30 protein-coding genes, 1 tRNA gene and 2 pseudogenes are annotated in these 44,300 nt (G+C 62.8%); 11 read left to right on the forward strand and 22 right to left on the reverse strand.

Annotation, left to right across the window (positions count from 1 at the left end):
* Nucleotides 1–5: 5 nt before the first annotated feature.
* The 4 genes from BG22_RS03920 to BG22_RS03935 form a co-directional block, all read right to left on the reverse strand.
* The gene (locus tag BG22_RS03920; protein WP_140493449.1) at nucleotides 6–1,862 is read right to left on the reverse strand and encodes a long-chain fatty acid--CoA ligase; all 1,857 of its coding nucleotides are present in this window, start codon (nucleotides 1,860–1,862) and stop codon (nucleotides 6–8) included.
* A 174-nt stretch (nucleotides 1,863–2,036) separates the two neighbouring features.
* Nucleotides 2,037–2,462, reverse strand: a complete 426-nt coding sequence (locus BG22_RS03925) for a nucleoside 2-deoxyribosyltransferase (protein ID WP_140493452.1) — start codon at nucleotides 2,460–2,462, stop codon at nucleotides 2,037–2,039.
* Between the two features lie 121 nt (nucleotides 2,463–2,583).
* Nucleotides 2,584–2,988 (reverse strand): GNAT family N-acetyltransferase, encoded by a 405-nt coding sequence (locus tag BG22_RS03930; protein ID WP_181163363.1) that lies wholly within the window; start codon nucleotides 2,986–2,988, stop codon nucleotides 2,584–2,586.
* Between the two features lie 179 nt (nucleotides 2,989–3,167).
* Nucleotides 3,168–3,240 (reverse strand) — tRNA-Arg (locus tag BG22_RS03935).
* 327 nt (nucleotides 3,241–3,567) lie between these two features.
* On the opposite strand from BG22_RS03935, the gene BG22_RS03940 reads away from it, so the two are divergent.
* The gene (locus BG22_RS03940; protein ID WP_140493459.1) at nucleotides 3,568–4,686 is read left to right on the forward strand and encodes an endonuclease/exonuclease/phosphatase family protein; all 1,119 of its coding nucleotides are present in this window, start codon (nucleotides 3,568–3,570) and stop codon (nucleotides 4,684–4,686) included.
* 38 nt (nucleotides 4,687–4,724) lie between these two features.
* On the opposite strand, the gene BG22_RS03945 is transcribed toward BG22_RS03940, so the two are convergent.
* The gene (locus BG22_RS03945) at nucleotides 4,725–5,693 is read right to left on the reverse strand and encodes a Ppx/GppA phosphatase family protein (protein ID WP_140493462.1); all 969 of its coding nucleotides are present in this window, start codon (nucleotides 5,691–5,693) and stop codon (nucleotides 4,725–4,727) included.
* Between the two features lie 98 nt (nucleotides 5,694–5,791).
* Entirely contained in the window at nucleotides 5,792–7,000 is a 1,209-nt protein-coding gene (locus BG22_RS03950; RefSeq protein ID WP_140493465.1) for a pyridoxal phosphate-dependent aminotransferase, read from the reverse strand.
* A 276-nt stretch (nucleotides 7,001–7,276) separates the two neighbouring features.
* Here BG22_RS03950 and BG22_RS03955 point away from each other — a divergent pair, with 276 nt between their 5' ends.
* The gene (locus BG22_RS03955; RefSeq protein WP_140493468.1) at nucleotides 7,277–8,332 is read left to right on the forward strand and encodes a Gfo/Idh/MocA family protein; all 1,056 of its coding nucleotides are present in this window, start codon (nucleotides 7,277–7,279) and stop codon (nucleotides 8,330–8,332) included.
* A gap of 148 nt (nucleotides 8,333–8,480) precedes the next feature.
* Here the strand turns inward: BG22_RS03955 and BG22_RS03960 are convergent.
* A pseudogene (locus tag BG22_RS03960) lies at nucleotides 8,481–8,930 on the reverse strand (very short patch repair endonuclease); the annotation flags it as partial.
* Between the two features lie 70 nt (nucleotides 8,931–9,000).
* Between BG22_RS03960 and BG22_RS03965 the strand changes: the two are divergent.
* Entirely contained in the window at nucleotides 9,001–9,480 is a 480-nt protein-coding gene (locus tag BG22_RS03965) for a GNAT family N-acetyltransferase (protein ID WP_140493471.1), read from the forward strand.
* A gap of 81 nt (nucleotides 9,481–9,561) precedes the next feature.
* Here BG22_RS03965 and BG22_RS03970 read toward each other — a convergent pair whose 3' ends face one another.
* Nucleotides 9,562–13,824: a DEAD/DEAH box helicase gene (locus BG22_RS03970; RefSeq protein ID WP_140493474.1), complete on the reverse strand. Its 4,263-nt coding sequence runs from the start codon at nucleotides 13,822–13,824 to the stop codon at nucleotides 9,562–9,564.
* A gap of 82 nt (nucleotides 13,825–13,906) precedes the next feature.
* On the opposite strand from BG22_RS03970, the gene BG22_RS03975 reads away from it, so the two are divergent.
* The 3 genes from BG22_RS03975 (at nucleotide 13,907) to dapD (ending at nucleotide 16,417) form a co-directional block, all read left to right on the forward strand.
* Entirely contained in the window at nucleotides 13,907–15,007 is a 1,101-nt protein-coding gene (locus tag BG22_RS03975) for a YafY family protein (protein WP_094666908.1), read from the forward strand.
* Nucleotides 15,008–15,080: 73 nt separating this feature from the next.
* Entirely contained in the window at nucleotides 15,081–15,269 is a 189-nt protein-coding gene (locus BG22_RS03980) for a hypothetical protein (RefSeq protein WP_094666909.1), read from the forward strand.
* 128 nt (nucleotides 15,270–15,397) lie between these two features.
* Nucleotides 15,398–16,417, forward strand: coding sequence for a 2,3,4,5-tetrahydropyridine-2,6-dicarboxylate N-succinyltransferase (dapD, locus tag BG22_RS03985; RefSeq protein ID WP_094666910.1), 1,020 nt, complete (start codon nucleotides 15,398–15,400; stop codon nucleotides 16,415–16,417).
* 67 nt (nucleotides 16,418–16,484) lie between these two features.
* Here dapD and BG22_RS03990 read toward each other — a convergent pair whose 3' ends face one another.
* The 3 genes from BG22_RS03990 to BG22_RS04000 form a co-directional block, all read right to left on the reverse strand.
* Entirely contained in the window at nucleotides 16,485–17,777 is a 1,293-nt protein-coding gene (locus tag BG22_RS03990; protein ID WP_094666911.1) for a citrate synthase, read from the reverse strand.
* Nucleotides 17,778–18,113: 336 nt separating this feature from the next.
* Nucleotides 18,114–18,896, reverse strand: a complete 783-nt coding sequence (gene map / locus BG22_RS03995) for a type I methionyl aminopeptidase (protein ID WP_140493477.1) — start codon at nucleotides 18,894–18,896, stop codon at nucleotides 18,114–18,116.
* Between the two features lie 238 nt (nucleotides 18,897–19,134).
* Complete coding sequence (locus tag BG22_RS04000; protein WP_140493504.1) at nucleotides 19,135–20,175, reverse strand: HdeD family acid-resistance protein; 1,041 nt, start codon at nucleotides 20,173–20,175, stop codon at nucleotides 19,135–19,137.
* A gap of 282 nt (nucleotides 20,176–20,457) precedes the next feature.
* On the opposite strand from BG22_RS04000, the gene BG22_RS04005 reads away from it, so the two are divergent.
* Nucleotides 20,458–22,641, forward strand: coding sequence for a M13 family metallopeptidase (locus BG22_RS04005; RefSeq protein WP_094666913.1), 2,184 nt, complete (start codon nucleotides 20,458–20,460; stop codon nucleotides 22,639–22,641).
* A gap of 235 nt (nucleotides 22,642–22,876) precedes the next feature.
* Here BG22_RS04005 and BG22_RS04010 read toward each other — a convergent pair whose 3' ends face one another.
* From BG22_RS04010 to BG22_RS04020, 3 genes are all read right to left on the reverse strand, one after another.
* Complete coding sequence (locus tag BG22_RS04010; RefSeq protein WP_258186194.1) at nucleotides 22,877–23,224, reverse strand: HigA family addiction module antitoxin; 348 nt, start codon at nucleotides 23,222–23,224, stop codon at nucleotides 22,877–22,879.
* 67 nt (nucleotides 23,225–23,291) lie between these two features.
* Nucleotides 23,292–23,999 (reverse strand): single-stranded DNA-binding protein, encoded by a 708-nt coding sequence (locus BG22_RS04015; protein ID WP_140493480.1) that lies wholly within the window; start codon nucleotides 23,997–23,999, stop codon nucleotides 23,292–23,294.
* Nucleotides 24,000–24,416: 417 nt separating this feature from the next.
* Nucleotides 24,417–26,219, reverse strand: a complete 1,803-nt coding sequence (locus BG22_RS04020; RefSeq protein ID WP_181163364.1) for a proline--tRNA ligase — start codon at nucleotides 26,217–26,219, stop codon at nucleotides 24,417–24,419.
* Between the two features lie 948 nt (nucleotides 26,220–27,167).
* Between BG22_RS04020 and BG22_RS04025 the strand changes: the two genes are divergently transcribed.
* Nucleotides 27,168–29,156 (forward strand): SCO7613 C-terminal domain-containing membrane protein, encoded by a 1,989-nt coding sequence (locus BG22_RS04025; protein WP_140493483.1) that lies wholly within the window; start codon nucleotides 27,168–27,170, stop codon nucleotides 29,154–29,156.
* A 28-nt stretch (nucleotides 29,157–29,184) separates the two neighbouring features.
* Here the strand turns inward: BG22_RS04025 and amrS are convergent, their stop codons facing one another.
* From amrS to BG22_RS04055, 5 genes and pseudogenes are all read right to left on the reverse strand, one after another.
* The gene (amrS, locus tag BG22_RS04030; protein ID WP_094666917.1) at nucleotides 29,185–30,348 is read right to left on the reverse strand and encodes an AmmeMemoRadiSam system radical SAM enzyme; all 1,164 of its coding nucleotides are present in this window, start codon (nucleotides 30,346–30,348) and stop codon (nucleotides 29,185–29,187) included.
* A pseudogene (gene amrB / locus BG22_RS11095) lies at nucleotides 30,335–32,281 on the reverse strand (AmmeMemoRadiSam system protein B); the annotation flags it as partial. The pseudogene amrB and the gene amrS, both read right to left, overlap by 14 nt.
* A gap of 113 nt (nucleotides 32,282–32,394) precedes the next feature.
* Nucleotides 32,395–33,801 (reverse strand): PIF1 family ATP-dependent DNA helicase, encoded by a 1,407-nt coding sequence (locus BG22_RS04045; protein WP_140493486.1) that lies wholly within the window; start codon nucleotides 33,799–33,801, stop codon nucleotides 32,395–32,397.
* Nucleotides 33,802–33,838: 37 nt separating this feature from the next.
* Nucleotides 33,839–34,489 (reverse strand): oligoribonuclease, encoded by a 651-nt coding sequence (orn, locus tag BG22_RS04050; protein WP_094666919.1) that lies wholly within the window; start codon nucleotides 34,487–34,489, stop codon nucleotides 33,839–33,841.
* 101 nt (nucleotides 34,490–34,590) lie between these two features.
* The gene (locus BG22_RS04055; protein WP_140493489.1) at nucleotides 34,591–35,640 is read right to left on the reverse strand and encodes a LacI family DNA-binding transcriptional regulator; all 1,050 of its coding nucleotides are present in this window, start codon (nucleotides 35,638–35,640) and stop codon (nucleotides 34,591–34,593) included.
* A 401-nt stretch (nucleotides 35,641–36,041) separates the two neighbouring features.
* Here BG22_RS04055 and BG22_RS04060 point away from each other — a divergent pair, with 401 nt between their 5' ends.
* On the forward strand, nucleotides 36,042–37,814 hold the full coding sequence (locus tag BG22_RS04060; protein WP_140493492.1) for a glycoside hydrolase family 13 protein: 1,773 nt from the start codon (nucleotides 36,042–36,044) through the stop codon (nucleotides 37,812–37,814).
* A 162-nt stretch (nucleotides 37,815–37,976) separates the two neighbouring features.
* Nucleotides 37,977–38,975: an AEC family transporter gene (locus BG22_RS04065; RefSeq protein ID WP_140493495.1), complete on the forward strand. Its 999-nt coding sequence runs from the start codon at nucleotides 37,977–37,979 to the stop codon at nucleotides 38,973–38,975.
* A 411-nt stretch (nucleotides 38,976–39,386) separates the two neighbouring features.
* On the opposite strand, the gene guaB is transcribed toward BG22_RS04065, so the two are convergent.
* The 3 genes from guaB to BG22_RS04080 form a co-directional block, all read right to left on the reverse strand.
* Complete coding sequence (guaB, locus tag BG22_RS04070) at nucleotides 39,387–40,940, reverse strand: IMP dehydrogenase (RefSeq protein ID WP_140493498.1); 1,554 nt, start codon at nucleotides 40,938–40,940, stop codon at nucleotides 39,387–39,389.
* A 342-nt stretch (nucleotides 40,941–41,282) separates the two neighbouring features.
* Nucleotides 41,283–42,557: an MraY family glycosyltransferase gene (locus tag BG22_RS04075; RefSeq protein WP_258186196.1), complete on the reverse strand. Its 1,275-nt coding sequence runs from the start codon at nucleotides 42,555–42,557 to the stop codon at nucleotides 41,283–41,285.
* Nucleotides 42,554–43,222 carry an L-threonylcarbamoyladenylate synthase gene (locus tag BG22_RS04080; protein WP_140493513.1) on the reverse strand — a complete coding sequence of 223 codons (669 nt, stop codon included), beginning with the start codon at nucleotides 43,220–43,222 and terminating at the stop codon, nucleotides 42,554–42,556. The genes BG22_RS04075 and BG22_RS04080 overlap by 4 nt, the downstream gene beginning before the upstream one ends.
* 308 nt (nucleotides 43,223–43,530) lie before the next feature.
* Between BG22_RS04080 and BG22_RS04085 the strand changes: the two genes are divergently transcribed.
* A complete protein-coding gene (locus tag BG22_RS04085) occupies nucleotides 43,531–44,130 on the forward strand; it encodes a sugar O-acetyltransferase (RefSeq protein WP_181163365.1) in 600 nt (199 codons plus the stop codon).
* Nucleotides 44,131–44,300 lie beyond the last annotated feature (170 nt).

Raw genomic sequence — 44,300 nt, forward strand, 5'->3', positions numbered from 1 at the left:
GGCCGTTACTTCTTCAGCGGGACGTAGATGACGTTGTCGATGAGCTCCTGGTAGTGCTTGACGATCTGCGCGCGACGGGTCTTGAGGCTCGGGGTGAGCATGCCATTGGCCTCGGTGAACTCATCCGGAAGGATCTCGAACTTGCGGATGGATTCGGCGCGCGAGACGCCTTCGTTGGCCGCGTTCACCGCACGCTCAACTTCGGCATGCACGATCGCGTTGCCGGCCAGTGCGGCCAGATTCGGTTCCGGCTTGGCACCCTGCGCCTCCAGCCACGCATTGGCGTCGGCGAAGTCCAGCGTTACCAGGGCGGCAACGAACGGCTTCTTGTCTCCGATGACGAGGCACTGGTTCACCACCGGCGAGGTCATCACGGAAGCCTCCAGCAGACCCGGCGACACGTTCTTGCCTCCGGCGGTGATGATGAGGTCCTTCTTGCGACCGGTGATGGAGATGAACCCCTCCTCATCGATGTCGCCCAGATCGCCGGTGTGCAGCCAGCCGTCGGTGATCTGCTGCTCGGTGACCTCGGGGTTGTTGTGGTAGCCCTTGCACACCAGCGGCCCCTTGACCACCAGCTCGCCGTCCTCGGCGATGCCCGCCGTGATGCCGCACATCGGCATGCCGATCGTGCCGATGTGGTTGTTCTCCGGCAGGCTCACGCACACCGGACCGCAGGTTTCGGTCATACCATAGCCCTCAAGCACCGGCATGCCGATGCCGTTGAAGAAGTGGGAGAGCTCGGAATCCATGGGCGCGCCACCAGTGATGGCGAAATCGGCGTTCGGCCCGAAAATGGTGCGAATCTTCTTGTACACCACCTGCTCGTAGAAGGCGTGGGCGATGCGGCCGGCCAGCGGAAGCTTCTCGCCACGCTGCTCGGCCTTGGACCATGCACGGGCGTTCTCGGCGGCACGGGCGAACATCTTGCCGGCGAACCCGGTACCGGCACGCTGGGATGCGGCGTTGTACACCTTCTCGTACACACGCGGCACAGCGAGCAGCAGCGTGGGACCGAAGGTCTCGAAGTCCTTGACCATGGTCTTCATGTTGGAGCTCAACGCCAAGGAAATGGTACCGGCGAAGCTGAAGAACTCCATGAACCGGGCGAACACATGGCTCAACGGCAGGAACAGCAGCAGTCGGCGGTCGGGCCATGCGCCGGCGCGCGGCATGTACTGCAGTGCGGACAGCACGAGGAACGCGAAGTTGCCGTGACTGAGCTCCACGCCCTTCGGCGTGCCAGTGGAGCCGGACGTGTAGACGATGGTGGCGAGGTCATCGCCATGCGACGCCTCCTTGTACTCCCAGAATTCCGCGTCGGTCACGCTCTCGCCATAGGTCTTGATGGCGCCAAGGCCTCCGGCCTCGATCACGAACACGTTGCGCAGGGTCGGCACCTCGTCACGCACGGATTCGATCTTGTCGCGCTGGCCATCATCCTCCGCAATGGCGATGGTCACCTGCGAGTCGTTGAAAATCCAGCTGACCTGGCTGGCGGAGTTGGTCTCGTACACCGGCACGGTGAGCGCGCCGATGGACATGATAGCGACATCCAAGGCCGCCCATTCCCACCGGGTACGGGACACGATGGCCACCGCATCGCCCTTCTTGACGCCCAGCCCGATCAGACCCTTGGCCAAGCCGATGACCATGTCACGGAACACCTGGGCGCTGTACGGATGCCATGCGCCATCCTCGCCTTTGTATTCGATCATGGCGCCTTCCGGATCGCGCTTGGCACGTCGGTCGAGCAAATCGAACAGATTGATATCGCTGTCGATCGGCTCCTTGACAGGGTTGGTGAACTGCTTGACAATCGTGGTCTCATTCATTGCCACATCAGCGATGTTTTCGGTCATACATCTATGTAACCGCATCGATGATACAAATGGCCACACACCCTCGACAATATGGGCAGCCAATGGGCAACCAACCAGAGCCGGACGCCGGGCAGATCTCCATCGGTTCCGGCATCGGCTCCTTCGTCGGCTCCGATGCCAGAACCTGCCAGAACCGACGATCCGGCTCCGCCATCAGAACTGGATATAGTCGACTTCCTCGTGTTCTCCGGTCTCCAGGAATTTCGCCACGTCCTCAGGACCGGCAAACACCATCTTGACCGCCTGCGCCACCATCAGGTTCACGCGATCCATCGGCGTGAGGTTCTCGAAGTAGCCGTACACCGGCAGACCCAACGCATAGGCGTATCCGATTTCGAACATCGTGCCGGGGTCCTCGTCCATGAGGTTGGCGATCACCGCCCGGGAACTGTTGATGCCACGGATATCGTCAGCGAAGCACCCCTCCGGCCCGACATCCTCGATCTGGCTGGCGAACCGAGGCTTGAACAGCTTGCGGCCATGCTCTTCCAGCACCTTCTCCAGACGTTCCATACTCGCCGTCTGCTCGGGATCGAAGAACGGACCGGCAACGTAATAGTCATAATCCTTATCGCTCATGGCTTCCAGTCATACCGCAGCACCGACGAGCACCGCATGCTTAGTTCGGTGTATGGACAAGATATCACCATGTGAACAATTTCGGGCGTGTTCCACGGTCTCGTCGCATAATGCCCGGCAATCACCCACGATTGACGATCTGCATGGCACGACCATCCTCCATGAGGTGGAATCCATGACGCTGATAGAACGGCGCGTTCTTGCTCTCCTCGGGCATGACCTCAAGGAACAGGTAATCGTGGTACTTGGTCTTGACCATCTCCACCAGATGACCACCGACGCCATGGCCATGGTATGCCGGGTCCACCAGCACCCAGTGCATGTACGCCACCATTTCGGTATCGTCCAACACACGCACCAGCCCCACCAGATGTTCCCCGTCCCATGCGCTGATGACCGTGTCCGAATGCAGGAGCGCTTTGAACAGACGGTCCGGGTAGTTCGCCGATTCCCATCCGACCGAACGGAACAACGCCTGTGCCTGATCGACCGTGAATCGTTTGTCTTCCGTGTATTCGATAGCCATGCGTCCAAGACTATCCGCATGCGCCTTCCGCATGTCTCCACGGTTCATATGACGGATTGCCTGCCGTACTGCCATTGGAGGAACGGCATGAATAGCCCCGCGGCACTTCACGCAGGGCAGAACAGCCCGGTTCTCCACGCATGCCCCGAGCATCACTGCACGGCGACAGACCGACGCAGTGCCCGAGATCGGATTCGAACCGACGACACCCGCTTTAGGAGAGCGGTGCTCTATCCACTGAGCTACCCGGGCAACGACGTTCCATTGTACACGGCCCGTGCCCCAAGCTCGCCGCATATGGCCGAGCGACGTCGCGAAACCGGCGCGACCGTATCGAACACCTTGTGCCGGTTATGTGCGAACTCAAGCCGATGCCGCCGGAATACGGCCGATCCGCAAGGCCTGCACGGTACAGTGACAACGCATATGCCGAGCCATGCCGGGCCGACTATGCCGGACCGGGCCAAGTCGACTAAACCAAGCCGACTCAGCCAAGCCAAACGACGGGCATCGGACCATACCGGCGCTCATTAAGCCAAGATGCAACGAACCAGCCGAGACACACCGAAGGGAATCGATATGACGAAACGGGCCACAGCGAACGGCGCTTCGGGAAACGGCCGCGCCGCCGGACGTCCCGCTTCCCGGTCGCCTCGAACACCATCATCCGCACGCGGCGGCAACGCCAAAACCACCCGCAAGCCCCATCGGATTCTGGGATTACTGGCGGGACTATGCGCATTTGCGGCCCTGATCTGCACCGCACTGCGCGCGCTGCCGGGCGATTTGCAGGAACTGCCGTATGTACCGGTCGTCGTGTCCGCCACCCCGTGGTTCGCGCTGATCGCACTGCTCGCACTGTTGGCGGCAATCGTCTCGCGCCGCGTGGTCGCCGCACTGATCGCCATCGCCGCGATCGGATTGAACGGCTACTGGCAGTACCCGTTCTTCTACTCCCCCACGCCACTGGTGCAGGCTGCGCAGAACGCGGTGGCCGCGGCCGAACCGGACACCACCGACGGGTTCGCCCGCGTGATGACCTTCAACGTGTACAAGGGGCAGGCCGACCCGCAGGCCATCGTGAATCTGGTGAGCGACCAGCGCGTGGAGGTGCTGGCGTTGCAGGAAACCACCGATGACTTCGTCAAACGGCTCAAGCAGGCCGGCATCGAGCATTACCTGCCGTATTCGCAGGTCTCCTCGTCCGACGGTGTGTTCGGCAACGGCCTGTGGTCGGCCACACCGCTGACCGAGCCGGCCGATGACGATGTGAACTCCAGTGCATCGTTCATGCCCGGCGGCACGGTGGATCTGGGCGGCAATCAGATTCGATTCGTCTCCGTGCACACCACGGCGCCGGTACCGGGACACTGGCGCAAATGGAAGCGCTCCCTGGACGAACTGGGGCTGATGCGCGGGCACACCGACGTCCGCTACATATTCATGGGCGATTTCAACGCCACGTACGACCACACGCCGTTCCGCGAGTTCCTGGGCGACCGGTTCCGGGACGCCACACGCGAATCCGGTCACGGGTTCACGTTCTCATGGCCGACGAACCGCACCGGCATACCGATGTTCGCCGGCATCGACCATGTGGTGCTGGATCAGGGCATGACGGCCGGCCAGTGCAAAGTGGTGCAGGTGGAGGGTTCCGACCACGCCGCGCTGCTGGCTACCGTGGATGTGACGCGGTAGCGACACCATAGCGCCCCACGCCAGAAGCCCGCCATCAATCAGAAGCCCAGACGGGTGCGGCCGAACTGGTCGAGCCAGCGTAGGATTGCGCCTTCGCGCAGGGCCCACGGGCAAATCTCGACCTCTTGGATGTTGAGTGCCTTCATGATCTCGTCGGCCACGACGGCGCCGCCCACGATCTGCATCGTGCGTTCCGGGGTGATGCCGGGCAGGGCGACGCGCTGCTCGGGCGCAATCGCCGCAAGACGGGGAATCCAATCCTCAAGCTGCTCGCGGGTCATGAACCACGTATCCTCGCGGCCGGGCTGGCGAATCACGGCACCGCACAGGCGTGCCAGTGAGCGGAAGGTCTTGGATGTACCCACCGCATGATTCGGGTGCTTGGACTGCGGGAACACCTTGACCATCGGCTCCAGAATGCCGCGCACGCCCTTGCGCACCTCCTCCAGCTCCTCCGGCGTGGCGACGCCCGTGGGAAGGAACTCGGTGGTGACGCGTCCGGCGCCGGCCGGCACGGACAGGGCCACGGTAGGCTCCTCGTCGGAGCCCATCGCCACCTCAAGCGATCCGCCGCCGATGTCCAGCACGAGCAACCGTCCGGCGTCCCAGCCATACCAGCGTCGCGCGGCGAGGAAGGTCAGACGGGCCTCGTCGGTACCGGACAGCACGGTGACACCCTGACCGATGCGCTCCTCGATCTTGTGAATCACCTTGTTGCCGTTCGGTGCCTCCCGCAGCGCTGACGTGGCCATGGCCAGCAGCTGGGTGATCTCATACTCCTCGGCAAGCCTCATGCACTGGTCGACGGCCTCGAGAATCGCCTCGACGCCGGCCTTCTTGATGGAGCCGTCCTCCTTGAGGTACTTCATCAGTCGCACGGTGGATTTGGTGCTGGCCTCCGGATCGGGGCGCGCGCCGGGAGCGGCGTCCACGATGAGCATATGGATGGTGTTGGAACCGATATCGAGCACACCGAGTCGCGTGGTGTGGGAACGCAAATTGACCATAATCCTTGACCTTAGCACCTACCAACGGCGCGGACGGCCCGAGCGGTTCCGCACCGCCGCCGAACCCGGCCTAGCAAGGCTCCGTCGATGCCCTCCTTTCAGACGAGCTGCGCGACGAACCGGCCGAGGCGCTCCAGCCCCTCGGTGAGCGCCTCGCGCGAGGCCGCATAGCTCAGACGCACATGCGTATCCGCCGTGGCGGCGCCGAAGTCACGGCCAGGCGTCAACGCCACATGGGCCTCGTCCAACGCTCGCTCGCAGAACGTCCACGCATCCAATCCGGTGCGTTCGATGTTGAAATAGGCGTAGAACGCGCCGTTCGGCTCCACCTCGACCGGCAGGCCGATGCGCTTGAGGCCATCGATGACGATGCGGCGACGGGCCAGCAGCTCCCGCCGTCGGGCCTCGCACTCCGCAAGGCTTTCCTCGGTGAAGCAGGCAAGCGCCGCGTGCTGGGTTGGCGTGTGCGCACACAGGTAATAATTGGTGGCCAGATCATCCACCGCCTCAAGCACGGTGGGGTCGTCCGGCAGAATCGCCCAGCCGAGCCGCCAGCCGGTCATGCCGAAGAACTTGGAGAAGCTGTTGCATACGATGGCGCCCGGATCGCAGGCGAGCACGGACCTGACCTCGGTGCCGTCCGGTTCGCGATCGGCGAGATCGAGGTAGGTCTCGTCCACGATGCGCCAGGCGCGGCGTTCGGCGGCCAGACGGCAGACCTCGTCCAGTACGGCGAAATCGATGGTGGTGCCGGTGGGGTTCGATGGCGAGGTGATCATCACGGCCTTGGTCCTGTCCGTCCAATACCGCCTGCACAGCTCGGCATTGAGGTGGAACCGTGTGGCCGCTGAAGTGGGGACGTCGATCACGTTGCCCTCGAACGAACGCACCAGCTCGCGGTTGCACGGATAGGATGGGTCGGCCACGATCACATCGTCACCGGTATCCACGGTGAGGGCGGTGGCGAGCAGTAGGGCCGCCGAACCGCCGGCGGTGACGCAGATGCGTTTGGGATCGATGTCGAGGTCATGCCGTTCGCGGTAGAAATCGGCGATGGCCTGACGCAGTTCGGGCAGGCCCATGGCCGCGGTGTACGGCAGCGCGCGGCCGTCGTACTGCTCGCGCATGGCGTCGCGCACGGCGGGCGGCGCACCGAAATCCGGCTCGCCAAGACTCAACTTGATGACGCTGATGCCGTGGGCGATCATGGTGTCCGCCTTCTCGCCGAACACCATGGCGCGGAAGGGATTGATCTCGCGCGCACGGCGGGACATGACCGGGAGCTGCTGCACTGCTTCGTTTTCCATATCTCGGTTCTATCCGCCTGTTGGGACAAGGTCCACGGCCGGGTACGGCGAAGTCCGCCGCAAGCGCAGCAAGGGTCACGATACGACCCGCGACGACGCCCACAATACGCGCAGCACGGTTCACAGCAAGACCAGCGGCAATCCCCTCCCCTGACCCTCCTATCATCAATTCCCCTATAATCATCAGTGGGTAGGTCAATTGATTGAACCAATAATCGGAACCGATGATCCCGGCATTCAATTCCGGTAGCCATCCCGACATTCAAGGAGGAACACATGAGCAGGTTCAATGGCAGACGCGCCGAATTCGAGTCCAGTGGAGCGCGAATCAACGTCGCGATCCTGGGTGCTGGACGCATCGCCCACACCATGGCCGCTACCCTGTCCAGGATGGCCGGGGACTCCCGTTACGCTTCATGGATTCACCCGTATGCGGTGGCCGCGCGTGACGCGGACCGCGCGCGAGCGTTCGCGGACCAGTGGAACCTGGATAAGTCGTACGGCTCATATGAGGAGCTGGTCGAGGACCCGGACGTGGATCTGGTGTATATCGCCACTCCGCACAGCCTGCATGCCGAGCAGGCGATCCTATGCATGAGGGCCGGCAAGAACGTGCTGGTGGAGAAGTCGTTCACCGCCAATGCGGCACAGGCCCGCGAGGCGCTGGCCGTAGCCAAGGAGACCGGCCTGCTGTGCACCGAGGCCATCTGGACGCGGTACATGCCCAGCCGGTCCCTGATCAACGGCATCATCGATTCCGGTGAAATCGGCGAAGTCAGGTCGGCGAGCGCCAACCTGTGCTATCCGGTGGCCGACAAGGCGCGCATGACCGATCCGGCCTGCGCGGGCGGCGCGCTCCTGGACGTGGGCGTCTATCCGCTGAACTTCCTTGACATGGCCGTGGGCTCCGAACACGGGCGCACGCTCGATCGCTTCGACACCTCGATGACGCCATGGGAGACCGGCGTGGACGCGCAGAATTCCACCACGCTGTACTACGACGACGGCACGATGGCCGTGTCCTCCAGCTCGATGCTGGTGGCCTCCGATCGCGGCGGCTATGTCTGGGGCACCGAGGGCTATCTGGTGGTGCGGAACATCAACAACCCCGAAGGCATCGACGTATACGACGGCGACCACCGGCTGGTACGCCACGTTGATGTTCCCGCGCAACTGACCGGTTATGAGTACGAGGTGGCGGACGCCGCCGAAGCGCTGCTGGACGGCAAGATCGAATGCTCGGCGATGCCCCATGCGGACACCATCCGCATCATGGAGCTCATGGATACGATTCGCGACCGTTGGGGTCTGAAGTTCCCGTTTGAGCGGTGAGCCGCCGCCCGTCTTCGGGGTCTTCGGTGCCTCCTGCGTTTTCGGGGCCTGCTGGGCCTCCTACGTTTTCGGCGCGCTCGGAGTCTCTGGAAACTCCGGCGTTTTCGGCGCGTTCGGGTGTTTCGAGGTCTTTGACGTTTTCGGGAGCTTCGACGTTTTCAGCGTCTCCGACGATCTGGTCATACAGCCGCGCGAGCCTGTCCGCCCGTGCGGCTTTCGTCAATTCGCATTCCCATACGGTGATCACCCGCCAGCCAGCCGTCTCCAGCGCGGCATGTTGTGCAAGGTCCCGTTCATGGTTGCGCATGAGCTTGGCTTGCCAGAATTCCACGTTCGATTTGGGCATGGAGTGTTTCGCGCACCCCTCGTGCATGTGCCAGAAGCATCCGTTGACGAACACGACGGTGCGGTATTTGGGCAGTACCACGTCCGGGTGGCCCGGATACCGCTTGTCATTCTTCCGAAATCGCAGGCCACGCCGGAACAGGTAGCTGCGCACCAGCACCTCGATCGAGGTGTCCTTGCCGCGGATGTGCGACATGGTATAGGAACGGGTGCCCCTCTCGTATTTCTCCGACTGCTGTTTCCTGCGATTCACGTCCCCCACACTACCGTGCGTCTCAACCGGGCGGATCATGCAGAATGCCGTTGGCTCTATAATCCCGGTTATGAGCGATATGACGATTCGTCAGGCCACGACGGCCGACATGCCCCGGATTGACGATCTGCTGTTCCAGGTGGCCGAGGTGCATCACCAGGGCCGTCCGGACCTGTTCAAGGGCGGCGCCAAGAAATACACCGATGATGAACTGGCCGGTATCCTGGCCGATGATTCCCGACCGGTCTTCGTGGCAGTCGACGCCGACGGCCGGGTGGTGGGCTACGCGTTCTGCATCTTCCAGCAGCATCCGAACAACCATGTGCTCACGGATATCAAGACCCTGTATATCGACGACCTGTGCGTGGACGAACAGGCGCGCGGCACGCATGTGGGGTCCGCGCTCTATCGCTACATGCTTGATTTCGCACGGCGATCGGGATGCTACAACGTGACGCTCAACGTCTGGTCGTGCAATCCCGGTGCGCAGGCCTTCTACGAGCATATGGGACTGACCCCGTACCGCATCGGCATGGAACAGATCTTGTGAGCGGGCTGTGCGGCCGTAATAATCACACAGCCGCACAATCTCACACCATCAGATAGCCAATAGTCATACTGCGCGACCTCATCATCCCAGCAGATCGAGCAGATCGTCCCTGGTCAGGGTGGCGATGGAAGCGGGTGCCGCTTCGGCGTTCGATTCCAGGGCGAACGACGGATCGGTGAACTGCCGGGCGAGTTCGCTCTTGGTGTGCTGCAGTTCGAGGATGCGCTCCTCGATGGTGTCCTTGGCCACCACCTGATACACGTTGACATCCTGGGTTTGGCCGATGCGGTGGGCACGGTCGGTGGCCTGCTCCTGCGCTGCGGCGTTCCACCACGGATCGGCGTGGATCACCACGCTCGCACCGGTCAGATTCAGGCCCGTGTTGCCTGCCTTCAGCGAGATCAGGAAGGCAGGAGTGTCGTCCGCGTTGAATCGGTCCACCAGTTCGAGGCGCTGCTTTTTGGGCGTGGAACCGGTGATGGTGTAGTACCGCAGCCCCTGCGTATCGAACCGCTGGGCGATAAGCCCCAGGAAACTGGTGAACTGCGAGAAGACCAACGCCTTCTTGCCCTCATTCATGCAGGTTTCCACCAGTTCGACGATGGCGGCCAGCTTGGCCGACTGATTCTTGGCATCCGCGTAGAGCAGCCGTGGATCGCAGCAAATCTGGCGCAGTCGTGTCAGTTCGGCGAGAATACGAATCTTCGAGGTGTTGAAGTCGTTCTGATCGCTATGTTCGAGCTGCATCCGGAGACGCTGCTCGTGGGCGGCGTAGAGCTTACGCTGCTCGCCTTCCAGCTGCACGGTCAGCACGGTTTCCATCTTGTCCGGCAGATCGGTAAGCACCTGCGTTTTGAGCCGTCGTTTGATGAATACGCCCACCAACGACTGCAACCGATGCGCCACTCTCGCCGACTCGGGATTGACCTGTGCTGCGGCACGCCCCTCCTCAGTGGTCGTATCCGCCGCACGGCCGTTGGCGATGGGCAGCTCATACCGCTCCCGGAACCGCTTATACGAGCCGAGCAGACCGGGCATGAGGAAGTCGAAGATGCTCCACAACTCGGACAGCCGGTTTTCGATCGGCGTGCCGGTCAAGGCGAATCGATGGTCCGCAGCCACCGACTTCACCGCCTTGGCGATCTTGGTGGTGTGATTCTTGATGTATTGAGCCTCATCCAACGCCATCACCATGAACCGACGCTGGGCGGCCGACGATTGGACATCCAACGACCGAGCATCCGACGATTCGTCCACTGATTGAACGTCCACCGATAGCTGACTTGACTGCTGGCCTGGCTGCCAGCCTTGCGCCGAGTCCAGTCCCATAGAACCGTCCACCGCAGTGTAATCATCGACGTCCCGCCGAAGCAGATCGTACGAGGTGATCAGCACGGTAGGCTTATCCGAACCGAATGCACGGGCTATGGCCGCCCGGCGTTCGGACTTGGAGCCGGCAACCACCACGGCATGAAGCCCCGGCGCGAATTTGCCGAATTCGGCCGCCCAATTGTAGACCAGCGACGCCGGGCACACGATCAATGACGGGCTTGCCGAAGCGGTGATCTGATAGCGGGAGAGCAGCAGCGTGATCAACTGCACGGACTTGCCCAATCCCATCTCATCGGCGAGGATGCCGCCGAAGCCTTTGTCACACAGCGTGCTCAGCCATTGGAACCCCTCGACCTGATAGGGACGCAATACGGCCTTGAGCCCGTCCGGCACCGCATAGGAGCGTGGGTCGATGACCTTCATGTCATCGATGTAGTCCGTGAACGAGGAGTCCTTGACCACGTCCGATCCGTCATCCGGCAGTTCTCCGTCCAGCAGGAACGCCTGACCGCCAGGCAGGGTGATCAACCCGGAGTTAAGGTCATCCTCGCTGAGGTCGAAATCACGCGCGAGCTTGTCCAACGTGTCCAGCCGGGCTCCACCGAGCTTGACAAGCGTGCCATCCTTCAGCTGGTGGTACTGCTGTCTGCGTCGATACGACGCCAGCAACGCGCCGACCTCATCCGGCGGCACTTCATCGGCGATGGGCGAGATCTCCACCAGATTGCCCTTGATCGACAGCCCCACCTTGACGCTGGGCGTGGCGGGAGACACCAGCCGGTCAAAGGCCGGCGTGGTGAACACCTTGCCCATGTCATGCAATGCCGGCAAACCTTCGTCGAACAGGCGAACCAGCTGCGTGGTGTCGTCCCGGTTGATAACGGCCGCTCTGGACGAGGAGGCAGCGCCGGAAAACGCGCCGCGTCCTCTTCTGCTCGTTCTTCGCGCCGTCTCGGACATCATCGCGCGAGCATCCGGCATGGTGAAGAACTCACGCACCACGTCCAATGCCAGATGTTCCGTATCGAAATCACGTCCGAGCACCACGCGGGGTTCACCGTCGCCACCGGCATGCGAACGGTCTGCGCCGGGAATCGGTTCGGCAGGCCCGGCCGGCAGCAACGGCACCACCGTATCGTCGTATCGGGCCTTGACCTCGCACTGCACGCCATGTTCATCTCGGTCCAGATAGAATTGCGGCTCACAATTCACCGGCTGCAACGACACCAACTCCCGCGGCAGCTCGCCGGACTCCAGCAGCCCCGCCCCCACCAATCGGGGCAACAGCGTACGGGCGAACAAGGCGATGTCATCCCCCGCAATGACCTGCCCCGGCGAATCCGGAACGAAGAGCTCGCCCAACAGTCCCGCCAGCGGCTTCAATGGTTGCGGGCATCGCACGAACCGGCATCCTGCCGCACTGATTCTCTGCGATTCGGCCATCATGGCTGATACCGCCCTTGGCACGGATTCCGGGGGCGACAGCAACAGCCAGACATGCTCGGCACCCTCGATCACTGTTTCGATCGAGGGGGTGCCGATAAGCAGATATCCCGCATCCGACCCATACAACTTGAAATCCCGCCGCTCAATGCGCATGGTGAACACGGTCTCCCCGTCCTCCACCGGCACGGTTGCCGGCTGGGAGGAGAACCATGTGTCCAGAACCAGCCTCACATTGGCCCCCGCACGGGAATCCAACAGTTCCGAGACCTCGGCCGACGAGAGGGTCAAGTGCCGGTCGATGGCGATATGGCCGTAGTACCGGTCCTGCTGTTCGGCGGCCTGACGAATGGCGATGGCTGATTTCAACAGTCCCAGCAACGAACGCGACTGTGCGTCGAACATGTCCGGCGTATGGGTGAACGCAAGTTTCTGCCCATAGCTCACATATGAGCCTTCCACAATCGCCGTCACGAATTGAGGAATCGATTTCAGCACATAGTCCGCCCCATTGGATGACGAACCGATCTTGAATTCCACGCTCCACACGCCGTCGATGAATCTCAGTATCGGGGTGAGACGCACCTGTCCGGGAGCCACGGTCTCCGGCATGCCGCGATACCCGTCCGAACCGGTTCCCGACCGGACGCGGCCTCCCGAAGCTCCGGAGGTATGCGCGGACCGTCCACCGTGCTCCCTCAATCGCTGCATCATCGCGGACCTGCGTCGCGACTTGGCTCGGGCATCCCGCTTGTCCATGCGCTCCATATAGGCGAGCAAGGCCCGAGATGGGCGCACGGCCCCCGCCCGGTATCCGGAGAACCGTTGCGGTTCGTCGCAGAACGCCAAGGCGAGCGCCGCCATGTGCTTGCACATGCCATAGCCCCGCCCATAAGCCGGGCATGTGCAGCTGCCGCCGTTCACCTCACCGGTATCCAGATCGAATTGCACATCGGTGCGGTACCGGCTGCCGGGACTCGTCACGCCACGCAACACAGCATCAAGCTCTCCATATCGGGCACGATCGTTGTCCCGATAGGCGGGTTCGAGCATCAGGGTGTCAGCCATGCGCACGATGCCGCGAGCACGGTCCATCACCGCGTTCGAAACCGAGGTGGTCACATCACGACGCAACTCGGCGAAAGGTATCTGTCGAGACACATGCGGAGTCGAATCATCGTCGTCCCCATCGCCGAACCAGACGCCACGCCCCTGACGATACGGCACCACAGCATCCTTGGAGGAAAGGCTGCCGCCGGCACCGAACGCCACCTCGCCCGACTCATCACCAAAGGCATAACCATCATCATCGCCCGGACCGAACTTCCATGGGTCCCGTCGGCGCAGACGATGCCCCCACACGGCTCCCGATTCCTCCGAATCGGCATCGTAACCGTCCACATCCATGGAATCGCCGCCGTCCAGGACCTCGTCATCGGAGTCATATGCACCACGACCACGCCGGACTCGGCTGGTCCCGCCATCGACGGCATACGAATCACCGTCATAGAGGTCGTCGCCGGACGAGTCATCGGAGACATGCCCGAATACGCCATACCGTTTGACCATGAGGCATCTCTCCTTTCGATCCTCCGCATCGGCACAGGCCCAACATTCCCATCCTAGACGAATGACGCGGTAGCCTTGAGTTATGGATGACGACATCGCCACGAAGCGCAAGACCTATGCCGGCAACGCCGCACTCGACGTCTTCGAGGTGCTGTGGCGCCACACCTACTTCGGTCACGGTCTGACCGTGCGCCAGATTCGCGACGAACTTGGGCGCATGCACCAATACGCCGACCCCGGCGAACTGCCCACGGAGAAAACAGTGCGTAACCAGTTGAGGAAGCTGGCCGCCACCCGTTTTCTCGGTCGCACCATAGGGCATCTCGACGAGAGCGATCTGGATGGCGTAGAATGCGCCGACCCACAGCCGGGCTGGTACATGGACGCCTTCCTCTCCACGGCCGAGATGCGTCTTCTGGCCGACAGTCTGACGCTGTCGCGCATCAGTCTGGATACGTTGGATGATCTGGTGGGCAAAATCCGGGAACTGGCCGGCGCCGCCGGAGCCGGCATCGACTATCTCGGCCATGTCGCCACCTACACGCACATCAATGGCGAATTCCTGTCCACCATCGACCAGCTCAACCAGGCCATCGAGGACGGCCATGGCGTGACCTTCCAATACCGTGACTACGGCCCCGACGGCACGCTGGTACCACATGCAAGCCGCACCGGCGCGGGCAGCACCTACATCGCAGACCCCTACCAGATGGTGTACAAAAACGGCCGCTACTACCTCATCTGCCATCTCCATGGCGAGGACAAGCTGCGTATTTTCGTGGTCAACCGCATCACGAACGTGAGCACGAAAGGACGGACCGGCACGGTTCCGCTGGAACGCCCCGCGCCGGAAGGGTTCGACGCCGTGAACTTCATGAGGCACCGGCCCTATCCCGTCGCCGACGACCCCGTACGCATCCGCATGCGCATTCGGGATACGTCCATGCTCAACAACGTGTTCGAATGGTTCGATGACCCGCATATCATGCAATCGCCGGACGGCAAGCAGTTCGATGTGACGGTGGAATCCCCGGAACGCGCGGTGTTCTGGTGGGCGCTGCAATATTCGTGGGACGGCCGTGTGACGATTCTCGAGCCCGATTCGCTCAAACGCAAACTGTTCGACGCCGGTACGCGCATGGCCCGGACCTACGATCCCAAATCCACAGACCAATCCCACTGACGGCAGGTCTGCGACGAACACGATTATTGCGATTATCGCGATAAGCGCAATAATCGCAACGTCTATCACCGGCATGGCCATAACCATCGGCAGCGAGTTCGGCATCATATCTGGTGCTGCCAGTATCACCGACGTCATTGCGGACGGCAACGTCCCCATTATCGTCCCCATCAACGTGCATGCCACCGACATGTTCCACCTCCTCTCGATTCCGACCGGCATCGCGTCCCGTTATTGTCTCATCGACCAAACAAGTCGGTAAATTTTTACCGAACGCCACGGAGACAAGCCATTCCCGAGCAATTCGGGCCGGTCTAACCAGACATGCGGCTATCGTGGAAACCATTGACCGCCTTACCTGGCAGGCAAACAAACAACGAAGGAGCAAGCATGAGCGAAGCGCGTACCGCATGGGGATGGGGTCTGGCCAGCATTGACGCCGCCGGCACCGTTCTGGACGTCTGGTACCCCGAATTGACGCTGGGCCCGGCACCGGCCGAGGCCGACCGTCCGAATCACGATTTCGGCACCTTGGCCAGCACCGAGGCGGATGCCCGCGGCGTTCGCCGTACCCCGGTGTTCACCATCAGCCAGCTGGACGAGCCGATTGCCGACGCCGCCGACGCCTACCTCAGGCTGCACCTGCTGAGCATGCGTCTAGCCAAGCCGAACACCTTGAATCTGGACGGCATCTTCGCCCAGCTCAACAACGTGGTGTGGACCAACTACGGTCCGTTCGCCGTGGAGGACTTCTCGCTCAGAAAGGCGGATGTGGAACGCGCCGTCACGGACGCCGCCCTGGCCTTCGCATCTCAGGCCGGTCTGCCGGCCGCTGCCCCCGCAGCTACCGTGAACGTCTTCGGCGTGGACAAGTTCCCGCGCATGATCGACTACGTGGTGCCCACCGGTGTGCGCATCGGCGATGCCGACCGCGTTCGTCTCGGCGCCTACCTGTCCGAAGGCACCACGGTGATGCACGCCGGCTTCGTGAACTTCAACGCCGGCACGCTTGGCGTCTCCATGGTCGAAGGCCGCGTCTCCCAAGGCGTGGTGGTCGGCAACGGCTCCGATATCGGCGGCGGCGCCTCCATCATGGGTACGCTTTCCGGCGGCGGCAAGCTCCGCAACTCCATCGGCGAGCACTCGCTGCTCGGCGCCAACGCCGGCATCGGCATCTCTCTGGGCGACAACTGCGTCGTCGAAGCCGGCCTCTACGTCACAGCCGGCACCAAGATCACCGTCTGGGACAAGGCCAAAGCCGCCGCCGGCGAACCACTCGACGTGGTCAAGGGCGCCGATCTTTCCGGCAAGGACAACATCCTCTTCATCCGCAACTCGGTCAGCGGCCGTATCGAGGCCCGCTACCGGAAGGTGGGCATTGAGCTTAACGCCAAGTTGCATAAGAACTGACATAGTCAGTTCTTATGCAACCATTATGAGTGGGGCCTCTCCTTGAAAAGAGAGGCCCCACTGGCGTCTAGCGCTCCTCCAGCGGCACGTAGTCACGCTGGACGGGGCCAGTGTAGACCTGCCGCGGACGTCCGATCTTGGTGTTCGGATCGGCCAACATCTCGCGGTACTGGGCAATCCAACCGGGGATGCGGCCAAGTGCGAACAGCGTGGTGAACATGGCCGGGTCGAAGCCGATGGCACGGTAGATGAGTCCCGTGTAGAAATCCACGTTCGGGTACAGGTTGCGTGAGACGAAGTAATCGTCGTGCAGAGCGATATCCTCAAGCTCGGTGGCCACGTCGAACAGCGCACGCTCGTCGCTGGGCAACTTCTGCGTGTCCTCGCGCTCCATGATCTTCTCCAGATACTGCTTCGCGATGGCGGCACGAGGATCATAGGACTTGTACACGCGATGCCCCAGACCGGAGATCTTCTGACCGTTCTCCTTGGCCTCACGCACGAACTCGGCCACGGACTTACCGGAGTCGCGAATCGCCTTGAGCTGGCGGAGCACCGCCTCGTTCGCGCCACCGTGCAACGGGCCGGACAGGGCGTTCACGCCGGCGGCGATCGCGGAATACAGGTTGGCATGCGCCGAACCGGCGATACGCACGACGGATGTGGAGCAGTTCTGCTCATGGTCGGCGTGGATGATCAGCAGCCGGCCCAGCGCATGCACATACAGCGGGTCGGATTCGAACGGCTCGTACGGCACCGCGAAGCACATCCGCAGGAAATCGTCCACATAGCCGCGCGCGTAATCGGGGTACAGCATCGGCTCATCACGGCGACGACGGAAGATGTACGACACAATCGTGCGGACCTTGGCCATGATGATGACCGCGGCCTCATCAAGCTGGTCGGAATCGTTGATGTCCGTGGTGTCCGGGTAGAACGTGGCCAGCGCGTTGATGGCGGAGGCGAGCACGCTCATCGGATGAGCGGTGCGCGGGAACGAACCCATGAACGTACGGAAGTCCTCGCCCACCATCGTACGGTGGTTGATGTCGGAGACGAACCGGTCGTACTGCTCCTTGTTCGGCAGCTCGCCGTGACGCAGCAGCCAAGCCACCTCCAGGAAATCGGACTGGTCGCACAGCTGCTCGATCGGATAGCCACGGTACCGCAGGATGGAATGCTTGCCGTCAATGAACGTGATCTTCGACTCGCATTGCGCCGTTGTGAGGAATCCGGGGTCGAGCGTAACCCAGCCGTCATTGCGCAGCGTGGAGACCACGATGCCGTCCGGCCCGGCGCTGGCCTTGACCACCGGCAGGGTGTATTTGCTGTCGTCCACATTCAGCTGGGCTGTTGCCATACTTACGCTCCCCTATCTACGGACCGCATACATACGGCCTTCTCAAAAGTACGGCTCACTATATGGCATGCGTGTTTCAAGGCAAATCACCGTCTCAAAAACGCGGGAACAGCATTACATCCCTTCGCCAACACCCTCTCGCCCGTCGTCATCGACCGGGCACCGCAACCCCACGCCTCCCCACGGTGTAGGGATTGTCCCACGGTGTAGGGAACGAAAAACCGACCATCCCGCCAAAACCGCGGAAATAAGCCATTCCTCTTCCCTACATCATGGGGCAATCCCTACATCATGGGATGCTCCCTACACCGTGGGGTAAGCGACCTGCCCCGGCGATTACAGATTGCTGCGATCGGTGAGGATGATCGGGCCGTCCTCCGTGATGGCGATGGTGTGCTCGGAATGGGCACCGCGAGAGCCGTCCTGGGAACGCAGGGTCCAACCGTCCTTGGAATCCTGGTAGATCTCGTCCGTGGTCTTGAGGAACCATGGCTCGATGGCGATGACCAGGCCGTCACGCAGCTTGTAGCCGTGGTGCGCCTTGCCGTCGTTGGGCACATGCGGGTCGCCGTGCATGATGTGTCCCACACCGTGACCGCCGAACTCGAGGTTGATCGGGTAGCCGTATTCACGGGCGATGTCGCCGATGGTGGAGGAAATGTCACCAAGGCGGTTGCCGGGCTTGGCCACGTCGATGGCGGCGGCGAGCGCCTCCTGCGTGCACTTGATGAGTCGCAGATCCTCCGGATCGGGATCGTTGCCCACTACGAAGCTCACGGCGGAGTCGGCTACCCAGCCGTCCACGCTGATCGCCAGGTCGAGGGACACCAGATCGCCGTCCTTGAGGCTGTAGTCGTACGGGATACCGTGGAGTACGGCGTCGTTGACGGAGGTGCAGATGTAATGGGCGAACGGGCCGGTGCCGAAGTCCGGCGCATAATCCACATAGCAGGATTCGGCGCCCTTGCGGTCCACGATCTTCTTGTGGACGAATTCGTCGATCTCCAGCAGGTTGGTGCCCACCTTGGTGGTCTCCTGCAGTTCCTTGAGAATGCCGGCAACGAAACGGCCCGCAGGCTTCATTTCCTCGATTTCACGAGGGGTTTTCAATTCGATCATAAGGTTCTTTCTACCTATGGCTCTTGACGTCTTGTTGACAATCGTTCTCAATGATAGACCGCACCGGCGTCATTGCCGGGCATCGAACCTCTTTTCGCAACACGAAAAAGCACATCTTAGGTACATATGTCGTTTCTTGGGCAGGCGTCAGCCGGACAAAGACGCCTGAAGGTCATATTTCTTCACCCAAGCTCAGCGGGCACCTACCCAAGAAACGACACATGTATCTAAGAAACGATCACCGCGCCCGCTTGCCAAACGTGAAGGCACGAATCACGGCGGTGACGCCCATGACTACCATCGCGCAACCGCCGAACACGACCATGAACACGGTGGAGCTCAGCGGGCTCATCAATACCACGAATCCGGCGATGATGGAAATGATCGCGTAGGCGACCGCCCAACCGGAATGCGGGATGCGCCACGATTCGACCAGCGCCATCACACCTTCCATGATCCAACCGAAACCAACCATCAGGGTGATGAGCAGCGCCAGAGTCTGACCGGTCAGCCCATAATTGCGCACCACCACGACGCCGCCGAAAGTGAGCAGGATGCCCACCAACACGTCCAACACACGCCAGCCGCCTGGTAGTCCCGGTTCGACCAGGGCGCTCACGATGCGCACCACACCGGATATCACGAAGTACACGCCCAGCAGCAGCGCGGCCAACGCCAGCGTTTTGGTCGGCGCGAACAGCAACGCCAATCCGAGCGCGATGGCGGCGACGCCCACCACGCCGTAGATCACGCGAATCGTGGTCTTGGCCTTTTGCGGCAGCCATTCCTCGATAAGACGGAACGGATTGAAATCACCGGAATACCAACCCGGCCCCGGCTGAGCAGAACCATTGCCGAACGCGAACGGCCCGGCGAATCCGTTGGGAGCACCGAACGGATTCTCCCCCTGACCACCCTGTGCACCGGACTGCCCCGTCTGGCCATACGCAGGATTCTGGCCGTACTGCCAAGCGCTCTGACCATTGGGATTGGTGGCGTATGGGCCATAGTAGGGCTGCTGGCCTTGGGACCCAGAACCGTACTGGCCGTCCTGGCCGTACGGGCCGTATTGGGCGCCGGGCATGCCGCCCTGCTGACCCTGCGGCACATATCCCGCATCCGGCTGGGCGCCCGACTGCTGCCCACCCGGCTGCTGCGGCGGGTATTGACCGCCGTGGTTGGTGTCATACGCGCCGTATTGCGGCTGGGCCGGCTGGCCCGTCGCGTTCGGCTGGCTGCTCGCGTTCGATTGGTCGCTCGCGTTCGGCTGGCCGTTCATATCCGCCTGACCGTTCGCGTTCTGCTGCCCGCCAGCCGCGTTCTGCCGTCCTTCCGCATTCTGCTGAGCCTCAAACGGATTCTGCCGGTTCATGCCGTCGTTCGGATCGCTCATCATCGCTCCTTACCTGCATCCATCGCTTGTTTCAGCATCTATTTTAGGCATGATGCCTAATTCACACCATCGGCAGAACTAGGCACTTTGCCTATATATTCAACGGCAATCAGCCCACAGCCGATTCGCCGCCCGGCGCTTCTCCCCCACGCCGATTAGGCTGGTGGCATGACCAACGCACACGAAACACTGAAGTCGGGCATCGACCCGGCATCGTTCTCCACCGTCATCAAGCCGGTCAACGACCTGTTCCGCTATGTCAACGGACCGTGGATCGACACCTACCGCCTGCCGGACGATCGTTCCCGCTACGGCTCCTTCGACAAGCTCGCCGAGGACGCCGAAAACCAGGTGCGCGACATCCTCGAGGACGACGACTGCCCCGCCGCCAAATCGCAGGCCCTGTACCGTTCCTTCCTTAACACCGCGGCCATTGACGCGGCCGGCATCGCACCGATCAAAGCCGATCTGGACGCCATCGACCAGGCCAGCGACAAGGCGGAGTTCACCCGTACGCTCGGCCGTCTCAACACCAACAGCGCGGATGTGTTCGACACGGCCGTCTATGGCGACCCGGGCAATCCGGACCTCAACATCCTGCATATCGAGCAGGCCGGCATCCTGCTGCCGGACGAGGCGTACTACCGCGAGGACCACTACGCGCCGGTGCGCGAGGCGTACGTGACCATGGTCGCCACGCAGCTCGTCAACGCCGGGTACGCACCGGCCGCCGAAGCCAACCCCAACCAGGGCGACGACCTGCCTCAGCAGCCGGGCGACGAGACCGACGAGCCGGCCCTCCCCACCCCGAGCGAGGAGGCTTTGGACATGGCCCGCCGCTTCCTCGCCGTCGAGACGAGGATCGCCGCGAACCATTGGGACAACGTGGCCACCCGCGATTCGGTGAAGACCTACAACCCGACCGATTACGCCGATCTGGCGAACTCCCTGAAGCACTTCGACCTGGATGCCTGGATCGACGAGTTCCAGCGCGCCTATGACGCGACGCCGGCCGCCAAGGCGCAGCCGCTCGATCTCCGCGCGACGTTCGCGCATGTAATCGTGCATGAGCCGAGCTTCCTGACCGGCATCGACGAGTTCTGGGCGAACGCCGACCTCGACGACCTGAAACTGTGGGCTCGCGTGCATCTGATTGTCGGCGCCGCATCCTATCTGTCGCGCGAGTTCGACAGAACCAACTTCGACTTCTTCGGCAAGGTGCTGTCCGGCGCGAAGAAGCAGCGCGACCGGTGGAAGCGCGGTGTGAGCCTCGTCAACGGCATCTGCGGTGAGGACGTCGGCCGTGAGTACGTGCGCCGGCATTTCCCGGAGAGCTCGAAGCTCCGTATGGAGCAGCTGGTTGCGAACCTCATCGACGCCTACCGCGTCTCGATCTCGAACTCCGACTGGCTGGGCGAAAGCACCAAGGCCAAGGCGCTGGAGAAGCTGTCCAAGTTCACGCCGAAGATCGGATACACGAACCATTGGCGCGACTACACGGCGCTGGACGTGCACGCCGAATCGGTACTCGCCGAAAACATGAAGGCCGCGGCCCTGTACGAGCTCGGCTATCAGTGGGAGAAGGTCGGCAAGCCGGTTGACAGGGACGAGTGGCTGATGAACCCGCAGACGGTGAACGCCTATTACGAGCCGACGATGAACGTGATCGTCTTCCCCGCCGCGATTCTGCAGCCCCCGTTCTTCGATCCGGACGCCGACGACGCGGCCAACTATGGCGGTATCGGCGCTGTGATCGGCCACGAGATCGGCCACGGTTTCGACGATCAGGGCTCCCAGTACGACGGCGACGGCAAGCTCAACAATTGGTGGACCGACGAGGATCGCAAGCACTTCGAGGCCCGCACCAAGGCGCTCATCGAGCAGTACAACGGCTTCGTGCCGCTGCAGCTTGCCGAAAAGTACGCCGATGAGCCCGACAAGGCGCCGCATGTCAACGGCGCGTTGACCATCGGCGAAAACATCGGCGATCTGGGCGGCGTGAACATCGCGCTTAAGGCGTATGCGTTCGCGCTCGGCAAGCAGTCCGGCAAGACCGACGCCGAGGTCGAAGCGGACGGCTCTCCGGCCGCCATCAAGGCGTTGCTCGACACCGCCTCCGACATGGACGGGTTCACCGGTCTGCAGCGCTTCTTCCTGAGCTACGCTTCGATCTGGCGCACCAAGAACCGTGACGAGCTGGCCGAGCAGTACCTGCAGATCGACCCACACTCCCCCGCCGAATTCCGCACGAACGGCATCGCCAGCAACGTGGATCTCTTCTACGACGCCTTCGGCGTGACCAAGGATGACGCTATGTGGCTCGACCCTGCCGACCGCGTGCGCATCTGGTAGTACGGAAACCCTAGCGCGGATTCCGGAGGACTCCGTGCAACAGCCGGCAGAGTCCGGCATGTAAGGTCGGTCATGCAATGACGGCCGTCCTTACATCATATGGTGGGGGGGTGGTGGTTCCCACTGAACGGGAACCACCACCCCTCACCATATGGCCCGGAATACCGAGCGCCTCGGAGCCTCAGGCATTCCAAGCCATCGAAACGCCCGCCGAATCCGGTAGCCGATCCGTCAATCAGTCACCCTCAAACGGCGGACGGTCATCGGGGACCAGCGGCTGGATGTCGTCGAGCACGGACGAATCGAAGGTGAAGATCTCATAGTCGCGCTGCAGGTTCATCCAGAACTCGGGGGTGGTACCGAACGCCTTCCCCAGCCGGTGGGCCATGGCCACGCTGATGGCGCGCTTGCCCTTGATGATCTCCCCTATCGCGGTTTCCGAGACCCCGATAGCCTTGGCCAACCGATAATTGCTGATGCCAAGCGGCTCCATGAGCTCCTCTTTGAGGATTTCGCCGGGCGTGCTCAGATACGGATTGGGCTTGACCGCCCTATCGGTGGTAGTCGTCGAAGTAGACATCATATGCCTCCTTTTCCTTGCATACTACCGCCTCGCGTTAGTAACGTCAAACGTTAGTATGCGATGCCGTTTAGAACGCTCCCTCCCCTTCATCAGGCGCATCGGCGAAACCGTCGGTATAGGGCTCAGACGAGTCCGCGGAGTCCGCGCCAGGCTCTCCGACATCCCCATATGCCTCGGCGGAATCGGCGCCCGGCGCGAAGCCGTTCGGTGCAACGCCGTTCTGAGCGGTCGGAGCCGGGGCCGTATACTGCGATTCGCGCTGCTCGTCGACGCCGAGGGTGACCGGTTGCACGCCGCCACTGCCGCTACTGCCGCCATTACCGAGGTCGCCGGCACTGCCGGTATTCGTGATGCCACGGGATTCGCCGGCGTCATCCGCATTGGCCTGCCCGTTTGCCCCGCCGATATTGCGCGAGAGCTTGTCCAACGACGTGGTGCCGAAGGTCAGGTCGTGACCGATGTTCGTGGCTTCGATGACGGTACGACTGCGCGATTCGCCCGCCGACGTGGTCCATTGCTCGGTATTGAGCACGCCCACCACGATGATGCGGTCTCCCCGGCGCAACGATTGCTTGGCGTTGAGCGCCATTGCGCGGAACGCCTTGACCGTCAGCCACGCGGTCGCGTAGTCCTCCCACTGACGGGTGTTCTGGTTGAATCGGCTTCGTGTGCTGCCCATGCGGAAGGTGAGCACGGGGAAAGCGTCGGTTCCGGCTTTGACGAGCTCGCCCGCCACAAATCCGGTGACTGTAACTGCTGCCTGCTGATGTGCCATGATCGGTCCTTTCTGATGCATCCATGAATGGACCGCCGGAGCCATCTGCGCGTCATTGCGGGCAGATTGGCCGGCGGTACCTCCACTGTGAGGGACCGGAATCGGTCAGGACAAGCCCGACCGGCAAATGTGGATACCGTGACGCAGTGGGCTTCAGCGCGCCTGTGGATATCTTTCGGTTATCCACCATTAGGCAAATGGTCTTTACAAAAGACAAGGACGCAAGACGCAAGGGGAGCCGAACAATAATCGACACATTGTTGGCAAGGACCGCTGGAAGCACCCCGTCAGCGAAAAAGGAACGCCATCGCGCGGTACCGCAGTGCGGCACGGCGCGATGGCGTTCTCATGATCGATGACGATACGGCTGATGCCCCATCGGAGGAGACCGGGCATCGAGGGCATCGGCCTATGGCGTCACAGACGCTCGAGCAGGGTCTCCACGGCCTGATCGGCGGGCACGGCGACCTTGTTCTCACCGTTGCGATCGCGAATCTCGATGGTGCCGTCGTTGACGAAATCACGGCCCACCACGGCGATGACCGGCACGCCGATAAGCTCGGCATCCTTAAACTTCACGCCCGGCGACACCTTCTTGCGGTCGTCGTAGATGACCTCGACGCCCTTGGCCTCGAGATCGGCGACCAGCTTCTCGGCGCCCTCGAACGCGGCTTCGTCCTTGCCGGTTGCCACCACATGCACCTGGGCCGGCGCGATCACGGACGGCCAGGCCAGGCCGGCCTCGTCATGATGCGTTTCGGCGATGCATGCGAGCACGCGGGAGACGCCGATGCCGTAGCAGCCCATCCACACCGGCACGGCCTTGCCGTTCTGGTCGAGCACCTTGAGGCCCAGCGCGTTGGAGTACTTGAGACCGAGCTGGAACACCTGACCGATCTCCACGCCGCGCTCGAAGCTCAACGGGCCGGAACCGTCCGGGCTCATATCGCCGTGGCGGACCTCCACGGCCTCCACCACGCCATCGGCCTCAAAGTCACGGCCGTAGACGAGGTTGTAGTAGTCCACCTCGTTCTCGTCGGCACCGGTGAACCAGGCCGACCCCTTGACCACATGGGCGTCCACGAGGTAACGCAACGGCTCCTTCGCACCGGCCTTCGCAGCCTGCGGACCGAGCGTCATGGGTCCGATGTATCCGGGCACCAGCTCCGGGTGGGCCTTGAGGTCCTCATCGGTGGCCTCCTCAAGCTCGGCAGGGGCGAACTGGGCCTCCAGTCGCTTCATATCCACCGTACGATCGCCGGGAACGCCAACGATGATAATCTCGCGCCACGGCTCCTCATGCTCAGAGTCCTCCGGATGCTTGACCGCGATCACCACATTCTTGAGGATGTCGGAGGCCTCCCACGAACGACCGTCAGTGCGCGGATGATCGGCGTTGGCGCGCTCGATCATCTGATCGATGGTTTTGGCGTCCGGTGTCGGCTCCTTGGACGCGGCCGGGGTGCCGGAAGCGTCAATCTCCGGCAGCTCAGGCGTGTGCAGCGCCTCGACGTTCCATGCCTTGCCGGAGGGTGCCAGAGCGAAGGTGTCCTCACCGATGGCCATCGGGGCGAGGAACTCCTCGGAAGCGGAGCCGCCCATCGGGCCGGACATGGCGAACACGGGCACGTACTTCAGGTCGAGACGCTGGAAGATGCGTTCGTAGGCGCCGCGCTCGTCGTAGTAGGCCTTGCGCATGCCCTCTTCGTCGATGGTGAAGGAGTAGGCGTCCTTCATGATGAATTCGCGGCCGCGGATCAGGCCGGCGCGCGGACGGAACTCATCGCGGTACTTGGTCTGAATCTGGTAGAGCGTGATCGGCAGGTCCTTGTAGGACGAGTACATGTCCTTGACGAGCAGGGTGAACATCTCCTCGTGCGTCGGGGCCAGCAGGTAGTCGGCCTCATGACGGTCCTTGAGACGGAAGATGTTGTCGCCGTATTCCTCCCAGCGGTGGGTGGCCTCGTAGGGCTCGCGCGGCAGCAGGGCCGGGAAGTGCACTTCCTGGGCGCCGATGCCGTTAATCTCCTCACGGATGATGGCTTCGATCTTGTTGAGCACGCGCAGGCCGAGCGGCAGCCAGGTCCAGATGCCGGGGGCCGCCTTGCGGATGTATCCGGCGCGCTGCAGGAGCTTCGCGGAATCGACGTCCGCGTCGGCGGGGTCCTCGCGCAACGTGCGCAGGAACAGGGTTGACATACGAAGGGTATTGGAAGTCATGTGTTCCAAGATATTCGCGTGAACAGACAAGCTTCACGCCCGTCCGCCAATTCGTCCGGGGCTTCGCACGTCACCATCCATGTCGCGGCGGCGCATGCGATTGGCGTATGAAACCGGCGCGGCACCGATGGCCTACGACCGAGTAGCTGAACGAGTAACTGACAAACGGCACCAGGCTGACGACACCGGGCGAAGCCGGACAAAGCCACACAACGCCAGTGTTGGCGTTCGCGTCCCGCCGTGAGACAATGGGCGGTGAAGGGGATTTTGCAAGGGGGCACCATGACGCAGCCAACCAGTCCGTCCAATACGTCCAGCACGTCCAGTCCGTCCGCCCGACAACCGGAATCTCCCGGTGCCCGGCAGAACGTCCCGCACCAAACCCCGCCGCAGTCCGACCTGCACGAACCTCACGAACCGGTACCGGAGGGGACAACGGCACGGCAGCCGGCGACGACGCCGGCGACAGTCCCGCACGATGCCACGCATGCCACGCCACCTGCAACGCCGCAGGAATCCCCATTCCAACCGTCACGGCGATTCGTCGCCCAGCAACAACACACCGTCGATACCGATGATTACCCGTATTACCGCCCTCCGGCAGAACCGCCGGAATCGATGAGGGGACCGTCGGCCACGCCGGCGCAGCGTCCGGGACCGCAGCAGGGACCGCCGCCGCAGGAGCCGTACTACGGTGCCGCGCCGCAGTACGCCCCCACACCGATACACCCAATGTCATATACGGCGTCATATCCGACGCCATACGGGCAGCCGATACCGACGGCACCCGCAACGGAACCCATTCCGGTCACGCCCCCGGTATGGCTGGAGCACGCCGCGCCACCGGCATCGCCGCCAATGGCACAGCCGCCATTCCAACCATGGCCGCAACCGCAACCGTACGCTCAATCGCAACCGAACCCGCAGCCGCCCCACATGGTTCAGCCCATGCCACAATCTACGGCACCGCACGCGGTTCGCCCCGACGATGCAACACAGCCGGCAAAGCCGCGATATTCCAGCGTGCAGATTCTGCTGCTGATTCTCGGCGTCTCCCTGGTGACCATTGCCGTGCTCGCGTTCGCTTCGGTGGCGTACGACATGTTGGGTGACATCGGCCGCGCCCTCTGCATCGGCGTGGTGGGACTCGTCGCACTGGCCGCCGGTGCCCTATTGGCGCGATGGCTACGCGTCACCGCCGAGGGACTGACATGGGCGGGTCTCGCGGCGCTCACCATCGATGCCATACTCATCGGGCGTATGCCAATCGTCATGATTCGTGTGCCGTCCGGCTTCGCCAGTGGCATCATCGTGCTGCTGCTCACATTCGTCGCACTCACGTTGCGCCGAATCCCAATACCGGAACGCTCGGTGGTCACAGCGGAGGCATCAGGATACGGAACGCCAGCCGCACCACCGAACGGCGGCCCATCGGCCTTTTCGCCATCACACACCCCGGCAACCGTGCCCGACCATCCCGGAGCACCGAACCAGAGCGCACCTGCCACCACCCCGGCCAAGTCGCATGGCATACCGTTGCGCGCCTATTCGCTGTACGCCACGTTCTCGCTGCCATGCGCAATGGTTTTACTGATGACCGACCTGCCGCTCTGGGATAGCGGCGTACGGAATACCCTTGCAGCGGCTGCGGCCGCCTTGGTGGCCTCGATTGCGGCGGCGGTCATCCATACGGATCGTCGCTCCCGCACCTCGGATTTCGAATGGCTGGCTTCGCTGATCACCGCAATGCTGCTGCTCACGCCCCTGTCCTTCAGCATGTTCGGCACCGCATCGGACGGCGAGCCATTCGCCGTCGCCACCGCGATCTGCGGCATCATTCCCGCAATCTGGGCGCTGGTACTCATCGCGGCGCATCGGAGGGTCTCGTGGGGCAATGGCCGTCCCTTCACCGCACTGCTGCGAGTGCCGCCGACGGTGGGATTCTTCTGGACCTGCACCGCGATTTCGGTTCCGCTGCATCGTGCCCTTGATCCGACGTTGTCCGGCGACGCCGTGGCACGTATGGCCGCCTACCTGCCCTCCGTGGCGGTGGGAGCCGTCGCCATATCGTTGGGTTGTCTGTTGCCGCGATCCGGACGTTGTACCGCAATCAGCCCGGCGGAGCGCACGGCCGCAAGCGGCGTCGGATCGTTCATCCTCGCGGTGATATCGGTCAGCGAATTCAGCCGTGACGATCTCCCCTCACTGGTCACCGCAATGGCCGCGTTCATCGTCATGCTCACGGTCTGCGTCATCGCCGAACTGCGTGCGGCTAATCCGCTGCCGGTGCAGCCCTCGCCATCCGAGCCGACCGTGCAGCCCGCACCAACCGCACAGCCTATACCAACCGCACAGCCCATGCCGGCCATGTCAACGGTGCCGCAGCAGCCGGAACACCGGACGCGCGGACTCGACCGGCCGGTCGTACTGGCCACATGGATCACCGGGTCGGTGGCCGTCATACTGGTGCTGTGGTCTTGGGCTGTTTCGCGACCGTATGCCCCAGCCGATCTCATTGCTATGCTAATCGGGGCCGCGACCCTGATCGTCGGCGTGCATCGGCTGGCGGTCAATCCGCGGTTGCGCAGTTGGCCTGCGTTATGGCTGCCGTTGACGCTGCTGATGGCACCACCGCTGCTCATGAGCTGGTACGAGTCACCGTCCTTCCCCCGTATGCTCGCCCTGTTCGCCATCGCGCTGTGCACCGTGCTGATCGGCGCATTGCGCGGGCTGCAGGCACCACTGCTCTACGGCACGGTGGTGTTGGTGGCGCATGTGCTGACCGTGATATGGCCGTGGCTTGCCGAGTTCTCGCGCCAATACTGGTGGGTGTGGCTGCTGATCGGTGGCGTGCTGCTTATCGTGGTGGCCGCGAGATATGAGGCGAGCCTCAAATCACTGCGCACCTTCGGCGTCCGCATCAGCGAGCTGCGTTAGTCCACAATCTTCGGCCGGTTACCATCGCCTACCATCGCCCGGCGATGGGCGTGCCGCATTCGGGGCAACGGCCGTCGCCGCCGCGCGACGTGGACAGCCGGTCGTCGATGATGCGATACCAGTCCCGCTCGATGAGCGTGGCCCGGCAATCCGGGTTCGGGCAGAACGTGGTGTCGCCGGCACGGTCGTGGACGTTGCCGGTGTACACGTAATGCAGCCCCTCGGCGAGCGCGATTCCCCGAGCCTTGGTGAGCGTTTCGTGCGGGGTGGGCGGCACGTCCATCATCCGATAGCTCGGATGGAAGGCGGAGAAGTGCAACGGCACGTCCATCCCCAGATGGTCGCGTATCCACGCACATTCGGCATGCAGCTGGGCGTCATCGTCGTTGAGGCCGGGGATGAGCAGCGTGGTGAGTTCCACCCACACGCGCCCGCCATCCGGCGTACGGGCCTCATTGACCGCGTATTCGATGGTCGCCAGCACGTCGGCCAGATGCGTGCCGGTCACCTTCCAATAGAAGTCCTCGGTGAAGCCCTTCAGGTCGATGTTCGCCGCATCCATCGCCGCGTAGAAGTCCGGGCGGGCCGCGGCACTCATGTATCCGGCGGTTACGGCGATCGGATGGATGCCGCGCGCCCGGCATGCGGCGGCCGTGTCGATGGCATATTCGGCGAACACAATGGGATCGTTGTACGTGAACGCCACCGATTCGATGCCGCGGTCCGACGCCACCTGGGCGATCTTCTCCGGCCCGGCCTCCACACCGAGCCGGTCGAAACTACGTGCCTTGGCGATGTCCCAGTTCTGGCAGAACCGGCATCCCGAATTGCACCCGGCCGTACCGAAACTCAGCACGCTGGAGCCCGGGTGGAAATGGTTGAGCGGCTTCTTCTCCACCGGGTCCACCGCGAAGCCGGAACTGCGCCCATACGTGTCCGACATGATGATGCCGTCGTGATTCGACCGCACGAAGCAGAACCCGCGCTGCCCCGGGCGTAGCACGCAGCGTCTCGGGCAGAGCTCGCAGCGTGCCCGGCCGGTGCCGTCAGCGAATCGGGTCTGCCAGCGACCGGTTGCGGGGTTGATTCTGGAATCAAGGGCCGGACCGGTCACAGGACCGAACGTTGTGCCGGCCGCGGAGCCTGTTGCAGGGTTGCGCTTAGGCCCAACCATCCCGTCAATGCTCGGCATAGGCGGTCACCTCGTACCGTTGGCAGTCGATGTCGCCGTTCGTCCAGTCATAGTCCGGGCGGATGCCGGCCTTGGCCAGCAGATGGGAGACGAACTCGTGCGGGTTCGGCAGCTCGTCCCACACCTGCGGCAGGAAGGTGGCGCTCCGGCCACGATGGTCGGCGAGGATGAGGCCGTCGCGACCCGGGCGGAGCGCGGCTTCAAGCTCACTACGGGACCGCACCGGCCGGGTTGCGGCCTCGTTGCCGTGGGCGGAGGTATCGGCTTCGTCCGCCAAAGCATGCGAAGGATGCGCCACCATGATGGGTTCCGGTTCATCCAGCACCGACACCTCCACATCGAGTAAGGGGTATTCGGCCGCCGTGACAGGGTTGAAACGCGGGTCACGGACCGCGGCATCCACCGCGTGAGCCGCAACGTCCTTACCGAGCGACCGATAGGCGACCAGCGAGCCGATGCAGCCGCGCAGCCGCCCGCCTTCGGTCAGCGTGACGAAGCTCGCTCCCGATTCCTCGAGCCACGGATTGGCGACGAGTATGCGCGCGACAGATTGGCCCGACCATGGGCGGGATTGCCGGGACGTCCAAGCCGATCGACCGCCCTCAGCATCACTTTCAGCGCCGCGCCGATCATGATTGTGCGAACCTTCGGCGTTCATATCATGACCAGCTGCGCCATCAGATACGCCATCGACTCCATCATCAGCCGCATCATCAAGCCCGAGCCGTTCGCGGATGGCGGCACGCGCAAGGGCAAGCAGCACGCTCCCCCGATCGTCGTGCGCATCCTCGCGAGCGCAAATATCATCGCCATCGCGTCCGTCATCGCCGGCGCGCGATTCCTCGCTACTCTCGTCGCACTCATGCCCACCAGCATCGTTACGCGCAAGCTCGCGCGCATCCTCGCCTTCGCTGGTGCAATCGTCCGCATGCGCGTCGTCCCGGCCGTCCTCCCATGCGGCGAAGGAGGCGTAACCCACCACAGGTTCGTCGGCGTCCCGCATGGCCGGGCGCGGCTGTCCCGCGAGCGCCACCACGCCGTTATCGCCCGATGTGGCACAGCCCAGTTCGAACAGGCGCATGTCCGTCCGGTTGGTCAGCACATCGATCAGCCCGTTGATCGGATATGCGCCGCAGGCCCGCCGTGGATTGATGGGCGCACGCAAAGCGAGGATGTCGGCGATGGTGTGGTCGTCCAGCTCACGGGCGTACGCATGCGGGTGGTAGTGGGACAGGTCCGAGCTGATGACGATGACGGTTTCCGGACCGCCCCACAGCGTGCGCAGCACATCGCCCACCTCGCTCGGCGACGCATCGCCTGCGTTGAGCGGCACGATTGTAAGGTCAGGGCCGAATATGGTCTGCAGGAACGGAATCTGCACCTCCACCGCATGCTCCTGCGCGTGGGTGGGATCGTTGACGATGAGCGCGGGAGCCGGCGCATGGACCGTCGCGCTCATGCCGGAACGCAGTCCACCATCACCCTCTTGTGAAACACTGCGTGAAACATTCCGTGAAACGTCTTGTGAAACATCATGCCGTTCCGGCGAGCCCAGCCGCTGTGAGTCCAGTCCCAATGCCGCGCGCTCGGCTGCCGTATCCACCCGGACCTCGCCCAACGGCGTATCGAACTCATCCCATGTGGAGCAGGCCACGCCACGGACCGCGACACGATGGGTCGGTCCTACGATCACCGCCCGCGTCACGGTTCCCCGCCCACGTTCAAGCAATGCATAGGCGAGCGCCGCCGTGGTGCCGGAATAGACGTATCCGGCATGTGGCACGATCACCGCCTTGGGCGCGCCGGACGGCAGCTGCGGGGCAAGCGTGCGCAACAGCGTGCGACCATAGTCCAGCTGATGATTGATGAGCCGTTTCAACGCCACGCGGTCAGCAGGGTAGAACGCACCAGCCACGGCCGCCGGGCGGACCGCAACGCTCCGTTGAGATATATTCGAACGCACCATAACGACCACCTCACCACCTATCGTAGTGCGTTCGCCGCGCGCCGAAGCGGGGCCGAAACGGACGGTAGATGTGCGGACCGCTAGAACAGGGCGTCCTGATTGAATTCGTCATCCCCGGCGGCGAGGCCGGTGGGCTTGAACGCGGCGGCACCCTCGCGCTTCAGTTGGTCACTGGCAGCCGCCGAAGCCTCGCGCAGGTCGCCGTCGAGCATCACGGCGTCCGGCGAGACCAGAAACATGCGCTCGTTGCCGCCCGCCAGATACAGTCCGTCCAGCGATTCGACGCGGGAAAGTGCCACATAGCCCATACCCGGCGCGAACGTGCGCCGCAGGTCCATCACCGCGCGGTCGAGCGTCATGCCCTGTGATTTGTGGATGGTGATGGCCCATGCGCATCGCAACGGCACTTGGGAGACGGATGCGAGCACGGTATCGCCGTCCATCATCTCCCACGTGGCCGGTTTCATCGTCACGATGTTGCCGTTCTCGAACTCCACAATCGGCCATCCGCCCTTGGTTTCGGGCGCGAACCCGCGCACGGCGCCGAGCGAGCCATTGACGAACTGCCGGTCGGCGTCGTTGCGCAGCGCCATGACCGCCGCACCGGTTTTGAGCACCAGCCGTTCGGGCGCCAGCATGTTCTTCTTGAGCCGGTCCACGAGATTCACCGGCCCCGAAGCCTCGGCGTGGAAGGCGTGTTCCTCGAGCGATATCTGGCTCAGGCGCAAATCGTTGAGCCCGTCGGCCTGCCGGTTGACGGGGAACAGATGGACCGCCACCTGATCGGGCCCAGGCATGCGGCCCAGCCGTGTGACGAGCATGTCTCGGTCGTGTTGGGTCACGGCTCCGGCGCGGATGTCGGTGAGCACGGTGAGCAGGTCGCCGGTGTCCTGACGGTGCTGTTCGGTCAGATAGCAGACGGCGGGATCAAGCTCATCCCATACCATCGATTCGGTGACGAAACCCTCCGGATTGCGTCCGGCTTTGGCGTACCGTTCACGCGCGGCGACGAATTCGGGGGTCGGGGCGATCACATCGTTGTTGCGGCCCGAAACGGATACGGGCGGCAACTGGAAGAAGTCTCCGGACAATACCACCTGGATGCCGCCGAACGGCCGCGGATCGTGCCGCACCATGCGACAGACCTGATCGACCATGTCGAACAGCCATGCGTGGAGCATCGACACCTCGTCGATGACAAGGATGTCCGCAGCTTGAATCTTGCGCCGGCGCCGGGAGCGGATGAGTTTCAGGAGGTTGGCGGTCAGACTCGTGGCCACGCCGACGCCACTCCACGAATGGATGGTCTGACCGTCAATATGCGTGGCCGCGATACCGGTGGATGCGGTGACGGCCACTTCGGCGCCGTCCGCACGCGCCTGACGAATGAATTCGTTGAGCGTGTACGTCTTGCCCGCGCCCGGCGCGCCGGTCAGGAACACGTTCGCGCCGGCGTTCAGGATGGCCAGGGCTTCGGTTTGACGCATGTGCTGCTGGTACCGCTTCCTGTACTACTTGTTGATACTACTTGTTGAGGATGCTGGTGGATTCGATTTCGGCGGCGATGGCCTTGGCCTCCGCCTCGTCCGGACCGGGAACCGGCGCCATGAAGGCCTTGCGGTAGTAGCGCAGCTCGTCCAGCGATTCGATGATGTCGGCGAGGGCGCGGTGGCCGCCGTTCTTCGGCGGACGGTTCTCGTAGACGGCCGGGTACCAGCGGCGGGCGAGCTCCTTGAAGGTGCTCACGTCCACGCTGCGGTAGTGCAGGTGGCTCATGAGGTCCGGCATGTAGTGATCGAGGAACTTCTTGTCGCTTCCGATGGTGTTGCCGGCGAGCAGCGGCTTGACGCCCTCGGGCGTGAAGCGCAGCACGTATTCGGTGACCTTCCGCTCGGCCTCGGCGAGGCTCAGGCCGTGCTCCCACTCGTTGATCAGGCCGGAACGGGTGTGCATGTTGCGCACAAAGTCGTTCATGTGGTCCACGGCCTTCTGGCTCGGCTTGATGACGTAATCCACGCCCTCGTCCAGCACGTTGAGGTCGAAGTCGGTGGGCACCACGGACACCTCGACCAGCTCATCGCCGCCGAAGATGTCGAGTCCGGTCATCTCGCAGTCGATCCAAATCAGGCGCGAATCCTTCGCGCTGTACGTTTCCGCGTCATGTGCATCCACCATCGCGTGTCACCTTTCCTTGTCTGCGTCCTGTTCTGTGTCGAACAGTACAGGCTACCGCGCGGCGGATACAATCAAGCTGTTCGCACGCACGTCAACAGTTGCTAGATCCCAACCACAGCATCGACGGCAGCCGTGGTGTCTCGCAGTACCAGCGAGGTCGGCATCATGACGTACGGTTGCGCGGGCGTCTTACCGTCCATCAAGGCCAGTGCCAGCTGTGCGGCCTCACGTCCCAGTTCCGTCGGACTCTGGTGGAGGGTCGTCAGATCGGAGGCGATGGCCGTGTCGTCATCGTCGAAACCGATGACGGAGATGGCTTGCGGCACGCGGCGCCCCAAACGACGCAGCTCCTTGAGCAGGAGCATCGCCGCGAAATCCGCTGACACGCAGATGCCGGTCGGCGGTTCGGGCGCGCTCACCAAGCGTGCCGCGATGCCGGAGTAGACGTCCTGCGGGCGACTCATGCTCTCAGCCTTCAACGGCGGAATGACTGTCACATCCGCCTCGTCGTAGCCGCAGATCCGTGCAGCCTGACGGAATCCGGCGACGCGGACATCTCCGGAGCTGACGAACGGTGACGGACTCAACGGTTTGGTCACGTAGGCGAGCCGTTTATGCCCCAGTGATTTGAGCAGTCGCACAGCGTCAAGCATCGCGGCGGCATCGTCAATGCGCACTGTCGCGTCGTATCCCCGGTCGCTGGGTGTGTTGACACCCACCACCGGCAGCGAGAACGCAGCAAGCGCCTCTGACTGCGCTTCGTTCATGTCGAACGAGCAAACGATCACCGCATCGACATTACGGTTGCCAGGCAGTTCGCGCAGGAATGCGTCGAGGTCGCGTTCATCCCAGATCACGTAGGGAACCACATCGTAGTCCCGGCTTGCAAGCTCCTCGTAGACGCCTTCGAACACATGTGAGTTGAACCAGCGGCTGATCTCGTTGGGCAACAGCAGCGCCACGCGCATGGTGCGGCCCGAGGCCAAGGATGCGGCGCTTTTTGAGAACATGAAGCGCAGCCGTTCCGCTTCGGCGGCAACCCGTTCTCGGGTGCTTTGGCTGACCCGTCCGGTGCCGCGCAACGCCCGTGACGCCGTTGAGACCGAAACGCCTGCGGCTTTGGCGACATCCGCGATGGTGGCCCGTTCCATATTCCGCCCTTTCGTCCGTTTTTGCGTCGTTCCCGATTGCGCAGGTCAGTCGGCCCGACCGCTTCGGTTGCGCAAATCGTCCAGTTGCACCAACCTCGTCGGTCGATGCCAACATTTGCCTAATGTACCCGCCGACTGCTCTTATCCTAGTGCACACCAATTGCACAAACGCTTGCCCGCTCAACACAGTCAATACTCCCAGCAATTTCGGCATTATCTCAACCAACATGCCGCAGTCTTTACACAATCTTGCGCAAGCGCTACCATTAATCACAAGCTAAACGCGCTAAGCATCGCAGCAAACGCAACGGCAGCACCATATAAGCACAACCAAAACTAAGCAGACAACCAATCGCAACATGTTGAGCAATCGATTGCGCAATGTAACTAAGGAGTATCTCATGACCGCAGCAACGGACCCCGCATTGTGGTGGAAACAGGCCGTCGTCTATCAGGTTTATCCGCGCAGCTTCTCAGACACCAAGGGAAACGGCATCGGGCAGATTGCCGGCGTCACCGCGCATATCGACTACCTCAAAAACCTCGGCGTAGACGCCATCTGGCTTTCCCCGTTCTACCCGTCGCAGCTCGCCGACGGCGGCTACGACGTGGACGACTACCGCGACGTAGACCCGAAACTCGGCACCATGGACGACTTCGACGAACTCGCCAAAGCCGCCCACGAACGCGACATCAAAATCGTCGTGGACATCGTTCCCAACCACAGCTCGAACCTCCACCCTTGGTTCCAAGCGGCACTCAAAGCCACTCCCGGATCCCCCGAACGCAACCGATACATCTTCCGCGACGGCAAAGGTCCCAACGGCGACCAGCCGCCCACCAACTGGCAGAACACGTTCGGCGGTCCCGCATGGACCCGCGTGCCCGACGGGCAGTGGTATCTACACATGTTCACCAAGGAACAGCCGGACTGGAACTGGGATAATCCCGAAATTCACGAGGATTTCCTGACGACACTGCGCTTCTGGCTCGACCACGGCGCGGACGGCTTCCGCGTAGATGTGGCCCACGCACTGGTCAAGGATCTTGACCGCGATGATCTGGACGACTACGAGGTTGCGCATTCCTCGAAGGACCCCGACGACGGCAGCCACCCGTTGCACGATCGCGACGACGTGCACAAGATCTACCGCGAATGGCGCAAGGTTTTCAATGAGTACGATCCGCCGGCTTTCGCCGTGGCCGAGGCGTGGGTGAATCCGAACAGGCAGTATCTGTATGCCAGCCCGGATGAGCTCGGCCAGATCTTCAACTTCGAGTTCGCCAAAAAGGACTGGATCCGCGACGCCATGCATCAGGCCATTGAAGATGGCTTGGCCACGGCCACCCGCTCCGGGTCCACCGCAACTTGGGTGATGAGCAATCACGATGTAATCCGCCACGCCACCCGTTACGGACTGCCTCAGGTGCCCACCAACGACTACCACCAGATTGCCAAGGACTGGTCGCTGCGCGACGGCAAAACCTACCGGCTGGACAAGGAGGTCGGCACGCGGCGAGCACGAGCCGCCATTTTGTTGGAAATGGCGCTTCCCGGTTCAGCCTACGTGTATCAGGGAGAGGAACTCGGCTTGTTCGAGGTCGGCAATATTCCGTGGGATAAGCTGGAGGACCCTTGCGCCTACCGCACCTCGCAGGCCGCAAGCCGCAAGGGACGCGATGGCTGCCGCGTGCCGCTGCCATGGACCGCAGCGGATGCGCCGACCATCGATCACCCCGACGACACGTTCGGTCATGGCGGCTCATTCGGCTTCTCCCCTGTCACCAAGGCCGATGGGACTCCGACCGCCGAACCGCACCTGCCGCAGCCAGTATGGTTCAAGGACTTCGCCGTCGACGTGGAAGACGCTGACCCCGATTCGATGCTCAATCTCTACCGCCGCACGCTGGCGTTGCGCCACGAACTGCAAACCGACGACATGAGCCTGACTTGGCTCGACGAAGATCGCCCCGGAGACAAACCGGACGGCGCGAACGGCGCATTCGGAGGCATCATCGCCTACAAGCGCGCCAACGGCTGGGCCTGTGTGACCAACTTCGGCGCCGATGCCGTCACCCTGCCCGCAGGCGAGGTGTTGCTCACCTCCGCGCCGCTTACCGAAGACGGACTGTTGCCGCAGGACACGTCGGCGTGGGTGCGTCTCGCACACTAACCTCCCGGTAGCAACCGGCACGCGCTGGTATCACGTCATCCAACGCGCGATTACCAGCATGTGCCACCGCGCGTGTGGTCCCGCTCCGTGCCGTACGGGGCCACACGCAACTTCCACCATCCCCACATATCATCCCCGTCATCGCCACGTACAAAGGTCATCATGTCGGCAATCGCCACACCATCACTGCTGCTGCTTATCATCCTCGCCGGCTATCTGTTCAAACGGTTCGGACTGGTCCGTGACCATGATTACCGCGTACTGCAGACACTCGAGTTCAATCTCGTCCTGCCAGGCGCGGTTATTCACTCATTTGCCGTGAACCCACACGATTTGCGTATGCTGTGGATATCGACTTTCGGCTTTCTCGCCGCATTCGTCCCGCCCGTGGCCATAGCGGTGGCCACGCGACGCCGGCCGACCACGCAACGGGCATTCGTCGTGCTCAACGGGTCAGGATTCAATGTCGGATGCTTCTGCTTCCCTGTCGCAACCGCGTTGCTCGGCAGTTCCGCGGTCGTCTCGGCCGCCATGTTCGATGTGGGCGCATGCGTGATGACAACGGCTGGAACAAACGTCATGGTGCAAACCGCACTGCACATGGCGGATAGAAACAGCACGACGGTCACGACGAACCGACCGACGCCGGATTGCCCCGCACCCCGCCACGATCGTGACGCACGCCGTCTCAGGCGTCGCATGCTGGCCCGCACCATCGCCAAAGGCTTCTTCGGGTCCGTCACGTTCGACACTTATTTGGCGATGATCGTGCTCATGATCTGCGGCATACCGATTCCTGACATGATCGCCGCAGCCACGGAGCCTCTTGCAGGCGCGAACACGTTCTGCTCGCTGATTATGGTCGGTATGCTCGCCGATCTGCCAGCTGGCCGCGATGATTTGCGCGCGGTGTTCGAAGTGCTCGCTTGGCGTTTGCCATTCGGCATCGTGTTCGCACTGGCCGCGTGGACGCTGTTGCCGTTCGATCCTGTGGCCCGTGAAACGGCGGCGCTCTGTTGTCTGACACCGGTCGCCGTATTCTCAACGTTGTTCACCGACCGCACGCTAGGCAATGCGAAGCTCGCCGGATTCACGCTATTCGTAACAGCGGTCATCGCCTTGGTTATGATGTCCGCCGCGCATATGATAATCAGCACGTGATTACCGCAGGAGCATCGTAATCAGTCGGCAACACTGATGAGTCTCCTTGCAAATCACGGCACCCCTTCCTCGTATTGCGATACCAGAATCGTCGCGGTCAAACAAAAACACAAATCGGGGAATAGGATCATCTCTGCGGCGATCTGCGAGTTAAGAAGCTGTCACAAAGACATTGTCACGGTAAAAACACCGAAATTTGGCAAAATATGCGCGACCACTACTTGTTCAGCAGCCTCTCAACTCGCAGATAGCCATTAATTACGGCTTATCGTGCCGGGCATATGCGCATATCCTACATAACCCATATACATGATGGGCCTTTCTGCGTATTTGCAGAAAGGCCCATCATTGATGGCATCTATCATGCTGCACATCTAGTCAACATAATAGATAGACCAGTTAATAAATAGATCAGTTGCTGTGGAAGCCGGAGTAGTTCGGGGCTTCGGCGGTCATCACGATGTCGTGCGGGTGGGATTCGCGCAGACCGGCGTCGGTGATGCGGATGAAGCGGCCCTTCTCGCTCATTTCGGCGATGTTGTGCGCACCGATGTAGAACATCGACTGGTGCAGGCCGCCGATCATCTGGTAGAGCACGGCGTTGAGCGGTCCGCGGTACGGCACCTCGCCTTCCACGCCCTCCGGCACGACCTTGTCGTTGGAGGTGACGTCGGCCTGGAAGTAGCGGTCCTTGGAGTAGGACTTTTTGCCGCGCGGGGCCATGGCGCCGAGGGAGCCCATGCCACGGTACAGCTTGTACTGCTTTCCGTGCAGGAGCACCTTCTCACCCGGGGCCTCCTCGCAGCCGGCGAGCGTGCCGCCGAGCATCACGGAGGATGCGCCGGCCACCAGGGCCTTGGCGATGTCGCCGGAGTAGTGGATGCCGCCGTCGGCGATGCACGGCACGCCGGCCGCACGGCAGGCCTGGGCGGCCTCGTACACGGCGGTGAGCTGCGGCACGCCGACGCCGGCGACGATGCGGGTGGTGCAGATGGAGCCGGGGCCGATGCCGACCTTGACGGCGTCCGCGCCGGCGTCGATCATGGCCTGGGCGCCGGAACGGGTGCCCACGTTGCCGCCGATGATCTGCACGTTGTCGAAAGCGGAGTCGTGCTTGAGGCGGGAAATCATGTCGAGGGCCAGACGGGCCTCACCGTTGGCGGTGTCGACCACGAGGACGTCCACGCCGGCCTCCATCAGGGCGGAGGCGCGCTGCCAGGCGTCGCCGAGGAAGCCGACGCCGGCGGCCACGCGCAGACGGCCCTGCTCGTCCTTGGTGGCATCCGGGTACTGCTCGGTCTTGACGAAGTCCTTGACGGTGATCAGGCCGGTCAGGTGACCTTCGGCATCGACCAGCGGCAGCTTCTCGACCTTGTGCTGGGCGAGCAGACGGTGGGCATCGTCCTTGGAGATGTTGGACGGGCCGGTGATGAGGTTCTCCTTGGTCATGACATCCTTGACCTTCAGGGTGTCGTAGTCCTCGGAGGGGATGAAGCGCATATCACGATTGGTGATGATGCCGACGAGCTTGTTGTCCTTGTCCACCACCGGCAGGCCGGAGATGTGGAACTTGCCGCACAGCTTGTCGAGGTCGGCCAGGGTGACGTCGGGATTCACGGTCAGCGGGTCGGTGATCATACCGGACTCGGAACGCTTGACCACATCGACCTGAGCGGCCTGGTCGTCGATGGACAGATTGCGGTGCAGCACGCCGATGCCGCCGTTGCGGGCCATGGCGATGGCCATCTCCGACTCGGTCACAGTGTCCATGGCCGCGGAGAGCACCGGGGCCTTCATCGTGATCTTACGGGTCAGATGGGTCGTGGTGTCCACTTCGGAGGGAATGACATCCGTCTCGTTCGGCAGGAGCAGCACATCGTCATAGGCGAGGCCGAGCTTGGCGAAGATGGGAGGAAGGGGGGCATACGCTGATTGGGCGTTCAATTCATCGAGGTTTGTAGCCATGTAAACAATATATGAACATGCACTGACCTTGGCCGACACGCGCGGGTTTCGCGGCGGCGACGGCACAGCAACGACGCGCCCATGACGCGGCGGCGACCCATCCGCAGCATGGCTGTCTAGCAGATGGCTGTCTAGCAGCATGGCAGAGGCCGATTTTCCAACCCAGTATCTCGCGTCAAAAATACGCTGCGAATTCACTACCTTCAGTCCTGCTAGCCCTGCTTTGCAGACCGGTTCCTCTGACCGGGGGAGACGAAGAATATAATCAGCGAGCCTCCGGCGCAGGGCACCGGCCGCGCGGCAGCAAAACCGAAATCGCGCCGCGGATGCCGGCCTCGCCAATCAGTTGTTCTTCCGCGTTTCGACGTTTCCGGCGGCGTCCCCGTCAAGCGCTTCGTCGGCGTCCCCGGTCTCGCCGCCGGTCTGCCTCATGGCCTCAGACTCCATGGCCTCCGTTGCCGTAGGAGCCGCAGCGTGATGCGCCTTGCTGCGCGCGGCCTCCATGGCCATGTTCTCCGCCCGGAGCTCCGGGATGCGGTGCTTCAGATACGGATACATGGTGGCGATGGTGAGCACCACCACGGCGACCGCCATGCCGATGGCCACATGCTGCGCCTTGAAGAACAGGATCATGAGCGAACCGAACGCGATCAGCGCCGCCCACCCCCACAGGATGAGCACGGCCGCACGCACCGAATGACCGATCTTGAGCATGCGGTGATGCAGGTGCATGCGGTCCGGATGCATCGGCGACTGTCCCTTGGCCAAACGTCGCACAATCGCCAGGCACATGTCCAGCACCGGCAGGAAGAGCACCAGAATCGGCAGCAGGATCGGCATGAACACCGGCAGATAGATGCTGGCGTGGATCGAGGCGGGGTCCAGTCGGCCGGTCATCACGATAGAGGCGCAGGTGATGAGGTAGCCGAGCAGCATCGAACCGGAATCACCCATGAACAGTTTGGCCGGATGCCAATTGTGCAGCAGGAAGCCCACGCAGATGCCCACCAATCCGATGTCGATGAGCGTGGCGAGCGAGGCGTAGCTCGGCGAGGATCGGGCGATGATATAGGAGTATATGGCGAACGCGATGCCGCCGATCGCCACGATGCCCGCAGCCAGGCCATCCAAGCCGTCCACGAAGTTGACCGCGTTGATCGAGGCTACGATGAGGAACGCGGTGATGGCCATGGACAGGCTCGGGCTTGCGGTGACCAGCTGGCCACCCAACGGCAGCGAGATGATCTGCAGGCCGCCCCACGCCACGAACACGGAGATGAGCAGCTGACCGGCGAGCTTGAGCATCCAGTCGAGGTCCCACAGATCGTCCGCCATGCCGAGCAGGCTGATCATCACGCCACCGGCCAGAATCACCCACATCTGGTAGCCGCCGGCGAACAGCCCGGACAGGAACGGCAAACGGCTGGCGAAGACCATCGCCACCACGAAGCCGATGAGCATGCCCAGCCCGCCCATGCGCGGGGTGGGAACGGTATGCACGTCACGTTTGCGCACCTCGCCCACCGCGCCGATTTCGATGGCAACGTGACGAATCAGCGGGGTCACCAGCCAGGTGACGCCGCCGGCGATGGCGGCCACAAGCAGATAGATCCTCATGCGCCCAGTCCCCCGCCGTTGAGGTGGAGGGCCTGACGAATCACGCCTTGCGGAATGACGCCTTCGCGCAGGATCTCGATGCCGTCGCGGGCGTACGGATCGGCCTTGACCACGGTGCTGGACACATGCCCCTGGGTCGGCCCGCCATCCAGATAGAGGTCGACGGCGTCGCCGAAGGCCTCCACGGCCTCCTCGACGGTCTGGGCGCTTTCGTCGCCGGAACGGTTGGCGCTGGATGCGGCCAGCGGTCCGGTGGCGCGCAGAATATCAAGCGTCAGCGCGGAATTGGGAATGCGGATTCCTTGAGTGCCGGGGCGCCCGTCGGCGGTATCGGCCAAGGTCCGCAGCGTGCAGTCGGGACGGGCCACGGCAATCGGCGAAAACGCGCCGGGCAGGAACGCGGCGGACAAGCGGTTCAGCGGGGACGGCAGCTCGAGGCCGATCGCGGCCAACTCGTCGGTGGAGGCGAGCAGCACCTGCAACGCCTTGTACCGGGGGCGACGCTTGAGCCGGTAGATGCGGTCGATGGCGTCCGTGTTACGCGGATCGCAGGCCACGCCGTACACCGTGTCCGTGGGGATGACGATGAGTCCGCCCTCGCGTACGATGCGAGCCGCCTCGTCCAGCGACTCCCCCGTGACCTTCAGCGTCGCTCCCTTACTCATGCCACTCACGCCATGCCTCCGTTCGCCGGTTGATTCACAATCTATCATTGCACCATTGCGCCCGGACGGTGGCCCATCCAAAGTCGGCAAGCAGGTACAATGGGGCCGGTTTATGTTTCCCTGAGCAACATATTGGAGTACGTGATATGAGCAACGACGCCGAACCCCTTGATTTCACCGATTCCTTCGCCCCCGCCGAGCCCGCGGCTTCCGCAGATCCTGCGGCTTCCACGGAGCCCGCAACCCCCGTCGCCGAATCGCTGCCGCCGGTCGAACTGCGCAGACCGCGAGCCAGCGAACATGAGGAGATGATCTCCGGGCATCTGTACAACCCCGCAGACCCGGAGCTCACCGCCCTGCGCGAGCGGGCCGGCGATCTGTGCACCCGGTTCAATTCCACCCCACGCGGCGACCACGCCACCCGCCGCGCCATTCTCGACGAACTGCTGCCCGGTCATGGCAAGGGCCTGGACGTGATGGGACCGATCTTCTTCGATTACGGCCGCCACACCACCATCGGCGAGCGTGTGTTCGCGAACTTCAACTTCACCGTGCTGGACTGCTGCCCGGTCACCATCGGCGACGACGTGCTGTTCGGGCCGAACGTCTCGCTGCTGCCGCCGATGCACCCGCTGCGCTGGCAGGATCGCAACGTGCGTCAGGCCGAGGATGGTTCGATGTACGACTACGAGTATGGCAAGCCGATCGTCATCGGCTCGAACTGCTGGTTCGGCGGCAACGTGACGGTGATCGGCGGCGTGACGATCGGCGAGGGTTGCGTGATTGGTGCCGGTTCGGTGGTCACGCGCGACATCCCGCCGCACACCGTGGCTGTGGGCAACCCTGCCCGCCCGATCCGCGAGATCACCGACAAGGACGCCTCCGCACTGCAGTACTACGCGCAGTGAGCGCTCACCATCAGGACGACCGCGGGACGCAAATGCAAATATGCCGAAATTGCAGTTGCATCCCGCTTCTCATATGAGGCGCGAATTGATGCACACATGGCGAATGGCGGATTTCCAACAATTCATTCATTGAGCCTGTGGGACGCAAATGCAAAAATCCTTGAAGGGGG

Origin of the sequence: Bifidobacterium sp. UTBIF-78 (assembly GCF_006408945.1) — a bacterium.
In the GTDB taxonomy this organism is placed as follows: domain Bacteria; phylum Actinomycetota; class Actinomycetes; order Actinomycetales; family Bifidobacteriaceae; genus Bifidobacterium; species Bifidobacterium myosotis.

Excerpts from the sequence above, each read along its gene's own strand:
- BG22_RS04065 (WP_140493495.1), top strand. The coding sequence starts at position 37,977 with ATGTCGGCAATCGCCACACCATCACTGCTGCTGCTTATCATCCTCGCC.
- BG22_RS04025 (WP_140493483.1), top strand. The coding sequence starts at position 27,168 with ATGCCACAATCTACGGCACCGCACGCGGTTCGCCCCGACGATGCAACA.
- BG22_RS04005 (WP_094666913.1), top strand. The coding sequence starts at position 20,458 with ATGACCAACGCACACGAAACACTGAAGTCGGGCATCGACCCGGCATCG.
- BG22_RS03950 (WP_140493465.1), bottom strand. The coding sequence starts at position 7,000 with ATGGAAAACGAAGCAGTGCAGCAGCTCCCGGTCATGTCCCGCCGTGCG.
- BG22_RS03925 (WP_140493452.1), bottom strand. The coding sequence starts at position 2,462 with ATGAGCGATAAGGATTATGACTATTACGTTGCCGGTCCGTTCTTCGAT.
- BG22_RS03940 (WP_140493459.1), top strand. The coding sequence starts at position 3,568 with ATGACGAAACGGGCCACAGCGAACGGCGCTTCGGGAAACGGCCGCGCC.
- guaB (WP_140493498.1), bottom strand. The coding sequence starts at position 40,940 with ATGGCTACAAACCTCGATGAATTGAACGCCCAATCAGCGTATGCCCCC.
- BG22_RS03930 (WP_181163363.1), bottom strand. The coding sequence starts at position 2,988 with ATGGCTATCGAATACACGGAAGACAAACGATTCACGGTCGATCAGGCA.
- BG22_RS03980 (WP_094666909.1), top strand. The coding sequence starts at position 15,081 with ATGGCCATAACCATCGGCAGCGAGTTCGGCATCATATCTGGTGCTGCC.
- BG22_RS03945 (WP_140493462.1), bottom strand. The coding sequence starts at position 5,693 with ATGGTCAATTTGCGTTCCCACACCACGCGACTCGGTGTGCTCGATATC.
- BG22_RS04085 (WP_181163365.1), top strand. The coding sequence starts at position 43,531 with ATGATCTCCGGGCATCTGTACAACCCCGCAGACCCGGAGCTCACCGCC.
- BG22_RS03920 (WP_140493449.1), bottom strand. The coding sequence starts at position 1,862 with ATGACCGAAAACATCGCTGATGTGGCAATGAATGAGACCACGATTGTC.
- BG22_RS04055 (WP_140493489.1), bottom strand. The coding sequence starts at position 35,640 with ATGGAACGGGCCACCATCGCGGATGTCGCCAAAGCCGCAGGCGTTTCG.
- BG22_RS03990 (WP_094666911.1), bottom strand. The coding sequence starts at position 17,777 with ATGGCAACAGCCCAGCTGAATGTGGACGACAGCAAATACACCCTGCCG.
- BG22_RS04010 (WP_258186194.1), bottom strand. The coding sequence starts at position 23,224 with ATGATGTCTACTTCGACGACTACCACCGATAGGGCGGTCAAGCCCAAT.
- dapD (WP_094666910.1), top strand. The coding sequence starts at position 15,398 with ATGAGCGAAGCGCGTACCGCATGGGGATGGGGTCTGGCCAGCATTGAC.
- amrS (WP_094666917.1), bottom strand. The coding sequence starts at position 30,348 with ATGCCGAGCATTGACGGGATGGTTGGGCCTAAGCGCAACCCTGCAACA.
- BG22_RS04080 (WP_140493513.1), bottom strand. The coding sequence starts at position 43,222 with ATGAGTAAGGGAGCGACGCTGAAGGTCACGGGGGAGTCGCTGGACGAG.
- BG22_RS04045 (WP_140493486.1), bottom strand. The coding sequence starts at position 33,801 with ATGCGTCAAACCGAAGCCCTGGCCATCCTGAACGCCGGCGCGAACGTG.
- BG22_RS04075 (WP_258186196.1), bottom strand. The coding sequence starts at position 42,557 with ATGAGGATCTATCTGCTTGTGGCCGCCATCGCCGGCGGCGTCACCTGG.
- BG22_RS04015 (WP_140493480.1), bottom strand. The coding sequence starts at position 23,999 with ATGGCACATCAGCAGGCAGCAGTTACAGTCACCGGATTTGTGGCGGGC.
- BG22_RS03975 (WP_094666908.1), top strand. The coding sequence starts at position 13,907 with ATGGATGACGACATCGCCACGAAGCGCAAGACCTATGCCGGCAACGCC.
- BG22_RS03965 (WP_140493471.1), top strand. The coding sequence starts at position 9,001 with ATGAGCGATATGACGATTCGTCAGGCCACGACGGCCGACATGCCCCGG.
- BG22_RS03955 (WP_140493468.1), top strand. The coding sequence starts at position 7,277 with ATGAGCAGGTTCAATGGCAGACGCGCCGAATTCGAGTCCAGTGGAGCG.
- map (WP_140493477.1), bottom strand. The coding sequence starts at position 18,896 with ATGATCGAATTGAAAACCCCTCGTGAAATCGAGGAAATGAAGCCTGCG.
- BG22_RS04060 (WP_140493492.1), top strand. The coding sequence starts at position 36,042 with ATGACCGCAGCAACGGACCCCGCATTGTGGTGGAAACAGGCCGTCGTC.
- BG22_RS04000 (WP_140493504.1), bottom strand. The coding sequence starts at position 20,175 with ATGAACGGCCAGCCGAACGCGAGCGACCAATCGAACGCGAGCAGCCAG.
- BG22_RS04020 (WP_181163364.1), bottom strand. The coding sequence starts at position 26,219 with ATGACTTCCAATACCCTTCGTATGTCAACCCTGTTCCTGCGCACGTTG.
- BG22_RS03970 (WP_140493474.1), bottom strand. The coding sequence starts at position 13,824 with ATGGTCAAACGGTATGGCGTATTCGGGCATGTCTCCGATGACTCGTCC.
- orn (WP_094666919.1), bottom strand. The coding sequence starts at position 34,489 with ATGGTGGATGCACATGACGCGGAAACGTACAGCGCGAAGGATTCGCGC.